General features: G+C 65.6%; 58 protein-coding genes, 1 tRNA gene and 2 riboswitches (1 of these 61 cut by a window edge). Of the genes, 30 read left to right on the forward strand and 29 right to left on the reverse strand.

The window, feature by feature from the left end:
• The first annotated feature begins 88 nt into the window (after positions 1–88).
• The 3 genes from AOP74_RS12230 to AOP74_RS06395 are packed head-to-tail and all read left to right on the forward strand — an operon-like array spanning position 89 to position 1,667.
• The gene (locus AOP74_RS12230) at positions 89–343 is read left to right on the forward strand and encodes a DUF1232 domain-containing protein (RefSeq protein WP_061961478.1); all 255 of its coding nucleotides are present in this window, start codon (positions 89–91) and stop codon (positions 341–343) included.
• A gap of 54 nt (positions 344–397) precedes the next feature.
• Complete coding sequence (locus tag AOP74_RS06390) at positions 398–1,126, forward strand: flavodoxin family protein (RefSeq protein ID WP_061961479.1); 729 nt, start codon at positions 398–400, stop codon at positions 1,124–1,126.
• Positions 1,127–1,175: 49 nt separating this feature from the next.
• Positions 1,176–1,667, forward strand: coding sequence for a GyrI-like domain-containing protein (locus tag AOP74_RS06395; RefSeq protein ID WP_061961480.1), 492 nt, complete (start codon positions 1,176–1,178; stop codon positions 1,665–1,667).
• A gap of 3 nt (positions 1,668–1,670) precedes the next feature.
• Here the strand turns inward: AOP74_RS06395 and AOP74_RS06400 are convergent, their stop codons facing one another.
• Entirely contained in the window at positions 1,671–2,147 is a 477-nt protein-coding gene (locus AOP74_RS06400; RefSeq protein ID WP_152649198.1) for a hypothetical protein, read from the reverse strand.
• A 155-nt stretch (positions 2,148–2,302) separates the two neighbouring features.
• Here AOP74_RS06400 and AOP74_RS06405 point away from each other — a divergent pair, with 155 nt between their 5' ends.
• Genes AOP74_RS06405 through AOP74_RS06415 form a run of 3 tightly spaced genes read left to right on the forward strand, consistent with a single transcriptional unit; the run spans position 2,303 to position 4,541 of the window.
• The gene (locus AOP74_RS06405; protein ID WP_061961482.1) at positions 2,303–3,064 is read left to right on the forward strand and encodes a LamB/YcsF family protein; all 762 of its coding nucleotides are present in this window, start codon (positions 2,303–2,305) and stop codon (positions 3,062–3,064) included.
• Complete coding sequence (locus tag AOP74_RS06410) at positions 3,061–3,681, forward strand: 5-oxoprolinase subunit B family protein (RefSeq protein ID WP_061961483.1); 621 nt, start codon at positions 3,061–3,063, stop codon at positions 3,679–3,681. Before AOP74_RS06405 ends, AOP74_RS06410 begins: the two co-directional genes overlap by 4 nt.
• Positions 3,678–4,541 (forward strand): 5-oxoprolinase subunit C family protein, encoded by an 864-nt coding sequence (locus tag AOP74_RS06415; RefSeq protein WP_061961484.1) that lies wholly within the window; start codon positions 3,678–3,680, stop codon positions 4,539–4,541. The genes AOP74_RS06410 and AOP74_RS06415 overlap by 4 nt, the downstream gene beginning before the upstream one ends.
• Before the next feature lie 95 nt (positions 4,542–4,636).
• On the opposite strand, the gene AOP74_RS06420 is transcribed toward AOP74_RS06415, so the two are convergent.
• The 3 genes from AOP74_RS06420 to AOP74_RS06430 form a co-directional block, all read right to left on the reverse strand.
• Positions 4,637–6,430 (reverse strand): BCCT family transporter, encoded by a 1,794-nt coding sequence (locus AOP74_RS06420; RefSeq protein WP_236683736.1) that lies wholly within the window; start codon positions 6,428–6,430, stop codon positions 4,637–4,639.
• A gap of 122 nt (positions 6,431–6,552) precedes the next feature.
• Positions 6,553–7,185, reverse strand: a complete 633-nt coding sequence (locus AOP74_RS06425) for a Pr6Pr family membrane protein (protein WP_152649199.1) — start codon at positions 7,183–7,185, stop codon at positions 6,553–6,555.
• Between the two features lie 48 nt (positions 7,186–7,233).
• On the reverse strand, positions 7,234–9,633 hold the full coding sequence (locus AOP74_RS06430; RefSeq protein ID WP_061961486.1) for a glycoside hydrolase family 3 C-terminal domain-containing protein: 2,400 nt from the start codon (positions 9,631–9,633) through the stop codon (positions 7,234–7,236).
• Positions 9,634–9,786: 153 nt separating this feature from the next.
• A riboswitch (TPP riboswitch) is annotated at positions 9,787–9,878 on the forward strand.
• Between AOP74_RS06430 and thiM the strand changes: the two genes are divergently transcribed.
• The 3 genes from thiM to AOP74_RS06445 all read left to right on the forward strand — a co-directional run bounded on the left by thiM (position 9,870) and on the right by AOP74_RS06445 (position 12,843).
• Complete coding sequence (thiM, locus tag AOP74_RS06435; RefSeq protein WP_061961487.1) at positions 9,870–10,676, forward strand: hydroxyethylthiazole kinase; 807 nt, start codon at positions 9,870–9,872, stop codon at positions 10,674–10,676. (Overlaps the previous riboswitch by 9 nt.)
• Positions 10,673–11,332: a thiamine phosphate synthase gene (thiE, locus tag AOP74_RS06440; protein WP_061961488.1), complete on the forward strand. Its 660-nt coding sequence runs from the start codon at positions 10,673–10,675 to the stop codon at positions 11,330–11,332. Before thiM ends, thiE begins: the two co-directional genes overlap by 4 nt.
• Positions 11,329–12,843: a bifunctional hydroxymethylpyrimidine kinase/phosphomethylpyrimidine kinase gene (locus AOP74_RS06445; RefSeq protein WP_236683737.1), complete on the forward strand. Its 1,515-nt coding sequence runs from the start codon at positions 11,329–11,331 to the stop codon at positions 12,841–12,843. The genes thiE and AOP74_RS06445 overlap by 4 nt, the downstream gene beginning before the upstream one ends.
• A 63-nt stretch (positions 12,844–12,906) precedes the next feature.
• Here AOP74_RS06445 and AOP74_RS06450 read toward each other — a convergent pair whose 3' ends face one another.
• The gene (locus tag AOP74_RS06450; protein ID WP_061961490.1) at positions 12,907–14,094 is read right to left on the reverse strand and encodes a low temperature requirement protein A; all 1,188 of its coding nucleotides are present in this window, start codon (positions 14,092–14,094) and stop codon (positions 12,907–12,909) included.
• A gap of 87 nt (positions 14,095–14,181) precedes the next feature.
• Here AOP74_RS06450 and AOP74_RS06455 point away from each other — a divergent pair, with 87 nt between their 5' ends.
• Together AOP74_RS06455 and AOP74_RS06460 are read left to right on the forward strand one after the other, a co-directional pair.
• Positions 14,182–14,961 carry a siderophore-interacting protein gene (locus AOP74_RS06455; RefSeq protein ID WP_061961929.1) on the forward strand — a complete coding sequence of 260 codons (780 nt, stop codon included), beginning with the start codon at positions 14,182–14,184 and terminating at the stop codon, positions 14,959–14,961.
• A 50-nt stretch (positions 14,962–15,011) separates the two neighbouring features.
• Positions 15,012–15,812, forward strand: a complete 801-nt coding sequence (locus tag AOP74_RS06460; protein ID WP_082096055.1) for a GTP pyrophosphokinase — start codon at positions 15,012–15,014, stop codon at positions 15,810–15,812.
• Between the two features lies 1 nt (position 15,813).
• On the opposite strand, the gene AOP74_RS06465 is transcribed toward AOP74_RS06460, so the two are convergent.
• A complete protein-coding gene (locus tag AOP74_RS06465; protein ID WP_061961491.1) occupies positions 15,814–16,665 on the reverse strand; it encodes an aldo/keto reductase in 852 nt (283 codons plus the stop codon).
• 60 nt (positions 16,666–16,725) lie between these two features.
• Positions 16,726–16,840, forward strand: a riboswitch (SAM riboswitch).
• Positions 16,841–16,854: 14 nt separating this feature from the next.
• Here AOP74_RS06465 and AOP74_RS06470 point away from each other — a divergent pair.
• The gene (locus AOP74_RS06470) at positions 16,855–17,256 is read left to right on the forward strand and encodes a hypothetical protein (protein WP_061961492.1); all 402 of its coding nucleotides are present in this window, start codon (positions 16,855–16,857) and stop codon (positions 17,254–17,256) included.
• Between the two features lie 184 nt (positions 17,257–17,440).
• Here the strand turns inward: AOP74_RS06470 and AOP74_RS12385 are convergent, their stop codons facing one another.
• The 3 genes from AOP74_RS12385 to AOP74_RS06485 all read right to left on the reverse strand — a co-directional run bounded on the left by AOP74_RS12385 (position 17,441) and on the right by AOP74_RS06485 (position 21,007).
• Complete coding sequence (locus AOP74_RS12385; RefSeq protein WP_061961493.1) at positions 17,441–18,970, reverse strand: CotH kinase family protein; 1,530 nt, start codon at positions 18,968–18,970, stop codon at positions 17,441–17,443.
• 64 nt (positions 18,971–19,034) lie between these two features.
• Positions 19,035–20,360, reverse strand: a complete 1,326-nt coding sequence (locus tag AOP74_RS06480) for an MFS transporter (RefSeq protein ID WP_061961494.1) — start codon at positions 20,358–20,360, stop codon at positions 19,035–19,037.
• A 110-nt stretch (positions 20,361–20,470) separates the two neighbouring features.
• The gene (locus AOP74_RS06485) at positions 20,471–21,007 is read right to left on the reverse strand and encodes a VanZ family protein (protein WP_061961495.1); all 537 of its coding nucleotides are present in this window, start codon (positions 21,005–21,007) and stop codon (positions 20,471–20,473) included.
• A gap of 146 nt (positions 21,008–21,153) precedes the next feature.
• On the opposite strand from AOP74_RS06485, the gene AOP74_RS06490 reads away from it, so the two are divergent.
• Complete coding sequence (locus AOP74_RS06490) at positions 21,154–21,846, forward strand: GOLPH3/VPS74 family protein (RefSeq protein ID WP_061961496.1); 693 nt, start codon at positions 21,154–21,156, stop codon at positions 21,844–21,846.
• Positions 21,847–21,896: 50 nt separating this feature from the next.
• Complete coding sequence (locus AOP74_RS06495; RefSeq protein WP_061961497.1) at positions 21,897–22,076, forward strand: hypothetical protein; 180 nt, start codon at positions 21,897–21,899, stop codon at positions 22,074–22,076.
• Positions 22,077–22,081: 5 nt separating this feature from the next.
• Here AOP74_RS06495 and AOP74_RS06500 read toward each other — a convergent pair.
• Positions 22,082–22,154 (reverse strand) — tRNA-Lys (locus AOP74_RS06500).
• A 13-nt stretch (positions 22,155–22,167) separates the two neighbouring features.
• The gene (locus AOP74_RS06505; RefSeq protein WP_160297465.1) at positions 22,168–23,091 is read right to left on the reverse strand and encodes a phosphotransferase; all 924 of its coding nucleotides are present in this window, start codon (positions 23,089–23,091) and stop codon (positions 22,168–22,170) included.
• Between the two features lie 103 nt (positions 23,092–23,194).
• On the opposite strand from AOP74_RS06505, the gene AOP74_RS06510 reads away from it, so the two are divergent.
• The gene (locus AOP74_RS06510; RefSeq protein WP_061961499.1) at positions 23,195–23,389 is read left to right on the forward strand and encodes a hypothetical protein; all 195 of its coding nucleotides are present in this window, start codon (positions 23,195–23,197) and stop codon (positions 23,387–23,389) included.
• Positions 23,390–23,459: 70 nt separating this feature from the next.
• Here the strand turns inward: AOP74_RS06510 and AOP74_RS06515 are convergent, their stop codons facing one another.
• Positions 23,460–24,104: an NAD(P)H-dependent oxidoreductase gene (locus tag AOP74_RS06515; protein ID WP_061961500.1), complete on the reverse strand. Its 645-nt coding sequence runs from the start codon at positions 24,102–24,104 to the stop codon at positions 23,460–23,462.
• Positions 24,101–24,541 carry a MarR family winged helix-turn-helix transcriptional regulator gene (locus AOP74_RS06520; RefSeq protein WP_061961501.1) on the reverse strand — a complete coding sequence of 147 codons (441 nt, stop codon included), beginning with the start codon at positions 24,539–24,541 and terminating at the stop codon, positions 24,101–24,103. The genes AOP74_RS06515 and AOP74_RS06520 overlap by 4 nt, the downstream gene beginning before the upstream one ends.
• 169 nt (positions 24,542–24,710) lie before the next feature.
• On the opposite strand from AOP74_RS06520, the gene AOP74_RS06525 reads away from it, so the two are divergent.
• Positions 24,711–25,067, forward strand: a complete 357-nt coding sequence (locus tag AOP74_RS06525; protein ID WP_236683738.1) for a YjgN family protein — start codon at positions 24,711–24,713, stop codon at positions 25,065–25,067.
• A 32-nt stretch (positions 25,068–25,099) separates the two neighbouring features.
• On the opposite strand, the gene AOP74_RS06530 is transcribed toward AOP74_RS06525, so the two are convergent.
• Both AOP74_RS06530 and AOP74_RS06535 read right to left on the reverse strand, forming a co-directional pair.
• On the reverse strand, positions 25,100–25,417 hold the full coding sequence (locus tag AOP74_RS06530) for an AzlD domain-containing protein (protein ID WP_061961502.1): 318 nt from the start codon (positions 25,415–25,417) through the stop codon (positions 25,100–25,102).
• Positions 25,414–26,196 carry an AzlC family ABC transporter permease gene (locus AOP74_RS06535; protein ID WP_152649201.1) on the reverse strand — a complete coding sequence of 261 codons (783 nt, stop codon included), beginning with the start codon at positions 26,194–26,196 and terminating at the stop codon, positions 25,414–25,416. The genes AOP74_RS06530 and AOP74_RS06535 overlap by 4 nt, the downstream gene beginning before the upstream one ends.
• Before the next feature lie 197 nt (positions 26,197–26,393).
• Here AOP74_RS06535 and AOP74_RS06540 point away from each other — a divergent pair, with 197 nt between their 5' ends.
• Positions 26,394–26,825 carry a DUF6199 family natural product biosynthesis protein gene (locus tag AOP74_RS06540; RefSeq protein WP_152649202.1) on the forward strand — a complete coding sequence of 144 codons (432 nt, stop codon included), beginning with the start codon at positions 26,394–26,396 and terminating at the stop codon, positions 26,823–26,825.
• A gap of 368 nt (positions 26,826–27,193) precedes the next feature.
• Here AOP74_RS06540 and AOP74_RS06545 read toward each other — a convergent pair whose 3' ends face one another.
• The 7 genes from AOP74_RS06545 to AOP74_RS06575 form a co-directional block, all read right to left on the reverse strand.
• Entirely contained in the window at positions 27,194–27,631 is a 438-nt protein-coding gene (locus AOP74_RS06545) for a CPBP family intramembrane glutamic endopeptidase (RefSeq protein ID WP_061961505.1), read from the reverse strand.
• A gap of 98 nt (positions 27,632–27,729) precedes the next feature.
• Entirely contained in the window at positions 27,730–28,017 is a 288-nt protein-coding gene (locus AOP74_RS06550) for a DUF1540 domain-containing protein (protein WP_061961506.1), read from the reverse strand.
• 209 nt (positions 28,018–28,226) lie between these two features.
• Positions 28,227–28,628: a DUF2218 domain-containing protein gene (locus tag AOP74_RS06555; protein WP_061961507.1), complete on the reverse strand. Its 402-nt coding sequence runs from the start codon at positions 28,626–28,628 to the stop codon at positions 28,227–28,229.
• 72 nt (positions 28,629–28,700) lie between these two features.
• The gene (locus AOP74_RS06560) at positions 28,701–29,459 is read right to left on the reverse strand and encodes an iron ABC transporter ATP-binding protein (RefSeq protein WP_061961508.1); all 759 of its coding nucleotides are present in this window, start codon (positions 29,457–29,459) and stop codon (positions 28,701–28,703) included.
• Complete coding sequence (locus tag AOP74_RS06565; RefSeq protein ID WP_082096064.1) at positions 29,456–30,502, reverse strand: iron chelate uptake ABC transporter family permease subunit; 1,047 nt, start codon at positions 30,500–30,502, stop codon at positions 29,456–29,458. The genes AOP74_RS06560 and AOP74_RS06565 overlap by 4 nt, the downstream gene beginning before the upstream one ends.
• Entirely contained in the window at positions 30,489–31,475 is a 987-nt protein-coding gene (locus AOP74_RS06570; protein WP_236683739.1) for an ABC transporter permease, read from the reverse strand. The genes AOP74_RS06565 and AOP74_RS06570 overlap by 14 nt, the downstream gene beginning before the upstream one ends.
• A 4-nt stretch (positions 31,476–31,479) precedes the next feature.
• The gene (locus AOP74_RS06575) at positions 31,480–32,508 is read right to left on the reverse strand and encodes a siderophore ABC transporter substrate-binding protein (protein ID WP_061961509.1); all 1,029 of its coding nucleotides are present in this window, start codon (positions 32,506–32,508) and stop codon (positions 31,480–31,482) included.
• A gap of 439 nt (positions 32,509–32,947) precedes the next feature.
• On the opposite strand from AOP74_RS06575, the gene msrB reads away from it, so the two are divergent.
• Complete coding sequence (msrB, locus tag AOP74_RS06580; RefSeq protein WP_082096065.1) at positions 32,948–33,418, forward strand: peptide-methionine (R)-S-oxide reductase MsrB; 471 nt, start codon at positions 32,948–32,950, stop codon at positions 33,416–33,418.
• 1 nt (position 33,419) lies between these two features.
• A complete protein-coding gene (locus AOP74_RS06585; RefSeq protein WP_369345494.1) occupies positions 33,420–34,049 on the forward strand; it encodes a hypothetical protein in 630 nt (209 codons plus the stop codon).
• A 417-nt stretch (positions 34,050–34,466) separates the two neighbouring features.
• Here AOP74_RS06585 and AOP74_RS06590 read toward each other — a convergent pair whose 3' ends face one another.
• Entirely contained in the window at positions 34,467–35,438 is a 972-nt protein-coding gene (locus AOP74_RS06590; protein ID WP_061961510.1) for an NUDIX hydrolase, read from the reverse strand.
• Positions 35,435–37,666: an RNA degradosome polyphosphate kinase gene (locus AOP74_RS06595; RefSeq protein ID WP_082096066.1), complete on the reverse strand. Its 2,232-nt coding sequence runs from the start codon at positions 37,664–37,666 to the stop codon at positions 35,435–35,437. Before AOP74_RS06595 ends, AOP74_RS06590 begins: the two co-directional genes overlap by 4 nt.
• A gap of 222 nt (positions 37,667–37,888) precedes the next feature.
• Between AOP74_RS06595 and AOP74_RS06600 the strand changes: the two genes are divergently transcribed.
• Genes AOP74_RS06600 through AOP74_RS06625 form a run of 6 tightly spaced genes read left to right on the forward strand, consistent with a single transcriptional unit; the run spans position 37,889 to position 42,529 of the window.
• A complete protein-coding gene (locus AOP74_RS06600; RefSeq protein ID WP_082096067.1) occupies positions 37,889–38,383 on the forward strand; it encodes a GbsR/MarR family transcriptional regulator in 495 nt (164 codons plus the stop codon).
• Positions 38,380–39,327: an ABC transporter ATP-binding protein gene (locus AOP74_RS06605; protein WP_061961512.1), complete on the forward strand. Its 948-nt coding sequence runs from the start codon at positions 38,380–38,382 to the stop codon at positions 39,325–39,327. Before AOP74_RS06600 ends, AOP74_RS06605 begins: the two co-directional genes overlap by 4 nt.
• On the forward strand, positions 39,327–40,982 hold the full coding sequence (locus AOP74_RS06610) for an ABC transporter permease subunit (protein WP_061961513.1): 1,656 nt from the start codon (positions 39,327–39,329) through the stop codon (positions 40,980–40,982). Before AOP74_RS06605 ends, AOP74_RS06610 begins: the two co-directional genes overlap by 1 nt.
• Before the next feature lie 10 nt (positions 40,983–40,992).
• Positions 40,993–41,559 (forward strand): hypothetical protein, encoded by a 567-nt coding sequence (locus tag AOP74_RS06615; protein ID WP_152649203.1) that lies wholly within the window; start codon positions 40,993–40,995, stop codon positions 41,557–41,559.
• A 9-nt stretch (positions 41,560–41,568) separates the two neighbouring features.
• A complete protein-coding gene (locus AOP74_RS06620) occupies positions 41,569–42,243 on the forward strand; it encodes a phosphatase PAP2 family protein (protein WP_061961515.1) in 675 nt (224 codons plus the stop codon).
• Positions 42,236–42,529: a hypothetical protein gene (locus AOP74_RS06625; RefSeq protein ID WP_152649204.1), complete on the forward strand. Its 294-nt coding sequence runs from the start codon at positions 42,236–42,238 to the stop codon at positions 42,527–42,529. Before AOP74_RS06620 ends, AOP74_RS06625 begins: the two co-directional genes overlap by 8 nt.
• Positions 42,530–42,604: 75 nt before the next feature.
• Here the strand turns inward: AOP74_RS06625 and AOP74_RS06630 are convergent, their stop codons facing one another.
• From AOP74_RS06630 to AOP74_RS06645, 4 genes are all read right to left on the reverse strand, one after another.
• Positions 42,605–44,971, reverse strand: coding sequence for an FtsX-like permease family protein (locus tag AOP74_RS06630; protein WP_061961517.1), 2,367 nt, complete (start codon positions 44,969–44,971; stop codon positions 42,605–42,607).
• A 5-nt stretch (positions 44,972–44,976) separates the two neighbouring features.
• Positions 44,977–45,699, reverse strand: coding sequence for an ABC transporter ATP-binding protein (locus AOP74_RS06635; RefSeq protein ID WP_061961518.1), 723 nt, complete (start codon positions 45,697–45,699; stop codon positions 44,977–44,979).
• Positions 45,696–46,298 (reverse strand): TetR/AcrR family transcriptional regulator, encoded by a 603-nt coding sequence (locus AOP74_RS06640; RefSeq protein ID WP_061961519.1) that lies wholly within the window; start codon positions 46,296–46,298, stop codon positions 45,696–45,698. The genes AOP74_RS06635 and AOP74_RS06640 overlap by 4 nt, the downstream gene beginning before the upstream one ends.
• A gap of 103 nt (positions 46,299–46,401) precedes the next feature.
• Positions 46,402–46,998, reverse strand: coding sequence for a TetR/AcrR family transcriptional regulator (locus tag AOP74_RS06645; protein ID WP_061961520.1), 597 nt, complete (start codon positions 46,996–46,998; stop codon positions 46,402–46,404).
• 109 nt (positions 46,999–47,107) lie between these two features.
• Between AOP74_RS06645 and AOP74_RS06650 the strand changes: the two genes are divergently transcribed.
• From AOP74_RS06650 to AOP74_RS06670, 5 genes are all read left to right on the forward strand, one after another.
• The gene (locus tag AOP74_RS06650) at positions 47,108–48,127 is read left to right on the forward strand and encodes an ABC transporter permease (protein ID WP_236683789.1); all 1,020 of its coding nucleotides are present in this window, start codon (positions 47,108–47,110) and stop codon (positions 48,125–48,127) included.
• Entirely contained in the window at positions 48,124–48,975 is an 852-nt protein-coding gene (locus tag AOP74_RS06655) for an ABC transporter ATP-binding protein (protein WP_236683740.1), read from the forward strand. The genes AOP74_RS06650 and AOP74_RS06655 overlap by 4 nt, the downstream gene beginning before the upstream one ends.
• Positions 48,968–49,825, forward strand: coding sequence for an ABC transporter ATP-binding protein (locus tag AOP74_RS06660; protein ID WP_061961522.1), 858 nt, complete (start codon positions 48,968–48,970; stop codon positions 49,823–49,825). The genes AOP74_RS06655 and AOP74_RS06660 overlap by 8 nt, the downstream gene beginning before the upstream one ends.
• 393 nt (positions 49,826–50,218) lie before the next feature.
• Positions 50,219–51,175, forward strand: a complete 957-nt coding sequence (locus AOP74_RS06665) for an SUR7/PalI family protein (protein ID WP_061961523.1) — start codon at positions 50,219–50,221, stop codon at positions 51,173–51,175.
• A gap of 156 nt (positions 51,176–51,331) precedes the next feature.
• Positions 51,332–53,383 (forward strand): S9 family peptidase, encoded by a 2,052-nt coding sequence (locus tag AOP74_RS06670; protein ID WP_061961937.1) that lies wholly within the window; start codon positions 51,332–51,334, stop codon positions 53,381–53,383.
• A 214-nt stretch (positions 53,384–53,597) separates the two neighbouring features.
• Here the strand turns inward: AOP74_RS06670 and acs are convergent, their stop codons facing one another.
• Positions 53,598–54,590, reverse strand: the 3' end of a protein-coding gene (acs, locus tag AOP74_RS06675; protein ID WP_061961524.1) for an acetate--CoA ligase. It continues 1,005 nt past the right edge of the window; 993 of the gene's 1,998 nt are visible here — the last part of the coding sequence; its start codon lies off the right edge, out of view — the gene reads right to left on this strand; the stop codon is at positions 53,598–53,600.

Below are 54,590 nucleotides of genomic sequence, written 5' to 3' on the forward strand. Positions count from 1 at the left end.
GAGAGCGGCCGGGAAGAAGTGTGACCCACCCCGGCGTTATCTTGGGTGGACACGCGGCCGCACTCGGCGGCCCAGGGAGGTGACCGACATGTCGTGGTGGAAGTTCTTCCAGGCGGTGCGTCGTGGCGAACACAAGGTGAGCGGCATGACGTGGTTCACGGCGATCGCGACCGTGATCTACACGATCTCGCCCATTGACCTCTTCCCAGAGTTGCTGTTCCCGATCATTGGCTTTGCCGACGACCTGGGCCTGTGGGGCGTCACCTTGATGCTGCTGAACCGCGAAAAGATGGAGTGGGAGCAGTCCTACGTGCGCGCTCCCGGCGTGGTCGACGTCGACTAACGGGAATACAAATGCGGCCCGCCGTGTCACCCTGAGCAACAGGAGGTGTCACCGATGACCGCATCGCAGACCGATTTTTCCAATCTCAAGGCAGTCTTCGTCAACTGCACGCTGAAGCCATCGCCGGAACTCAGCCACACGCAGGGCCTGATGGACAACTCGATTGCCATCATGGAGGCCCAGGGCGTGAGCGTGGACCTGATCCGCGCCGTCGACTATCAGATTGCTCCCGGCGTCTATCCGGACATGACGGAAGACGTTCCCGGTGGTAACCGCGACCGCGACGATTGGCCAGACCTCGCCAAGCGCATCCTTGACGCCGACATCCTGGTGATCGGAACGCCTATCTGGCTGGGGGAGCGGTCGTCTGTGGCGTCGCGCCTCATCGAGCGGCTGTACGGCTTAAGCGGTGAGAAGAACGACCGCGGCCAGTACCTCTACTACGGCCGCACCGCCGGAGTGATCACGACCGGTAACGAGGACGGCGCGAAGCACATCGCGATGAACACGCTGTACTCGCTTCAGCACCTTGGCTACGTTGTCCCGCCGCAGGCCGATGCCGCCTGGCTGGGCGAGATTGGTCCCGGTCCGTCCTACCTGGATGAGGACTCCGGCGGACCCGAGAGTGACTTCACGCGCCGCAACACCACCTTCATGACGTGGAACTTGATGCACACGGCCGCTTGGCTGAAGTCCGCCGGCGGGTTCCCGCAGGGCGGCAATTCAGGAGACGAGTGGGCGGACGGCAAGACCTTCGACCACCCCAACCCGGAGTATCGCTAGCGACCTGCCTGATAGAGCGCGTGTCGGGCCCCGCCAGTAGGGTGACGATATGGCTCAGTTCAACGTCGAGCGCCGGGGGGCGGTGAGGCTCGCGGGTGCGCCCGTGGATGTCACGCTGGACACTATCGGCGAGCGAGTAGGGCCTGCCATGGATCGCATTCATGCCCAGTTGACCCAGGCCGGCATCGACGTCCAGGGTGCTGGAGTGCTCCGCTACGCCGCAGTGTCACGCACGGAGCCCTTCGCGGTGGGGGTTGCGTTCGTTGTTCCGGCCGATGCCGCGGTTCCCGATCCCCTTCGCGTCACCGACACCCCGGTCGGGATGTATGCGGTGGCTCGCCAATACGGGGCGTATGCGTGGATCGGTGGGCTGACCCGCGAACTCATGGAGTGGGCCAGGAACCAGGGGCTCGACCTGGCGCGCAGCAATCATCACGGCCAGGACGTGTGGGAGTGCTGGTACGAGTCCTACACCGAGGCTCCCGTCGAGGGTCCTGAAGGTCTGGAGGGGCCGGTAGAGATCGCCATCAAGGTGGCGTGAAGCTCAGTTCCAGTCGCAGGTGCGCACTTGGTTGAGCAAGTGCGTGTGCGCTGCGACCTGGTCGGAGGCGATCGAACGCAATTCTCCGGGAGCTGCCATGCGGCTAAAGGTCAACGCCTGCGCAATCGACAGCATGAGGAGTCCTTCGAGGTGCAGCATGACGGTCGCGCCGCGCTCGCTTGCCTCGATCGCGCCCAGCGACTTGGCCACTCCGGGTGACGCCCGAGGGGTATCAACGGGCCCGTATCCGCGAGCCTCAAGCCACGTGGCCAGCGCCAAGTGCTGATGGTTGATGGACTCGGCGACAGAAGCGCACACAGCTTTCCCCGCCGGGTCGAGGTCCACGTCGCGCATGACACGCACGAGCCAGTCCAGAGTTTGCACGTGGTGCGCGACCGCATGGGATGCGTACGCGATGTCGCGGTGGCGCTGCGAGGTGCGGGCGATGGGTTGGGACTCTGCGGTCGAGAGGTACGGCATGGACATGGCTCCTCCGGGTGTGATGTAGATCACATTACGATCGAGATTCGCCTCACTTCTGTGACCACGGTCCCTTGTTGCGGGGTCTACGAGGGCGTTTCAATCTGCCCCCGCGGCTTGTGTTGCGCGATGGAGTGCGCGACTAGATTGGAGTCATGAGCGCTGTGATCGATCTGAACGCCGACCTTGGCGAGGGGTTTGGTCGCTGGGGCCTCACCGACGACGCCGGTCTGCTTGACGTCGTGACAAGCGCCAATGTTGCGTGCGGCTTCCACGCGGGTGACCCGGCGACGATGCGTCGCGTCTGTGAATGGGCCGTCGAGCGAGGCGTGACGATCGGTGCGCACGTGTCGTATCGCGACCTTGCCGGCTTCGGGCGCCGAGCCATGGACGTGCCACACGACGAGCTTGCGGCCGAGGTCGCCTACCAAATCGGTGCGCTCGAAGCGTTCGCGCGCGCGGCTGGCGGCTTAGTCGCCTACGTCAAGCCGCACGGTGCGCTGTACAACCGTGCGGTCCGCGACCCAGATCAGGCCTCGGCCATTGTCGAGGGCGTCGCGATGGCAGGGCTGCGCCCCGTTCTTGGGCTGCCGGGCTCTGAGCTCCTAGCCCGCGCCGCGGAGGCGGGGTGCACGCCCGTCACTGAGGCCTTCGCCGATCGCGCTTATTTGGCTGACGGGTCACTCGCACCGCGCTCGCGACCGGGAGCAGTATTGGAGCGGGCCGATGCCGTGGTCACCCGGGCAATCGACGTCGCCTTAGCCCGGGAGATTGCTGACATCGAAGGCGCGCCCGTCACCGTGACGGCGCAGTCGCTGTGTGTCCATGGCGATACCCCCGGTGCGGTGGAGATTGCTCGAGCGGTGCGCGCGGCGCTGGCCGATGCCCGAGTGCAGGTGAGGAGCTTCGTGTCATGAAGGCGCAGGTGAGGCCCTTGGGCTCGCGTGCCGTGATCGCAGAGGTCGACGACTCCGCGGTGGTACCCGATCTCGCGGAACGCCTACGCGATGCGCGTTCCGAAGGTGAGTTCGCCGCCGTCGAGATCGTGCCAGCGGCCCGCACAGTCATGGTCAGTGGCCTCGACCGCGCGGATCGCGAGACGGTGGCCTCCCTCGTGAGCTCGTGGGACCTGTCTGCGCATGAGGTCGCCACCGGCCCCATCGTGAACCTCGCGGTGGATTTCGACGGACCTGACCTGGCCGATGTTGCCTCGGTGTGGAACATGAGCGCTGCCGAAGCCGTCGACACGATCTCCTCCACTCATTTCGAGGTCGCGTTTTGCGGATTCGCCCCTGGATTCGCGTACCTGTCCGGGCTGGGCGAAGGCCGCGCCGTGCCTCGCCGCAGTGAGCCGCGCACCTCGGTCCCTGCTGGGTCCGTGGGGCTTGCTGGGCCGTACGCCGGCGTCTATCCGCGCTCCTCGCCCGGTGGCTGGCAGATTGTCGGAACCGTGCGGGACGCGGTGCTGTGGGATGTGGACCGCACCCCGCCCGCACTCCTCGAGCCCGGAACGCGGGTCAGGTTCGTCCCATGATCGAAGTTCTCGACCCTGGCGCTTTGCTCACCGTTCAAGACTCCGGACGGCATGGCTATGCGCACCTTGGGGTCTCGCCGTCGGGTGCGTGCGATCCGAGGGCCGCGCGCGTGGCAAACCTGCTGGTCGGCAACCGTGTGAGGGACGCAGTGCTCGAAACCACCCTCACAGGTGCCGTCCTCCGCGCCCACGAAGGCGCGGTCATCGCGGTGACGGGAGCTCAGGCGGATGTCTTCGTGGGCGACGTCCCTGCACCACGGGGCCGGCCAGTGCGACTCGGCGCGGGTCAGGTACTCGAGGTCGGCGCTGCCATCTCCGGCATGCGCAACTACATTGCGGTGCGCGGCGGCGTTGACGTGCCCGCGCACTTGGGAAGCCGGGCCACCGACACCCTTTCAGGGCTGGGTAGCGACCCCTTGCGGGCAGGCGACCGGCTCGAGATCGGTGCGTCCGCCGCAGCTGCTCAGGATCTCTTCGCGGGACCATTCGCGGAACCCGACCGCGTCCCGGGACCTCACGAACAGGTGACCCTCACGCTCGAACCCGGGCCTCGTGCCGACTGGATTCGAGATACAGGTGACCTGGAAACGCGAGTGTTCACAGCATCGGCCGACTCCAACCGCATTGGCCTGCGACTGACCGGCCCCGCACTGGCGTGGGCGCGCGAGGGAGAACTGGCGAGCGAGGGTTTGGTGGCTGGCGCGGTGCAGGTGCCGCCGGGCGGGCAGCCGGTGATTTTCCTCGCGGACCATCCCACGACAGGCGGGTATCCGGTCATGGGCGTGCTGGATGCAGCCTCGCTCTCGTTGGCCGCGCAGGTGCGGCCGGGTCAGCCAGTGGTGCTGGCCCTCGCTAGCTAGTACCCGCGCACTAGCGCGCCCCGCGGCCGCTTCGGCGCAAAAAAGTGCCGGGATCCGTATGGATCCCGGCACTTTTGTGCTCACTCTTCGTGAGGTCAGCGCTCCTCAGGCGGGAGGATGATCTCGTCGGTCGAGTGCTGCTCGTAGTCGGGCGTCTCGTCGCTAGGCGGCGTGTCATACGTGCGCAGTTTGTCGTGCTTGCGATGGCGCTCGGGATGCTTGGGGTTGTGTTCCGTGTAGCGCTGCTCAGGACCCAAATGCATCCACTTGGGCCAGCGCGTGCGCGCACCTTCGATGTCGATATCGGCGTCCGTGGATTCGAGCCCGTACTCACCGGAGATGGTGTCGCGCACCTGATCCATGAACTCGGCGCGGTTGGCCGCAAGGTAAAGCCGGTGCTCGCGCCTGAAGGCCTTCACTGTCGACAGACAGATACCGATCATCACCAGGGAGAACGGCAAGGCAGTAATGATGGCCGCGGTCTGTAGCGCAGACAATCCGCCAGACAGCAGCAGAGCGATCGCGACCAGTGCCGTGGTGCAGGCCCAGAAAATGCGGATCCACCGCTTGGGCGACTCGTCTCCACCCGTCGTGAGCATCGACAGCACCAGCGATCCGGAGTCGGAACTGGTGACGAAGAACACGGCAATCAACACGATTGCACCCAGGACAAGTGCCGTGGAGCCAGGCAGGGTCTCGAGCATGAGGAAGAGCGAACCGTTGTAATCGACCTCGCCATTGGGGCCCACGAGACCACCACCGCTGTAGAGCTCCTGATAGAGCGCGGTACCTCCCATGACGGAGAACCACAGGAACGTGATGACGGTAGGAACCAGCAGCACGCCCCACACAAATTCACGCACCGTGCGGCCCTTCGAGACGCGGGCGATGAAGACGCCGACGAACGGTGCCCAGGAGATCCACCAGCCCCAATAGAAGGTGGTCCAGGCTGCCTGCCACTGCTCGCCAGCCTCACCCTGGAAGGCCGAAACGTTAAAGCTCAGGCCCACAAACTCCTGGATGTACAGACCCATGGACTGTACGAACTCGCGCATCAGGAACTCAGTAGGACCGGCAAACAGGACGAACAGCAATAGGAACAAGGCAAGGGCCAAGTTGATGTTCGATAGCCACTTCATGCCGCGTTGCAAACCGGTCACGAGCGAGAAGATCGTGACGATCGTGATGGCGACAATGAGCCATATCTGCGTCGACGTCGAGGGCTCGGCAATGTCGACAGCTTCGAGCCCCGCGGAGATCTGCATGACTCCCAGGCCCAGCGAGGTGGCGACTCCGAAGAGGGTGCCGACCACTGCGGTGACATCGATGAGGTTGCCCCAGAACCCTTTGACTCGCTTGCCCAGCAGCGGCTCGAGTGCGTACCGAATCGACACCGGGCGGCCGCGGCGGTGGACCGCATACGCGATTCCAAGGCCAACCACGATGTAGATCGCCCACGCGTGGACGCCCCAGTGGAGGAATGTTTGAGCCATGGACTGTTGGGCCAAGTGCTCTGGAGTGCCGGTGACCCCGGGACGCGGATCCGCAAAGTGCGCGAGTGGCTCGGAGACGCCGTAGAACACCAACCCGATTCCCATGCCGGCGGCGAAAAGGAGAGCGAACCACGAGAACATCGAGAACTGCGGCTTGTCCGAGTCCTTGCCCAGCACGATGTTGCCGAAGCGGCTGAAGCCCATCACAAGAGCAAAGCCCACGAAGACCGCCGCGATGAGGACGTAGTACCAACCAAACGCGTTAATAATCGTGCTCTGGATCGCAGCAAATGCTGACTCGGCCAACTCAGGCGCGATGATCGCAAAGGCGACGAAGCTCAGGATGATGATCGCTGAGGGCCAGAAAACCCACGTGGCGAGACTCTTGCGTGACATTGGCTCACGAGATGGACTGTTCTCGGTGTGATCTACCGTCTTTTCAGACATGACCTGCGCACTCGGGGGGTTGGTCCGTGCGCTCGCCTCCTCTTAGATGCCCACGCTAGTGGACTGCGGCACTACCTGCTGATATTCGTGCCAGCATCCGGACCGAGCGCGCGCCACCGCGTGGCCAAAAACAGAACCGCAGCAAGGACCAAACCGGCAAGCAGGATCATGACAATCGTCACCACGATCGACGCATAGCCGTTTGCCGGGTCAAGGAAGAAGTACGGCACCCAGCCGTCAGTGGCTCCGCGGATCAGCGCCATCGCGATCCACGCGGCGGGGTACAGAAGCACCACCCACACCCGTGTGAAGGCAAGGCGCCGCCGCGGCCCCTCCACCAGCCAGTCAGCGGCGATGGCAACCGCGGACACCGCGTGAAGCGTGTAGTCCGCGATGGGGTTGTCGGGAGGCCCGGCTTCCGGGAACAGCAGGACCCAGTACACGATCGCCACGATCACGAGATACGTGGTCGCGGACAGCCGCAGCCACTCCACCCAGGCAGGGCGCTCGCGACCGGTGAAGCGGGCAGCAATGGCAAGCGTGGCCACGCCGATCAGATTGGTCTGGATCGTGAAGAAATTGAAGAAGTTCCACCACACGAAGTCGCCGTCGGCGAGCCCGTCTGCCATCAACCACCCGACGGCCCCCAGCATCGCGAGGGCGAGCACAATACGCGCTAAGGTCCACGTTCGGATGACGGTCACATCGGCCGAGCCTACTGGGCGCCGTCGGTGGCTGTGGGTCAGACGGTCTTAGCCCCGCTTGGTCTTGAGCGCGGTGGCGTTGAGAGTGCCGATGAGCTTGTCGAGTGCCGAGAAGGACAGCCGGCCCTCGGACACCAGCACGAGCGAGCGAATTGGCATGCCGGCCACGACTGCATCGAGCATTTCCGCCCACTCGCCGGCCTTCTCCTCGTCCATCGGCAGGGTCTTGCTCACCTGCTTCAAGAGAGCCTTGCGGACCTGGCGTCCCATGGCGGTCTGCTGCAGGTCCGTGACCGTGGAGTCGTAGTGGAAGGGGAACACCGCTGCTGGCTCGGGGATGGGGCGGCCCAGCAGTGCGGTGAACTCGGAGTCCGTGGCAATGGCCGAGGACGGTGCGGGCACCGGGGTGACGGTGTCATGGGAGGAGATCTGCACGGTCGAAGTCGCACGGATGTCCGTTGAGGACAGCCCCACGCGCACCTCGAACTCGCCTGCCTCGACAGCCCAATCGTGGGTGGCGACGTCCCACACGGCCCACGCGCGCTCGTTCAACTCGATCACGGCATCGGCCCTCTGTCCGGCTTCAAGGGTGACCTTTGCGTAGCCCTTGAGTTCCTGCTCGGGCCTGTGCAGGGTGGACTCGACGTCGTGAACGTATACCTGGACAACGGTGGAGCCGGGACGGTCGCCGGTGTTCGTGACAGGAACAGTCACGGTGCGGTCCTTGCCACGACCTGTGACCTTGGCGTCGCCGAGCTCGAAGGTCGTGTATCCCAGGCCGTAGCCGAACGCGAAGCGCGCGGGAACGCCAAAGGTGTCGTGGAAGCGGTAACCCACGTAGAGGTTCTCGCGGTACTGCACCTGGGTGTCGTGGATGCCGAAGTTGGCGTGAGCCGCGAGGTCGGTCGCCGCGACGGGGATCGACTCCGCGAGGCGTCCGCCGGGCTCAACATCGCCCACCAGGATGTCGGTGATCGCGCCACCGCCGGCCTGGCCGCCCAGGTATGCCTGGAGCAAGGCGTTGGAGGTGTCAGCCCAAGGCATCTCGACGGGTGCACCGCCCACGGAGACCACGACGACGCGGTCGTGGCGGGCGGTGAGCGCCTGCACCAGGCGGGTGTGTGCCGGCGGAATGTTCAGGTGATCGCGGTCGTAGCCCTCGGACTCGTAGGACATGGGCAGTCCCACCATGAGGACGACCGTGTCTGCGGACTCGGCTGCGGTGAGAGCCTCGGCGACCTGTGCGTCGGTGGCCTCTCCGGTCGTGGCGTCGTAGCCGGGAGCGTAGATGACCTCGCCGTCAGCGCCCAGGCGTTCAACGAGGGTGCCGCGCACGGTGTCCAGACGCGTGGGGTTCACGTTCGCGGACCCGCCGCCCTGGAAGCGGGGCTTGTCGGCGAACGCACCGATCAGCGCGACGCGACCCTTGGGGGCCAGCGGGAGGATGCCGTCGTTAGTGAGCAGCGTGGCGCCGGTGGCGGCGGCCTTGCGTGCCAACGCGTGGTGCGCGTCGTGAGCCGCGGCAACGTCGACAGACGGACGCGAGGCCCGCTCGGCTGCAACCTTGAGCGCCAAGGTGATCACGCGCGCGCAGGCAATGTCGAGGTCACCCTCGCTCAGGTCGCCCGACTCCACCGCAGCATCGGTCCGCTTGTCCCAGCTTCCGTGCGAGCCCGGCATTTCGAGGTCGAGCCCAGCGTGAACGCCGGCGGGGCGGTCGAAGGTCGCCATCCAGTCGGTCATGACGAGGCCGTCGAAGCCCCACTCGTCGCGCAGGATGTCCGTGAGGAGCTCGCGGTGCTCGCCGGCGTGGATGCCGTTGACGAGGTTGTACGCGCACATGATGGTCCACGGCTGAGCTTCCTTGACGGCGATCTCGAAGCCGGTGAGGTAGATCTCGCGCAGCGTCCGCTCGTCGACCACAGAGTCCGACGACATGCGGCGGTGCTCCTGGCTGTTGGCGGCGAAGTGCTTGAGGCATGCGCCCACGCCCTCGGACTGGATGCCGCGCACCAGCGCTGCGGCGGCCTTGCCGGACACGTAGGGGTCCTCGGAAAAGTACTCGAAGGAGCGACCGCCGGCGGGGTGGCGCTTGATGTTGAGGCCGGGGCCCAGGAGCACGCCCACCTCTTCGATGCGGCTCTCACGACCCAGTGCTGCGCCGACCTCTTCGAGCAGCGGCATGTCCCAGGTGGAGCCCAGGGCCGATGCGGTGGGGAAGCAGGTAGCGGGCACCGAATCCGCGACGCCGAGGTTGTCGGCGTCGCCAGCCTGCTTGCGAAGACCGTGCGGGCCGTCAGTGAGCATGAAGGAGGCGATGCCAGCGGAGTCGAGGGCTTCCGAGTTCCAGAAGTCCTTGCCGGAGATCAGGCGAATCTTCTCGGATCGGGGGAGGCGAGAGGTGATGTCGAGTGCCTGCTGGGTCACTCCGTGTGCGGTGTCGGTCATGGCTCCTCCTTGAGCTGTCGCACCCAGGTGGTGCGTGTGGTGTGCGTCTAGAGCACCACGATAACAACAAAACCGAACGGTTGGAAACCCAAGGGGTGAGTGGGCTGGTAACAGGCACTTCACACCAGCCCTCAGACGCGCTACGGTGAGCAAACGAACGACACGGGGTGCCCGCGAGGGCTGAGAACACACCCGATGAACCTGATCTAGCTCGTACTAGCGAAGGGATGTCACGCATGACGCGTACGCCTGCAACCTTGCCCTTGTCCTCTGACGTGCTGGAGGCGGTGCGCGACGCCGTCCCGCTCATCCAGAGCCTCACCAACGCCGTGACCGTTGAACTGGTCGCCAACACCACCCTGTCGCTGGGGGCTACTCCCGCGATGGTCGACATTGTGGGGGAGGCCGGGCCGTTTGCCTCGGTGGCCTCCGCAGTCCACATCAACATCGGCACACCCCACGCCGAGCAGCGCGAAGCAATGCTGGAGGCGGCCGATGCTGCGGTTGCCTCAGGCACTCCGTGGGTCCTGGATCCGGTGGCGGTGGGGATGCTTCCCGTCCGCACCGCGCTCGCCTCCGAGCTGCTCAAGCGGCGCCCCACCATCATTCGTGGCAACGCGTCGGAGATCATCGCGCTCGCGGGCGTCGGTGCCGGAGGGCGTGGTGTGGATTCCGAAGACGACGTCGAGGACGCCGAGGTAGCCGCGCGCGAGCTTGCCCGGATCACCGGCGGAGCCGTCGCCGTGTCTGGGCCGGTGGACCTCATCGTCGACACCGACCGCACGGTACGGATCGCCGGCGGAAGCGTCTTGCTGACTCGGATCACGGGCGGCGGGTGCGCCCTCGGTGCCGTGATGGCAGCCTGCGTGGCAGTCCACCCCGATCCCTTCGAGGCAGCAGCCGCCGCGAGCGACATTTACGGCCAGGCGGCTGAGCGAGCCGCGGCCATGGCTGCCGGACCCGGCGACTTCCGCTCCCGGTTGATGGACTCGTTGGCCGGGCTGAGCGCCGCCGAACTGCGCGCGCAGGAGAGTGCCGCGTGAGGGGCCGCGCGCCACTCGATCTGTCCGTCTACCTCGTCACTGATGCCGCGCAGTCCGCTGACTGCGGGCGAGACATCGCCACAACCGTGCGCGAGGCCGTGGCCGGGGGAGTGACGACGGTCCAGATACGCCGCAAGGAGTCTTCCGCCCGTGCGCTGCTGGGCATGACCCGCTCGATCGCGGACGTGCTCCCGCCGCATGTGGCACTCATCATGAACGACCGCGTGGATGTGGCGCTCGCGGCTCTCGAGTCCGGGATCAAGATCGACGGCGTACACCTGGGTCAGCGGGACATGCCCCTCGACATCGCGCGCAAGACCGTGGGCGAGGGCATGGTGATCGGGGTCTCCGCATCGACCGAGCAGCAGATCAGCGCCGCGTGCCTGGGTGGGGCCGACTACATCGGAATCGGTGCGCTTCGTGAGACTTCCTCCAAGGACGATGCCCCGCCACCCCTTGGCACGTCGCGGGCCTGTGCGCTCGCCAGGCATTCGTCCGTGCCGACCGTCGCGATTGGCGGCGTGCGGGGTGACGACGTCTCCGACCTGCGCCGCGGCGGCTTTGCCGGAGCGGCGGTGGTGTCGTGGATCTGTGCGGCCCCTGACCCCCGCGCCGCCGCCTCGATGCTTGTGAACGTATGGGAGGCCGCAGCATGACCGGCATCCCGCGCATCCTGTCGATTGCCGGCACCGACCCCACCGGAGGCGCTGGCGTCCAGGCGGACCTCAAGTCCATCGCGGCCCACGGCGGCTACGGCATGGCAGTGGTCACCGCCCTGGTCGCGCAGAACACCCAGGGCGTGCGCGGCGTGCACGCACCCCCGGCCGAGTTTCTCGCCGCTCAACTCGACGCCGTCAGCGACGACGTCGAGATCGATGCGGTGAAGATCGGCATGCTGTTCGACTCCGATCTCATTGCCGTGGTGCGTGCTTGGCTTGAGAAGGTCAAGCCGCCTGTCGTGGTGCTCGATCCGGTGATGGTCGCCACCAGCGGCGACAGGCTGCTGACGGCCGATGCCGAGGATGCCCTGCGCTCCCTGCTCCCCCTGGCGGACCTGGTCACCCCGAACGTGCCTGAACTGGCCGTTCTCTTGGGTGAGCCGGTGGCGCAGGATTGGGACGGTGTCTTGGGGCAAGCCTCACGGTTGGCGTGCTCGGCGGGGGTGAGCGTGCTGGCCAAGGGTGGGCACCTGGCCGGCGACGACGTACGCGATGCGCTGGTACCGCCCTGCGAACTTGAGCCAATCGAGTTCTCGAGTCCGCGGGTCGACACCGCCGCCACGCACGGCACGGGCTGCTCGCTGTCGTCCGCGATCGCCACTCTCCGCGTGCGCACGGGGCGCTGGGACACCGCTGTCGCCGAGGCAAAGGCGTGGATGACGACGTCGCTCACCCATGCATCGGCCCTCCACGTCGGCAAGGGCCATGGGCCCATCTCTCACTTTGCTGAATTGTGGGAGCGGGCCGATGCTCGGGGTACCAATGCACCCGCCATCGCGCAGTCGTGGTGGGAGGAGACCCGCGAGATTCGCGAGCAGACTGACGCGCTGGATTTTGTGCAGCAGTTGGGCTCTGGGGAGCTCGATCTGGATGCCTTTGCCTGGTACGTCGCCCAGGATGCGATCTACTTACGCGACTATTCGCGAGTCCTGTCCGCCGCCGCGGCCCTGGCCCCGACCGCTCACGAGCAGGCGTTCTGGTCGCGCGGCGCCCACACCTGCATCGCCATCGAAATCGAGCTCCATGGCAGCTACTTGCCGCCCGCGGAGCTGTTCGACGCAGACCCGTCTGACGTGACGACCGCCTACACGGACCACCTTCTCGCGGCTGCGGCGCGCGGTGACTACGCGGTGCTGTGTGCGGCGATCTTGCCCTGCTATTGGGTCTATCACGACGTTGGTACACGGCTCGCGGCGCAGCGCACCCCGGACCATCCGTTTGGGGCGTGGCTCGACACGTACTCCGATGAGACGTTCGCTGAGGCGACGGTGGAGGCTCGCCGGATCGCCTCGGAGGCGGTGGCTCGGGCCGATGCCGCGACTCAGCGGGCCGCTGCGCGTGCGTTCTGGCTGTCCACGCGGCACGAGCACGACTTCTTTGCTGCCCCGCTCGCCAAGGCGAGGTTGGCTGGTGAGGTCCCCCGAGCATCGGCCCTCACTGCGCGCTAGCAGGTCGCCAGTGCCCATTTCGTGCCCAAATGGGCACTGAGCACCTGCTGGGAGGCCGCCCAGTCAGTTGTTGGAGTCGACCGCCTTGTGCTCGCGGTGCCGTGCGGGAGGCGTAATCCCCCCCACCGCGGCGAGCACGACCACGGTCAAGATGATCGCCACGGTCGCGTTGAGCAGCGGCAGCCAGAATGCGCCGGCTGCGAAGAACACCGCGGAGGCCGCCAGCCACGTCCACGTGCCGCCCGCAATGCGCATGAGCGCGGCGCACGTCGCGGCGAAAACGGCCGCACCCGCGGAGATCAAGACCGCGGACCCGCCGGAGGGGCTCTCCTCTTCAAGGGCCACGACCGCCTGTTCAATGCCGGCGGCGACCAGGATGATGCCAATGATCAGCGGCAGGTGGAGGAACGAGTACGCATCGCGGGCAAGGTCCGGCTTGTCATCGGGTTTGGCCTCCTCGAGGGCGTCCTCAAGCGTGGGACCCACGGTCGTGAAGTAGGGCCACCACAGGGAGATGGACACCAGGACCCCGAGGAGCCCGATCGCGAGGAGCTCGGCGCTGAAGTCCATGTCCGCCGCCGTAATCCCTACCGCAAGGACTGACTCGCCAAGGGCCAAGATCACGACGAGGTCGAAGCGCTCGGCAAAGTGCGCGCCGGAATGGACCTTCCACCCCGGCCCGCGGACTGAGAGAACCCACGTCGCGATGATCTCGAGGGCGACCGTGCCGGCCCACCACCACAGGCGCTCTTCAGGGGGCACAAGGGCGCCCACAACCAAGAGGGCGGCGGCGGGGATCCAGGCGGCGGCCGACAGCACAACTTGCCGGCGAAGTTGGTCGTCGTCCTTGGCGCCGTAGTAGTACACCGCGGAGTGGACCACGCGCACGAGGGCGTACAGCACGGCGAACGCGACCGGAGCGACGCCACCAGCTTCCGCGGTCCAGATGCCCTTGATGGTGAGGGCGATGCCGAACGTAGCGACCATCGCGACAATGAAGCCGGCTAGGGGGAGGCCGCGGTCAGCGCGCATCACATTTCCGAGCCACGCCCAGGCCACCCAGACCCACCACAGGATGGCGAGCATGACCAGACCCTCGGCGGTCGCGCGCCAGGTGTGTTCCTCCGCGATCCAACTTGTCACCTGAATGAACCCGAAGACGTACACCAGGTCAAACAGCAACTCCATCGTGGTGACTTTGTGCGTGTGGTCTGTGATGTGCGCGCGCAGGCTCCACCGGGGCGTGTTCATGCGCCGATTGTCTCCCACGCGGGCGATTTACGCCGGGTTTTGTCGTGAAGTATTTACGCAACGTGGTTGTTGCTTATGATGGATGCGATGACTCCTCAGAACCGCCCTCCCCGCCCTGTCCGCACCGTCACTGTGCTGCGCACCGAGAATGTCTCGCCGCTGATGGTGCGCGTGATCTTTGCCGGCGATGCTCTCGCCGAGATCGGCGACCTCGCCTATACGGATCACTACGTGAAGCTGAAGTTCGGCGACGTGACCCGGACGTACACGATCCGTTGGTTCGACCGCGACGCACAAGAGATGGCGATCGACTTCGTCGTCCATGGCGACGAGGGCATTGCTGGGCCGTGGGCCGCGTCCGCCAAGCCTGGTGATGAGGTCTCGTTTGTGGGCCCCGGCGGCGGATGGGCGCCGTCCCCGGATGCTGATGTCCACCTGCTTGTGGGCGATGAGTCCGCCTTGCCTGCCATCGCGGCGGCGCTTGATGTGTTGCCGGCCGATGCTCGGGCTGAGGTATTCGTTGAGGTCGCCTCGGCAGCGGAGCACCAGCCGCTGGCCGGTGGGGATAACGTCGCGGTCCGGTGGATTCACCGTGACGAGCGGGCGATGGGCTACGGCGAGGCGCTGACTTACGCCGTGCAGACCGCGGACTTTCCCGCGGGCCGCGTGGAGGCGTTCGTTCACGGCAATGCCGACATGATCAAGCCGCTGCGCCACTACCTGTTCAATGAGCGGGAAGTTCCGCGCGACCAGGTGTCCATCTCGGGCTATTGGCGTACCGGGCTGAACGAAGATGGTTGGCAGTCCTCGAAGCGTGAGTTCGTGGAGCAGATGGAAGCCGAGCAGGACGGCGGCGTGCGCGTCTGAGGTTGCGCCTGAGGCGTGGCTTGGAGCCTGAGTTTCAAGGTTTGCTGAGCATGGAACATGAGGCACCCACGGACCGTTCATTGACTGTGAGCGACGTCGACATACCTTTGGATACAGTCAACGACCTCGAGCAAGCGCGCCAACTGCGGCGCGACCTCTCGCGGCTCATGATGGAGTATCAGTTTGCGGTCGACGAGGTGCTGACAAAGGTGACGATCCTCCGCGAAGAGTTCGTTCACCTACACTCATACAACCCGATCGAGCACATCAGTTCGCGGGTCAAGACCGCCAGCAGCTTGGTCGGCAAGATGGCACGCAAGAACGTGCCGCCAGATCCGCAAACGATCCGTGAGTCGATCACGGATATTGCCGGTATTCGGATCACGTGCGCCTTCATTGAAGACACCTACCGCGTGCTGGAGACCCTCATCGGCCAAGATGACGTGCGCGTGATTGAGGTGAAGGACTACATCGCAAATCCGAAACCCAACGGGTACAAGTCCATCCACGCGATCATCGAGATTCCGGTCTTTCTATCGACCGGGCCCGTACAGGTTCCCGTCGAGTTGCAGATACGCACCATCGCGATGGACTTCTGGGCTTCGCTCGAACACAAGATTTTCTACAAGTTCGACGGGGAGGTCCCCGATCACCTCGCGGAGAGTTTGTCGGACGCCGCCTCTATCGCGGAGCGCCTCGACGTACGGATGGAGGACCTGCACCGCGAAGTACACGGCACGCCCGCGGCTTCTACCGAGACACCTCACGACGGAGTCGACGACGCGGTACTCGCGCAGCTGTGGCGGCAGCTCAGCGCTGGCTCTCAGTCCAGGGGACCGCTCAGCGCCTGAGTCACATCTCTTCGTGGGTGTTGGGGTCTCCGCCGAATAGGCGGCCATCGGGCTGCGTGAGCGCGTTGATTGCACCCAGCTCGGTTCCCGTGAGCTCGAACCCGAAGACGTCGAGGTTCTCCACCTGACGCGAGGGAGTGGCCGACTTGGGCAGCGGCACATTTCCCAGCTGCACCTGCCAGCGCAGGATCACCTGCGCGGGTGTGACGCCGTGGGCCTCCGCAGCGGCCTTGACGGCAGTCTCGTCGTAGGGTGCCTGACGCTTGCCCAGCGGGCTCCACGACTGCGTCACGATTCCCATCTCCGCGTGGAACGTGCGCATTGCCGACTGATTGAAGTAGGGGTGCAGTTCAATCTGGTTGATGGCCGGGACTACTCCGGTGTCATCGGCGACGTGCTGGAGGTGCTCCTCCGTGAAGTTGGATACGCCAATGGTGCGCACAAAGTCGCGGTCGCGCGCTTCCATGAGGCCCTTCCACGCGTCGCGGTACTTGTCCGTGATGGGGTTGGGCCAATGGATGAGCACCACGTCGAGAGTCTCGAGCTGCATTTTGTCGAAGGACACTTCGATCGAGTTCACCGCCGCGTCGAAGTCGTGGTGGCGGCCCGGAAGCTTGGTCTGCACGGTGACCTCGGAACGGGGGGTGCCCGTCTCTTCAAGGAACTCCCGGATGCCCTGGCCAACTTCAAGTTCGTTGCCGTAGTTCACGGCTGAGTCGATCAGTCGGTAACCCGCGTGAAGCGCGCTCTTGACCGCGGTGACGCAGTCGTCGCCCTTCATCGGATAGGTCCCAAACCCGATCGCGGGAATTTGGTGGCCGTCGTTCAGTTCATGAGTCGGAATCTGTGCCATGCGCTCCACGCTACGCCCGATCCCGGCGCGTGTCAGGCGCTATGGCTACAGTTGATGGTGGATCAAGAAGTTCGGCCACAAGCCCTCCGGCTGGCCGGCTGGCAACCGCGTTCCGACACGGTGCCCTCGGAGGAAGATCCGCCCTGCGCGACACCCGCGTGGGGAAGGACGGAACAGAAGGAAAACATCATGTTCGATGCAACCCCACGCGCACACGACCACGTCATCGGTGCCAAGCCCAACGGAATGCCAACTGCGGTTGCCGAACTCCGCCAAGTTGTCGAAGTCGACGCCTTTGGAGGCGGTTGGCACGTCATCCAGGCGCCCTTCCGCCCGGTACTTGCGTGGCGCGCACCGCGACAGCTTGATCTCGGTGTCGGCGACGCCGTCTTTGGGCTGTGGACGGACAAGCTCTTCGCTGGCACGGTGCCGGGTACCCACGCCTGGTGCACCGATCCAACCTGCGAGGCGTCGGTGTGGCGCGTCCATGGTGCGGCCCCATGGCGTGACAGCACCTTGCCCGGACCGCACTTCGAGGTACTGCGTTCCACCGCCGTTCCCGGCGTTGATCTCGAGGTGCGTGCCGAATAGAAGTGGGCCGCGCCGCGCTTCGCGATCAGGGTCCGCGCTAGATGCGTGAAGAACCTGCGGCCACGGGAACCGGGTCTCGCGCTCCGTGCGGTGCGCGCAACACCTGATCCGTGTGACCGCAGGTTCGTCACCGAAGCCAGTTGGGTCCGGTGGGCGGATGCGAGGACGCCCACCGGTCAGCCGGCTAGGCCGGGAAGCGTTCGCTGAGGTCCGCCGACTCGGACTCGATCGTGGCGGTGTCGATGATGTCCGCCGAGGACTTGATTAGCAGGTCAGTCCACGAGTCGAGCGACTCCTGCGCGAGGCCTGACTCGAAGAGCTCGGTCTGCAGTCGCGCGACTCCGGACTCAATGAGCGCCGCGTACTCGTCGATCTCGCGGAATCGCTCGGCCAGGATGTTCGACCCCTGCATGCCGCCCGCTCCTGCAGCGCCTGCGGCAGCGTCTGTCTGGGCACCGGGGACTCGCTCGCCGGGGACAGGGAGCTCGCCGTCGGCAGTCAGGTCTGCGCCGTCGGCCGGGAGTTCGCCTGGAGCAGCGCCTTCAGGAGGTACGCCGCCGGGAAGCGCCTCAGGGTCAACGTTGCCGGGTCGTTCGCCGTCCGCCGCGGCCTGCCCGGGGCTGCCGCCGACGCGACCAGCGGGGAGTTCGCCAGCATCGGCCTCAACACCATCGGCTGTGCCCGCGCCCGGGGCGGCGCCAGGACGCTCACCGCCGATGTCACCGACACCGCCGCCTCCGCCGTCGTTGTTGACCGCGCCGAACGCCAGGTTGAGGTCCCAGTTGACGACGGTCATCTGCTCGTCGTCAATGTCCCAGTAGAGGTAGCCGTTATTGCCGGGCCCCTCGATGTCGTCGAAGTTGTCGACCGCGTCTTGGAACGCGAGGTACGTGGCGAAGGAGTCGACGTCGAGCCAGGACGGGAGTTCCGCGGCGAAGGTCTCGTCGTCGGCGTTATTGATGAAGTCAAGGAAGTCGATCAGCGCCTCGTAGTTGTCGTCGCCCCCTTCTTGGTCAAACGAGTCCACGTAGTCGGCTCCCTCCTCGCCCACGTAGTCCCAGGTCCCACCGGACTCCGCCTTCCACAGATACCCCTCGCCGAGTTCGCGCTCCATCCAGTCGTTGTTTGGGTTCTCGACCACGAGGCGCACGGATTCGTCGGAGCCGTTTGCACTGAACGTCGAGGCCACGGCTTCCTCGGCCGCCAGACCGGTCTCATCGAGAAGGTCCAGTGCGACCGCTTCGTTGAGCGATGTCTCCGAGGTATTGGACCGGATCACGAACTCTTCCGCGCCGTCGAGGTCCTGGCCGTCGACAAATTTGTCGAGGTTGATGATCCACGGCAAGTCCTGCGGGCTCTCCGCGTCTTGCTCGGTCGTCCCGCGCAGGCTCGAGTTGCCCTTGAGTTTGAAGCCAGCGTCCTCGAACGTCTCGCCGTCGATCGTGACATCCGCGGTGATCCATTCCTTGTCCCCGGTGTCGAGGTAGGTGGCGATCATGGCGTCGTACTCGTCTTGGTCGTACTCGACCGAGATTTCGTGGAGCTCGCTGGAGTCCCAAAACTCGGGGGTATCCACCGCGGAGGCCTGGGTAACCTGCACGGAGTCATCCTCGCCAGCTGCAGTGGTGGTGGCAGAGGTGGGCGTGGTGCACGCCGCCACAAACGCCAGGGACGCGGTGACGGCAGTGATCTTGAGAGTCCGGGTGATGTTCATATTTCCATCACACCGGCCGATGCTGGGACCTGGCTGGGAACAGCCGCACAGTTAGGTGCGAACGTCAGATGCGGCGACCGCGGGCAATGGCCTCGCGGATGGGCGGCACGATGATGCCGGAGTCGGCCATGAAGCGACGCGTGCGGCGACGCTCCCACAGCACGCCGACGATGCCCATGATCCAGGGGATCGCGATTGCCGCGAGGGCGATGCGATAGTCCGCGAGCGTGTAGTCCGAGGTTCCGGGCGCGACAGCCTGCAGGACGGCACCGACCAGCGCGACCGCAAGCACGGTGCCCGCGAACCCGCCGATGTTTGCGAACCCTGTCGCGGTGCCCAGCCGGCGCGGAATGCCGAAGGTGCGGGCGAAGTCCATACCCACGAGTGCCACCGGCCCGCCAAAGCCCAGGACCACAATCCAGATGAGCAACTGCCAGTACGGGCGCGGCGTCGCGGGGATCAGGATGGAGGCCCACGCCGCGATGGCGACGGCCGCGAAGGCGAGCACGAGCCAGCTGCGCCGGAGGGGATGCCGCGACGTTAACGTGCCGACGATGGGCCCGGCCGCCATGTTGGTGAGGACAAGGGCCGACAGCAGACCCGATGCCTGGGCCGCGCTCAGCCCCTGTCCCTGGATCAGGAACGGCACGCCCCACAGTAAAGCCACGGTGTTCGCGGAGAAGAGCCCTGTCCAGTGGGTCCAAAAGGCAAGGCGCACTCCGGGCGGGCGCAGAGCTTCGCGGATCGAGGGCGCCGGGGCGTTCGAATGCGGGTGGGCGACGGCGTAGTCGAGTTCGCCGGCGTGCGGCATTCGGACGCGGAAGATTGCGAGGCCGGCGGCGACGATGCCGAGGGTCGCGAGCACCGTGAACGTCGTCGACCATCCCGCCTCATGCAGGAGCCACGCGACGGGAACTGCCGTCGCGAGCTGACCGACCTGGCCCAGGACTCCCGTGGTTTGCACCATGACGGGCGCTTGGCGCGGCGGGAACCACTCGGACGCGAGCCGCGTGGCGGCGATGAAGATCGGGGCATCGCCCGCACCGATCAGGATGCGCGCGACCAGTGCCAGGGAGAGGGTGTCTGCGAAGGCCAGCATCAACTGGCCGGCGCCCATGACGAGCGAGCCAACCGCCAGCATCGTCTTGGGACCAATCCTGTCCAGCAGCACGCCCGCGGGAATCTGCAGCGACGCGTACACGCTGATCTGCACCACGGACAGCGCGGCGAGGCCCAGCGCCTCCACGCCGAAACGATCCAGCGCCTCGACACCTGCGACGCCGAGCGCGGTGCGCTGAACTACCGCAACAAAGTAAATGAACGCCGCGCACGCAAAGATCACCCAGGCCAGCGCTGGTGGGCGCGGCCGCGCGGCGACTGTGGCAGCCATACTCTCCCCGCGTGAACGTGACGTGTGTGGATGGGCGAGCCGAGCATCGGCCCTACGATTTCTCATCCTAGGTGCGAGGCACGGAGCGCGAGACCGCCCAGGTAGCCGAACTACGCGTCTCGCGAGAGGCGCGCGGCGATGGTGGCGCCCGCCGCACCTGCGAAGGCACCAACGAACGCGCCGGCGGTGTTGAGGATGACGTCGTCGATGTCTGCGACGCGCCCCATGCCGAACTGGAGGCACTCGATGATCACGGTGAACGCGAGCCCTGCGGCCGTGGCCAGGGTGAGTCGCCGCCAGAATCCGCCCGGGATCAGGCAGGCCAGAACGAGTCCTAGCGGCATGAACATTGCCACGTTGCCGACGACGTTGACCCATGAGCTTGAGCCGCGGTGAGTGAGCCCGCGCTCGATTTCTTGGAACGGCGTGAGGTTCACAAGGTGCATTCCGGTGGATCCCGGAGCGCTGGGGTTGAGGAGCGTGAGCGCCGCGATTCCACTGACGATGGTGATGAGCGCTGCCCATAATGCGTAGCGGAGCGCCTTGCCGCGGCTGTGCCCGAACGCGGCTGCAACCCCCATCGCGAGCGCGCACGCGGCGACGAGCAGGAACAGTTCCGCGCCGTTGGCGCCGATGAGGCTGCGCATGTGCTGTATTCCCCCTGGTGACTGACCCGGTGACGGAGTTAACGCGTGGGCCGATGCTGCCGTTCCGTTGGCAGGCCCGGAGCACCGGGTGTAATTCGGCCGGAGGGACGATGCCGCTGCGAGCGTGACCGTGTGAAGATCGGTGCATGACCTCCGCCGTTCCCGTCCAGCCCACGATCGCCGCCGACCTCATGCTGCTCTTGTTCAATCCGCACAAGGGCGCGATTTCCGGTGAGGGCACGCTGTACTACCCGCTGGGTGGCGCGGTGCTGGCCGAGCTCGCGCTCGACGATCACGTCGACATCGAGGACGCAGGCAAGCACCGGGCGGGCAAGGTCACGGCGACGGGAAGTGGTCCCGAGGACCCGCTGTTGCGCGAGGCATGGGACCGGATCGCGAAGAAGCCGCAGGGCGCTCAGGGTCTGCTCGCCGCGATCGGTCCTCGTTTGCGCGGGCCGGTGCTGGACCGGATCGTCTATCGCGGTGACATCGTGCGGACCAAGCGCAAGGTGCTCGGCATCTTCCCGAGCACGAAGCTCTCTGACGGTGGCACTACTCGCCGGCCGGAACTGGTCTCCCAAATGCAGGCGGTCTACCTCCATGGCGTGGATCCCGATCCCCGCACCGGAATCCTCGCCGCCCTGCTGTCGGCATCGGGTCAGCTCCACTCGCTGCACCGCGAGATCCCCTGGTCAGGTGATCTGAAAAAGCGTGGCAAGGAACTCGAAAAGGCCAGCTGGGCGGCAGAGGGCGTGAGTACCGCGATTCAAAGCGCGGCGGCGGTGGTGGCGACGAGTGTGGTGATGTCGTCCGCCGCTATCGCGACCACGACAAACTGATCGGGGTCCGGTGACGGATGGGAGCCCCGATCCGGGATAGTGTCGCCCGAATGAAGATACTTCTGATTGCGCTGCTGATCGCAGCCGTGCTGCTTGGCATCGTCGGCTTCCTGATCGAGGCGCTGCTGTGGCTGGCCCTGATCGGGATCATTCTGTTCGCGGTGACGGCGCTCTACTGGTGGTGGCGGTTCCGCTCGTCGCGATCTACCGAGGTCGACTCGGCGCGGTAGTGAAGTGGGCCCCGTGGGGCTCGAACCCACGACCTACGGATTAAAAGTCCGCTGCTCTACCAACTGAGCTAGAGGCCCTCGGCCCACTATCCTACGAGGCGCTCGCGACCCCGAGTGCCGCCAGGCCGCGCCAGGCCATGATCGTGTTGAGTTCGCGCCCCAGCGTCGCCCACCTTAGGCACTTGGCCAGGGCCACGCCTTGGGCTCGCGCAACCAACCCGTCGTCCTCGCAGCCGGTGGCGTCGACGTATGCCGCAACAGCATCGGCCACCCCGTCCGCCTCGAGCACCGTGTAGAGGAACCCCAGGTCCACGGCCCGGTCGCACGCGGCCGCCTTGCCCCAGTCGATGATCCCCGCGAAGCTCCCGTCGCGCGCCAACACATTCGAGCCGTGCAGGTCCGCATGCGACCACACCGGTGTCCCTGGCCCCGCCGCAGCCAAGGCCTCGTCCCAGATTCGCGTCACCACTCCAAGGTCGAGCCGCCCGCCCGCGTTGCCGAGCGTCGCCAGGGCGTCGTCAACATCGGCCGTCCTGTCGGTCATGGGCAGTGACTGCTCGGGGTTGTATGGCGCACCGGGTGTGGCGGGGCGGTGGATTTGGGCGATGGCGCGGCCAAGATCGGGTCCGGCCGATGCCGGCAACGGTTCGCGATCCGTCGTTCGCCCGGGCAACCACGCGACAACGCTCCACGCCCACGGATAGCCGTGTTCGGGGCGGCCCATGCGCACCACTTGCGGGTGAGGAAAGTCCCAGCCGGCGCCGTGCTCGGCAATGAGCCGGGCCTCGAGTTCGAGCGGTCCCACGGCGGCCTCGACCCGCGGCAGTCGGATCGTCAGGTCCGTCCCGAGCCGGAAGACGGCCATGTCCCAGCCGTCAAAGCGCTCACCGAGGTCGAGGTGCGCGAGGTCGGGATGCTGGGAGGCGATCAACGCCTCGGCAAGGTCGCGGGAGATCGACGAGTGCGCCGCGGGCGGGCCGGAGTCCAACACCCCAGGCGCGGCCGCATCGCTCATGCTCGCGACGCTATCAGCCCGCCGCCTGCGATCCCCACACGGAATGGCGGCCGCGCCCCGCGTGTTGACCTGCATGACGGAACCCACAGGAGGGAGCACGATCATGACCGATCATGAGACCCGCGACCAGGACAAGCCCGTCGACGTCGACAACGCCGCCGACCACCGTCCTCCCGAGCCCGGCGACCCAGGCGGTCCCGCGCCGGATGACACGACGAATCAGAATCCCGACGCTAAGCAACCCAACCCGTCTCAGATTCACAAGCAACAGCGCAGCCAGGGCATGAACCACGCCTAACTGCATAGTCCGGCCGATGCCGGGGTAACGTCCGTACGGACCTCGCCCCAGCATCGGCCGTTCTGTGTTCTTACGCGGATACGCGGCTTTCGCGCAACGCGGGGGTGAGTGCGGCATCGGCCCGCCCCTGACCTCCGGCCGTGGCGATCGCCTTGTCTCGCTTGGCGAGGGTGCTGGCGCGGACCTCCGCCACGCGTGTGACGTCAATGGTCTTGATGCCGACGTACCAAAGCGTCGCGGTTTTGAGCGTGCGGATGGCGGCGTCGCGGTACATCAGGCGGTTCCACGCGGACGGCGAGTCCATTGTCATCGTGATGCGTGCGGTGCGGCCGGTGAGGAGTTTGTCCCAGCCCTTGCCCTTGTTGCGGTAGCTGAATGACTCGCCTGCGAGGATCACGCGGTTCAGCCACTCCGCGAGCACCGCGGGGTACGTGCCCCACCACTGCGGGAAGAAGAACGCGATGTGGTCGGCCGCGCGGACGCGCTCCACATAGTCCGCGACAACGGGGGTCAGGGCGGGGTCGCCTGCGTCGCGCGGTGCCTGGAGGTCTGCGTGGGCCTCGGGGTGGCCCGGGCGGGGGTCGGTCGCGAGGTCGATGATGTCGACCGCGGCGCCGGCCTCGCGCGCTTCCTTGGCGTAGTTGGCAGCGAGGGCGTGGTTGAGGCTGCCGGGCAGTGGGTGGCCAATGACAACGAGAATGCGCGGGGCGCTCATGCGTGGTGTCCGTTCTGTCGGAGTAGGCCGACGAGAGTGTTGAGTTGGTCGTTGAGTGCGGCCAGGTCGATGCCCTGCGCGCGGGACAGCTCGACTATGCGCGCGAGCTCGGCGTCCAGCGTTTGCCCGGCGTCGGCGACGAGCGTGTGTGCCTTGTCCGTGAGTTCGAGCGCGACGCGGCGACCGGGCCCGGGTTGGGCGGTGGCCGTAATCCAACCGGCCTCGACCATGGGTGGCACGCGCTTGCTGACCGCGGCCTTCGAGACGCCCAGGCAGTCGGCGAGCCCAGTCATGTCGGTGGGTTCCACGTCTGCGAGCGTGGCCAGAAAGATGAATTGTGGTCCGGTCACGCCATACCTGTCGCGCAGGATCGCGTCTGCCGCGTGGTCGAGCTCCCACGTGAGCTCGTGGAGTGTGAAGGAAAGCTTGTCGGACATGACGTGAAGTCAACCAGTTGACTTTAGGTGGTGTCAACCCCTTGACTTTGTGGTTTCCTGCGGCTTTGGGAGGCGCGAAGTGCGTGACGGGTGGAGAGGTCCCAGGAATGTCGGTGCCGCGTGGTGAGATGTGTGCAGGTTCCCGCCTCACTTCTACCAGGAGTCACATATGACCGACAACATTGCGATGCCCCAGCCGCCTGCCGCTGTGGTCTACACGCCCGGCGACTTTCAGTTCAGGCCTCGGGTCGCACGCTTCATCGGCACGCAGCTACTTGCATGGGCCATCACGATCCTGACGTTTGGGATCTTCTACCCGTACGCAGTGGTCTTGGTGGAGCGATGGAAAGCAAAGTGCTCCACGATCGACGGCCGCCGCCTCGAGTTCACGGGATTGGCGTCGGGCATCTTCCTCAAGTGGATCGGGTGGCTGCTCCTGACGATCATCACGTTCGGCATCTACGCGTTCTGGTGGATTCCCAAGATGTACCAGTGGAAGTGGGAAAACCTCCGCTTCGTCAGCTAGCCCGGACGCGAGGCGCCACTCGGGTCGCCGGGCTACAGGCCGGCGATCAGTAGCGCGGCGAATGCGCCCGCGCCCGCGACAAGCGTCCAGCCCATGGACCGTTTCCACAGGGCCACGCCCACGGCCACGAGCGCTGCGATGTGCCACGCGCCAAAGTCGCGCCACTGCCCACCGTCGAGGAACAGTGCGTTGGCGATGATGGCCGCCATCGCGGCGGGCGCGACGAGGCTCAGTGCCTTGCGCACGCGCGGCGGAAGCTTCTCGCCATCGCCCAGGAAGAAGATGCCCGACAGTCGGATCAGGTAGGTCCCGATCGCCGCCAGGGTGAAAACGATGAAGGCAGTCATCATGAGCCCTCACCCCCGGTGGGGTCTGTTGCGGGCTCGGCCCCGGAATCGGCCTTCTTGTCAGGGATGAAAGACGCGAGGGCGATTCCGAGTAGGGCGCCGATCAGCACGTTGAGGCCGTAGGGCAGGTCCTTGAGGATAAGGACGACCGCCGTCGAGATTCCAGCCGCAGCCACCGCAGGCCACGTGCGCAGCGCCGGGACCATCACAGCGATGAACATCAGCGGCACGATGAACCCGATTTGCCACGCCTCAGGAATCACCGGCCCCAGGAGCGCCCCTGCCGCGGTCCCCGCAATCCACACCGTCACGAACGGCCCGGAGACGCCCAGGATGAACCACCTGCGACGCACGGGATCGGGCCAGCGCGGAGCCTCGAACACCGAAACGGCCGCGGACTGGTCGGTCATCAGGTAGGCAAGGATCAGTTTCCAGCGCCTCGGGAACGCCGCGAAGACCGGCGCGAGGGACGCCGAGTACAGTGCCAGCCGCGCGTTGATGACCAAGGCCGTTGCTACTGCGATCAGCATGGGCGCGTTCTGGCGCAGCGCCTCGACGATCGCGATCTGGCTCGCGCCGGCGGTGACCGTGGCGGAGGCGTACGGCGCCATCCACGCCGGCAGGCCCACCTCGGTGATGAGCGCGCCAAACGCGAGTCCGAACACGATGGATCCCGGCATGAGCGGCGCAATCGCCACAGTCCCGGTCCAGAAGTCCCGCCACTGCTGAGGGCCGATGCCCGCGACAGGCTTCTTGCCTGGTGAGGGTGGGCGCGTGGTCACCGCGCCAGTGTGTCACGACCGGACGGTGCCAGTGGTTGCTGGTCTGGCCGTCCACCGCCAAGCCGCCTTCAGAGGTACCAAGAACTATTTCAAGGCCACGGCGTGGCATTGACGGCTGGGTGGGCTTCTCTCCACCCGCATGGACCGTCACTCCGAGTGCGCTATCCTTCCCGAACGGATGTCAAGGGGGGATGTCGATGGCAGTCGCGATTCTTGCAGGCGTGGTACTTGCCGTATATGGCATAGCTGCCATGGTGTGGCCCGTCCACCTATGGGCGCTCTCCGCCATATTCAGGCTGAGGACTCCTGAGAACGTTGCACCGAGCGAGCGGCACATACGTTATTGGCGTGCTGGAGGCGCCGTCTACGCCACTGCGGGAACTGCGATGGCAATCCTGGTGGCGTTGGGCGATGAAGGCGGCTCACCGGGTGTCGGGTGGGCGCTTCTTGCGGGAGCTGCGTTGACGCTCGCCATGACGGTGTATGCCTGGCGGGCACCGACTGTGCCGAACCGAAAGCTCCCACCGGATGAGCCGGGTCATTTGCCTTACGGGGTGTGGAATGTAGGCCTGTGCTTCGCCATATTCATGATGGTGGGCTTTGGGCTCAACCAGTTGACAGGGTCCTAAGCGGACCTCGGCGCGTGGTCACCGCGCCAGGCGACGGTGCTGGTGAGCACTCCCTTTGCGGGGTCGGCTTCTCGTGAGGCCACATCGACATGGGAGAGCCGGTTCAAGCCGCGTCTGGTCAGGACCGCATGCACTGTGGATGCGGGAAGTCCGGCGAGCGAGGAACTAGACGGTTCCACTCTGCCCGGAGGTCCTCCCTATCGCCCAGAAATCAAACAACGCCCCTGGGCACTACGGCCAGTGCTCGCCCACCCACAAGCGGGGTGGTGCCGCAACGGCAAGCGCCCCGTGAGTCGATTAAGGCGCGGTCCCGGTCGGAAACGTGCCCTTAGTGATTCGCAGGGCGCTTGGGTGAGAAGCGAACGTTGCTATTTTGCGGAGGTGGCAACGCCTTCTTTAGTCGTTCCGAGTCCAAAGAGCTCGAATCGGTCAACCTGGCCGCGGATAAACCAGACGGTCAGCAGTCCGACACCGACGACCACGAAGTTGCCGAGTGCGGCGATCTGCGCAAGGCCGACAGCCTCCGCCGCGGCGTCCGTGGACTCGTCAACGCCGCCCGAGCGGAGCATGATCGACGGGTCGGTCGAGGCGTGGAGCAGGATCGGCCAAATGGTGTTGCGAGTGACGCGAAGGGTGAAGTACATCGCGACGCCGAAGAAGAACGTGTAGATCACCAGGAAGACGATGGTCGTCATGCCGCTGCCGATGCCCGACATGATGTGCGTGAGGCCGAAGATCAGAGACGACAGAACGGCAACTGCGAGCTCCTTGCGGCCGGCACGACGCAGGAGTCCGAGCGACGCCACTGCGCCCCAGCAGGTGCTCAGCGCTCAAATTGGGACGAAATGAGCAATCAGCACCTGCCAGGGCGCGTGAGGTGGTGCGTGAGGTGAGGGGGTCGTGGCTAGCGGGCCTCAAAGGTGAGGCAGTCGGCGGTGTCGAAGGATGCGCCCACCTCGATCGCCTCGGCGGTGCAGGCCATGTCGTCGTTGAACTTGCACTCGGTGCGCATGCAGGCGCCCACGCCGGCGACGTCTGCGTTGCCGGCCTTGGTGTCCGAGTCCATGAAGGTGTTGCAGTGAGCGTGGTCGCCCGAGACGTTGATGGCGCCCGCGCGGCAGCCGTCGTGGTTGAAGCCGCAGGTCTCGACGGAACATGCGGAGACGATGGGCAGGTTGATGGTCGTAGCCATGATTCCTCCTTGGAGTGACTGTGATCTTGCCTTCACTCTAAGTCAGAAATGTCATTGTTTCCAGCGTTCAGAATATAAATACGAGCGCATTACGGAAAGGTTTACGAAACACTATTGTTGCGAATAGGATAGCCTTACGAAGCAATTACCAGGCATTTTGATGGCGCGCCGCTGGCCGGGAGCGAATTGTGCAACGCAGCGCGTGACAATTAACTCGCGACCTCTGACGCGCTTTCCGCGTGTCGCGAAGCCTTCTCCGCGGCCACCTCTTGCTCGCGCTGAGCGGCAATCTCCGCCCGCTTGGCGAGATAAGCAGCCTCGACGTCGGCATCGTCCCACTCCACGGCGAGCGACTCCTTCGCGCCAAACTTCTCCAAGTGCCCGGCAACAATGCCCATGGATCGGAACACGTGCAGGTCCTCCGCGCCGGTGATGGCAACCTCAAGGGATCCCTCGCGGACCGTCAACGTGGTGAGTGCGGACTCGAACCGCACGGTCCCGCCCGCGGCGTCGAACGTGACCTCAAGCTTCTCGCCCAGGTGCGAACACAGCTGCTTGAGGTACCGCGCAGGCCGCGATGTGTGAGCACGCCCGGTGATGGACAGCGGCATGGAAGTCTCCTTGACTTGCAGTGGTGAGGGCCGATGCCAGGGTGACCCGAGCATCGGCCCTCACCAAACGATTTAGCGGAAGTAGGCGGCGATCCGGTCGCCGCCAAGGGTGTGGACGGAAAACTCCATGTCGTACACGTCGCCGAGCGCGCCTTCGGTGATCACGGTCTCCGGGGGGCCGTCGTGGACCACGTCGCCGTCGCGCATCGCGATGATGCGATCGGAGTACACGGAGGCGTAGTTCACGTCGTGAAGGACGAGCACGATCGACTTGCCCTTCTCGTCTGCGAGCCGGCGCAACAGCTGCATGAGGCCGGTCGCGTGCACCATGTCGAGGTTGTTCAGCGGCTCGTCCAGCAGCACGTAGCGAGTGTCCTGGGCGAGCACCATCGCGACATACGCGCGCTGGCGCTGACCGCCGGAGAGCTGGTGAATGGGACGGTCGGTCAGGTCCACGAGGTCGCAGTACTCAAGCGCCTCCGCGACAGCCGCGTGGCACTCGGGGGTGAGGCGGCCGTGCGAGTGGGGGTAGCGACCAAACTCGACCAACTCGCGCACCGTAATGCGCGCTGTGGTGTGCGCGTCCTGCCGCAGGATCGACAGCTTCTTCGCCACGTCCTTACTGGGCGCCTTGAATACGTCGAGCCCTTCGACCGAGACGACCCCGGCATCGGCCCCCAAAATGCGCGACACCATCGACAGCAAGGTCGACTTTCCCGCGCCGTTGGGGCCAATCAGGGATGTCACGCCGGAGTCGGGCAGTTGGAGCGAGACGTCGTTGACGACAACGTGCTCGTCGTAGCTCTTGGTGAGCGAGTCAATCGTGATCATGCGCGTGCCTCCTTGAGCAGCAGGCCAATGAAGTACAAGCCGCCAATGACGTTGATGATCGAGCCGAGGGTGCCGTTGTGATCCAGCACGTGCTCGAGGATCGCCTGCCCGGCCACGAGGGCCACGATCGCGACCAGCGAGGCCGTGGCTAGGTTGACGGCGTGGCGGTGGGTGCGGGTGAGTTGGTAGGCCAGGTTCGCGACCAGCAGCCCCAAGAACGTGATGGGCCCCACGAGCGCGGTCGACACCGAGACCAACAGCGCCACGATCAGTAGCAGCCACGTGACCGTGCGCCGGTAGTCCAGCCCCAACGTGATGGCGCGCTCGCGTCCCAGGCTCAGGACGTCCAGCTGCGGCGCCATCTTGAAGATCGCCACGACCCCGAGCAGCAGGAGCCCGCCGCCAATCCACAGGAGCGTGGTGTCGATCGCATTGAATGACGCGAACAGCGTGGTCATCAGCGAGTCGAACTCGTTGGGGTCCATGGTGCGGAACATGAAGTTCGTGAGCGACATGAAAAACGTGCCGGCGACAACGCCCACCAGGATCAGCGTGTAGAGCCCGCGTTCGCCGTTGCCCAGGATCCATCGATACAGCGCGGTGGCGCATCCCATCATCAGCGCGGTGTTGAGGCCGAACATCACGAGAGGGTCGATCTGCGCGACCGTGGTTGAGCCGAGCAGAAAGACCAGCGCCGTGGCGACCAGTACGTACAGGGCGTCGAAGCCCATGATCGATGGCGTGAGGATGCGGTTGGCTGTCACGGTGTGGAACACGACGGTCGACGCGGCGATCGCGATGCCGACCACGGCGAGCGCCACGACCTGCTCGGTGCGGCGCGGGAGCGCGAAGTCCCAATGGCCGTTCACGTCCCACGTGAGGAAGACCGCGACGGAGACGACCAGGAGTAGGGCGAGTCCCGCGAAGACGCGCTTTTGGCGCGTGGTGAGGCCCCGGGCGGGGAGGGCCGATGCTTCGGTGGCCTGGTCTGCAGGCTCGTCCCCCTGGGAGATGAGGATGGTGTGTTGCTCACGCGGTGGCATAGCGGTTGCTCCGTCGCAAAATCAGGGTCAGGAAGACTGCCGAGCCGATGGTGCCGACGATCACGCCGACGGCGATCTCGTACGGGAAGATCACGACGCGGCCGATGATGTCGCACACGAGCACGAGCGCGGCGCCCATGAGCGCGGTCGTGGGGAGGACGCGGCGGAGGTTGTCGCCGAGCATCATGGTGACGATGTTGGGCACGATCAAACCCAAGAAGGGGATCGCGCCCACGGTCGTGACGACGACGGCGGTGACAAGGGCGGCGATCGTGAGGCCGCCGGCCATCGCGAGGCGGAAGTTCACGCCAATGTTGGTGGCGAAGTCGCGGCCCATGCCCGCGGCGGTGAACCAGTTCGCGAAGACGTAGGCGAGGACGGCGACACCGCCTGCGAGCCACAGCGTCTCGTAGCGGCCTTGGATGATGCCGGAGAAGTCGCCGTTCATCCACACGCTCATGGTCTGGGTGAGGTTGGTGCGGTACGCGAAGAACTCGCCAATGGCCGCGTAGACGCCACCGAGGACGATGCCCACCAGGGGTACGAAGACGAGGTCCTTGAACTGGACGCGCTGGATCAGGGCGATGAAGAGCGCGGTGCCGGCGAGCGCGAAGATGCAGGCGACAAAGATCTTGCCCATGACTGCGGTGCCCGGGGCAACGATGGTGACGGCGAGGAGGCCCAGCGCGGCGGCGTCGACCGTTCCGGCGGTGGAGGGCGCGACAAAGCGGTTGCGCGCGAGGTGCTGCATGATCAGGCCCGCGACGGCGAGCGCGGACCCCGCAAGGATGATCGCGAAGGTGCGCGGCAGGCGGGACTGCAAGAAGATCTGGCGCGACTCGGGATCAGACCACAGCGCCGAGAAGTCGACGTGTGCCACCCCGATGAAGACCGAGACGACGGCGAGGATCAGCACAGCCGCGGCCGCTACCCAAGGGGCAGCGGCCGCGACAGAAGTGCGAGAAATTGCCAAGGTCTTACTCGACGAGCGAGGAGACCTCGTCAACGATTGCGTTCACAGAAGTGAGGCCGCCGAAGGACAGGTACCAGTTGGCGGTGTCTGCGTAGAGGACGTCGTCGTTGGCGACAGCGGTGGTGCCGTTGACCAGGTCGTTGTCGAGGATTGCCTGAGCTGCCTCGGCGCCCTCGGTGCCGATTGCGGCGTCACGGTCCAGGACGATCAGCAGCTCCGGATCGAGGTCCGCGAGGTACTCGAAGGAGATCGCGTCACCGTGCGAGTCGATCGCAATCTGGTCTGCGGCGGGCTCGACGCCCAGCAGGTTGTAGACGAAGTCGTAGCGACCCTCTTCCGAGGGGCCGTATGCGGACAGCTCGCCACCGGAGGTCATGACGACGATGCCGGGGCCAGCCTCAGCGGCCGATGCTGCGGTGGCCTGAACTTTCGCGGTCACCTCGTCGAGGGCTGCCTGGGCATCCTCTTCAGCGCCGAAGATCTGGCCGAGCGAGGTGGTGTTGCGGACGAATGATTCTTGGAAGGCGGCGCTTCCCCAGTCGAACGAGAGGTCGATCGTGGGGGCGATCTCTTCCATCTCAGGCAGCGTGGCTGCGGAACGGCCACCCACGATGATGAGGTCGGGCTCAACGGCATTGATGGCCTCGTAGTCGGGCTCGAACAGCGTGCCGGTGTTCTCGGTGGAGGTCTCGAAGTCCGCGGAGAGGTACTCGGGTAGCGCGTGGTGGGGGACACCGGCGACGTTCTCTGAGGCACCCAGGGTCTGAATCGTGTCGAGGATGCCGTGCTCGAAGACAACGACGGTCTGCGGGTTGAACGGAACGGTGACGTCACCCTGAGCGGTCGCGACGGTGACCTCGGTGGGGGTCTCAGCGGACTCGGCTGCGGCGGTCGCGGTGGCCTCAGTGGTGGGCTCAGCGGAGGCGGTCGACGAAGAGCCAGCCTCATCGGCGGACTCGGAAGCGCAAGCGGCGAGGGTCAGCGCAGCAATGGCGGCAAGGGCCGGCACGCGCAGTGACGTAACTACGGACATGATTCTCCTGAGATGGGGGGGTCTGATGAGGTGACGTCGACGTCGGTTAGGCAGCCCTTACTTGGCTGCGCTGGAATTACCGTAGCGTGAAGTTGCGTAAATGGGAATTCGTGACGGTGATGTTGTGAAAATTGGTGGTGTGCCAGGTGATTTGGGACTCAGCTTTGGCTTCGCACGGACCGCAACTCGAGCATCGGGTCGACTATCGGGAACAAATCGGGACATGGATGCGTCTGACAAAGAGAACCCGCCTCGGCGTGAGCCGCATTGGTTTCTCGAGCGCCGCGTCCGGCCTGGCCGTATCCCCCCCCTCAGCCGGTCGGACGGACGTGGCGCTGAGTGCGTACCCTTGAGCTGTCCACGAGACGCTCGGGCACGCCGCCGGGGCGGGTTCTTTCAATGTGCGTGCGGCTGCGCGCGCACGGAAAAGGAGAAACTCATGTCCCCCAAGATTGAGCGCACCGACGCCGAGTGGCGCGAGCTGCTGTCTGACCAGGAATACCAGGTACTTCGCGAGGCTGGGACCGAGCGCCCCTTCACCGGCGAACTCCTCGACAACGAGCGCGAAGGCGTCTACCGCTGCCGCGCGTGCGACGCGGAACTGTTCCGCTCCACCACCAAGTTCGACGCCCACTGCGGGTGGCCATCCTTCTTCAGTGCGGAGAACGACGCCGTGGTCCTGTCCGAGGACATCTCGCTCGGGATGGTACGCACTGAGGTCCGCTGCGCGTCTTGCGACTCGCACCTGGGCCACGTGTTCCCCGACGCGCCCCAGACGCCGACCGGTGACCGGTTCTGCATCAACTCGGTGTGCCTGACGTTTGACGAGGGTGGCGCTGACGCCGGTACCGGTTCTGGCGACGCGCGCTCGTCGCTGGGCGCCGACGCCGAGACGACCGAGGACGCCTAAGTTGGCCGTTCCCCGCTTCCGTCGCCCCGCGATGCTCGACATGGAAGAAGCCGAGCAGATCGAGGGCGACATTGACCCGGCCGACCGCGGGCTGATCGCGCACGAGACTGCTGCGGCACTCGTCTCCCAGGCGCGTGCATCACAAGACCCCGAGTTGACGGCGCGCTTGGTGCGCCTTGTTGACGAAGAGGGCATCGACACCGTCGCGATGATGTGGTCGAAGGCAGGATCGCACACTCTGCCAGGGGCTTTGTGGCGGATCTACATGCTGCGTGAGTGGGTCAAGTTCGACGCTCCCTCCGTGGCGCGGTCGTATCACCACGGGGTCGAGGCGGCCAATGTGCGCCACGCGATCGCTGGTGTCGAGGACCCTCCGGGGCCCAAGGAAGTGAAGGCGCTCGCAGACTCCGTGTTGTCCGGAGTCTTTTCCGGTGACCTGGCCGTGGCGCTTGAGCGGGCGGGCGCGTTCTGCCGCGTCGTCGCGACGGGTGCTGCCTACGAGGCGTCCTCCGATGACGGTCACAACGACAAGCGTGCTCACCAGACCTCGCTGCGTGCGGCCCAGTTGCTGCGCACCGGTGAAGAGCTGGAGCGCTGTGCGGGCATGTGGCGCGAGGACCGGCTCGACTGATCCGGCCCACGCACACCCTCCGCTCGACGCCGTGAACAACCTGCGGTGAGCCGAACCGGGGCCGTGGCGCCGCACGGGAATCGGCAAACCTGATTCCCGTGACCGCAGGTCCTTCACGCCGCGCCAGTCACAACTTCGTCACAGCGTGGACTCTGGGAGGTGGCCCAGGGAACAAATCAGAGCGCACCAACGTAGAGTAATAACAGGACATCGGGTCGCGGCAGCCCCGGGCTCCAACACCAGCCGCCACGAGCGGCCTTCGCGCCGACTGGCGCTCCCGGCCCGATGTCCGCTCTTCACCCTCGGGCACGCTCAGCGGCACCGACAGTGGCACCGAAAAACGACGGCCAGGAACAGCATCGGCCCCGAACCCCGCCGTGTATGTACGGCCAGGGGACAAGGGCGCCAGGGGAAGCGCTACGGGTGGACGTGGAGCAGGTGCGTCTCGATCGCCGTCACGATGGGCCCGGATTCCGTATCGGCCACGTGCGCGACGAGCACGCCGCCAGCCGGAAGGTACGGATTCTTGCGCGGTAGGGCTCCGCGCGTGGATGACCGCGTGGCTGCCCGCAGCATCTCAACGATCGTTGGCAACGTAGGACGGTGCGCACACACCACCCGGCACCCGGGCTTTTCGAGCAGCTTCATGAACGTCTGCGCAGTCTTGAGGGGCTTCTCTGCGTGCGCGGGTTCGGTCAGCGGCAGGTGCTCCTTCACAGCACGCCCTGTCGCCTCCGAGTACGGCCGCACGGTCGCCATGCACCGCTCTGCGGGGGACGAGTGGATCCGCGTCACGCCAAAGGCCGCGAACATTGGAACCAACTCTTGCGCTCGCGCCTCGCCCGAGGTGGTGAGGGGCCGCACGAGGTCATGCCCGGTCCAAGCCTTGCGTCGCTTTGCCCGCGCGTGGCGTGCGAGCACAAAGGCCCGCGTCTCAAGGCGGTCGCGTTCGAACGCTTCCACCAGCACTTCGAGCGGACGTAGGTCCTCGCGGAACGTGATGCGCTCCCGTGCCTCGTCGATCGAGAGCCACCGGACGTCGTCAATCTCGTTCTTTGATGCAGCCTTCACGGCCGGTCTCGCGGGCACCGCGATTGAGGACTTCGACGCCACCTGAGCCGCCCAGTACTTCACAACCTTGGTTTTGCCGCCGGTGGGGTAACGCAGCGTCGGTAGTGGCTGGCCCAGAATGACCTGGAGGCTCGTCTCCTCAGCCACTTCGCGGATCGCGCACGCCGGCAAGGTCTCGCCGTGATCGAGCTTGCCCTTGGGCCACGACCAGTCGTTGTAGCGGGGCCGGTGAACCGCGAGTACCTGGAGCTGGCCGCGTCGGACCCGCCACACCAAGGCACCCGCGGCAATCACGGTGCCCGGGGGATACGGCGTCACTTGCGCTTAGCCCTCCGCTTGGGCTGACGCTTGATATACGTTTCCTGGACGTCGCGCAGGCGTTCGCCCTCGCTGTCGTTGAGCGTTCGGTTGTAGGTTCCGTCCTCGGACAGTTCCCACGCGGAGAACTCTGGCGACATCGCCATGTCAATATTCTCGATAAGGAGTTCACGCTGCTGCTGGACCTCGATCGAGATCAGCGCCTCAATCCGGCGGTCAAGGTTGCGGTGCATGAGGTCGGCGGAGCCCACGAAAACTTCGGGTTCGCCGTCGTTGCAGAAGGCGAAGATTCGCGAGTGCTCAAGGAACCGTCCCAACACCGAACGCACTCGAATGTTCTCACTCAGGCCTGGAACGCCTGGGCGGACCGCGGAAATGCCACGCACCACGAGATCCACCTGAACGCCAGCCTGCGACGCCCGGTACAGCGCGTCGATGGTCTTCTCGTCAACGATCGAGTTGACCTTGATCTTGACCCAGGCGGGCTTGCCCTTGCGGGCGCGGTCGGCCTCGGCATTGATGCGCTCGATGAGCCCCATGCGCACGCCGGTAGGCGCGACGATCAGGCGGCGGAACTTCGCCTTGGGCGCGTAGCCCGAGAGCTGGTTGAACAACTTGGTGAGGTCGGCCCCCACCTGCGGGTCGTTCGTCAACAGGCCGTAGTCCTCATAGAGGCGCGCCGTCTTGGGGTGGTAGTTGCCGGTACCGACGTGGCAGTAGCGCACCAGCCCGGTCTCCTCCTGGCGCACCACGAGCGACAGCTTGCAGTGAGTCTTGAGCCCCACGAGTCCGTACACCACGTGCACGCCGGCCTGCTCGAGCTTGCGCGCCCAAGAGATGTTGCGCTGCTCGTCAAAGCGCGCCTTGATTTCGACAAGGGCGACGACCTGCTTGCCGTTGCGCGCGGCTTCGATCAGCGAGTCCACGATCGGGGAGTCGCCCGAGGTGCGGTAGAGCGTCTGCTTGATCGCCAGCACCTTGGGATCCACGGCCGCCTGCGCAAGGAACGCCTGCACCGAGGTGGAGAAGGAGTCGTACGGGTGGTGCAACAGCACGTCGCCGCGGCGAATGGCCTGGAAGATGTTCTGCTCGTCGGCCGTTTCTACGGGCGCGAGCTGGTGGTGAGTCGTGGGCCTGAACGGCGGGAACTGCAGACGCGGCCGGTCCAGATCGGCGATCACGTTGAGGCCCGTGAGGTCCAAAGGTGCAGGCAGCTCAAACACGTCGTGGTCCGTGATGCCCAGTTCCCGCACCAGACGCTCGCGAACGTTGACCGGCAGGTTATCGACGACCTCGAGCCGAACCGCGGGCCCAAACCGGCGGCGCAGCAGCTCCTTCTCCATGGCCTTCAGGAGGTTCTCGGCATCGTCCTCTTCGACCTCGACGTCCTCGTTGCGCGTCACGCGGAACGTGTGGTGCGCAACAACGTCCATCCCCGGGAACAGGTAGTCGAGGTGCGCGGCGATAACGTCTTCGAGTGGCACAAACGAGCGCGGCTCATCGCTGAGGGCCGATGCATCGGTCACCTGGGCAGCGTGGCCTTCCGAGTCGACGGACAGGAAGCGCGGCAGCGTTTCTGGAACCTTCACGCGGGCGAAGAGTTCCTTGTCGGTACCTGGGTCGCTCAACTCGACAGCGAGGTTGAGCGATAGTCCCGAGATATAGGGGAACGGGTGTGCAGGGTCAACCGCTAGTGGCGTCAGCACGGGGAAGATGTCGGACCGGAAGAGCTTGCGTAACCGCTCCTGCTCGGACTCGCCGAGGTCGTCATGGCGCACCAGAAACACGCCGTTGTCTTGAAGGGCGGGCGTGATGTGGTCTTGGAACACGCTCGCGTGACGATCCATGAGCTGGTGCGCACGGTCAATCAGCATGTCGACAAGGCGCGTGGCGCTCATGCCAGTGGCGGAAGGCAGTGCGAACCCTGCCGCGATGCGGCGCTTGAGACCTGCGACGCGGACCATGAAGAACTCGTCGAGGTTCGAGGCGAAGATCGCCAAGAACCGTGCCCGTTCGAGTAGTGGCGTGGCCTCATCCTCCGCTAACTCCAGAACGCGCTCGTTGAAGGCGAGCCACGACAACTCGCGGTCTAGGAAGCGGTCCTCGGGCAAGTCTTGGGGCTCAGGATCCGCCTCATCCAGATCAGCGGAGATGGTCGGCACCGGGTACGTCTCTTCCGAGTCGGGGTGCTCGCCGGGGGCTGCTGCGGTGGGCGGCGTCTGAGTCATGGCCCCATCGTGGCACGGCGAGCGCGCCACGCACTAGTAGAAAGTCCTGCAAGTTACGCGGGTTCACTTTTCGGTAACCAATTTTGGTGGGCTGGAACCACGCACGCTGGCATCCGTGTGCGCGCTACGCATGGACCACCGCCGACAGAATTCCCGGCACTTCGGAGAACCTGGCCAGGGCACTCCCGCCCAGATCTCAGAAGTTTCAGGTATAACTGAAACATGAGCGATAGAGCGGATGCTGGAGCCGGGCACAGCGAGGACGCCACCCGCGTGAAGTACGTCGCCCAGGTGGCGGCGTACTGGGAGCGAGGCGGACTCACGTACGCGGCCGGGCTGATCCTTGGCCACCTCATGGTCTGCGAACCGGCCGACCAGACCCAGGCCGACATCGCCGAAGCTCTTGACCTGTCTGCCGGGTCCGTCTCGACCCAGCTCCGTCAACTGGAAGCAATCGGCATGATCGAACGTTTCCGCGCACCAGGCCAACGCGCAGCGCGCTACCACCTGCCCCAGGACATGTGGCTGAAGATCCTCAACACCGAGCGTGACCGCATTGCGGGGCTGCGCACCCTGGCCGACGCCGGCCGTGCCGTGGCGCCTACGGAACGCCCCGACCGCATCGGCTCTCTCGACAAAATGGTGAGCTTTTGGGAGTCCGAGTGGCCCGAAACCGAACGCCGCATCCAAGAGTTTCTACGAAAGGAGCGGTCATGACCGCGACCCCCGCCATCGAGGTGGACCACCTCACCAAGAAGTTTGGCGACTTCACCGCTGTCGAGGACGTCAGCTTCGCGATCGAGCCCGGCGAGATCTTCGGCTTTCTTGGTCCCAACGGCGCCGGCAAGTCCACGACGATCCGCTCCATCCTGGACCTGATTCGCCCCACCTCTGGCTCCTGCCGCGTGCTGGGCCTCGATAGTCGCAAGGACGCCGTCGAGGTTCACCGCCGCATCGGCTTCCTGCCTGCGGACCTGGCGCTCTACCCCAACCTGACGGGCAAGCAGACGCTCGAGTACCTCGGCAACATCCGCGGCGGCGTTGACTGGGCGCGCGTCGACGAGCTGACGGAACGGCTCAGCGCGGACCTATCTAAGAAGGTGAGCGAATACTCCTCGGGAAACCGTCAGAAGATCGGCATCATCCAGGCCTTCATGCACAGCCCCGAAGTCGTCATTCTCGATGAGCCCATTACCGGACTGGACCCCCTGGTCCAGGTCGAGTTCCATGGGATGCTCAGGGAAATGGCCGATGCTGGGGGCACCGTGTTCCTGTCCAGCCACACCATTTCTGAGGTGGAGCGGGTGGCGGACCGGGTGGCATTTATCCGTCGCGGTCACCTCATCGCCGTCGAGAAGATGGCCGAGCTTCAGGACAAGGCGCTGCGTCGCATCACGCTCGAGTTCGCTGAACCCGTTGAGGCGCACCACTTCGAGGGGCTTGATGGCGTTCGCGACGTCACGGCAGAGGGCGCAACTATTTCCGCGCAGTTCGAGGGCTCCATGGCGCCGCTGCTGAAGGCCGCCACCGACAACGACGTGCTGTCTGTGTCTTCTGCCTCCGTGGACCTCGACGAGATCTTCCTCGAGTTCTACCGCGACGAGATCAAGGCTGCGGGCGACGAGGTTGACGACGACGCGCCAGCACGCGAGGTCGCGTAATGCTGCGCTCTGTCTACCTCAAGACCCTTCGCGACAAGTGGCTGGCTGCGGTCATTGGGGTCGCGTCGCTGTTCTTGATCGCGTGGGCGGGCCTGTGGGCATATGCGGGCTTGGGCACTGACGCCACTGACCTCTTTGTGTCCATGCCGGAGGCGTACCTCTCGCTGTTGGGCATCAGTCCCGACAGTGGGCCCGAGGGGCTCATGCTGTCCAACCTCTTCAACTTCATTGGACCGTTCGTGATTGCGGGCATCGCCATCTCGATGGGTGCCTCTGCCATTGCGGGTGAGGAGTCGAACGGAACCATCAATGTGCTGGGTGCCTTGCCGCGCTCGCGGACCCGACTCGTCACGTCGACGTCCCTCGCTGTGGCGACGATCGCGATTCTCGCGGCCGTCCTTGCGACCGCCTCGTTTGCCTTCGCGCTGCAGATCACCGGCTCCAACACCGACGGACTCAACCTGGCCGCAGCGGGTCTGCACATGCTGGTGGTGAGCCTGTTCTATGGCGCTGTAGCGCTCTCACTTGGTGCGCTCACCGGCAACCGCTCGCTGGCCTCCGGCGCCGCCGTGGCGTTCGTCGTCGTGTCCTTCCTCGCGGCGGGAATGCTGCCGATGTTCGAGGCCGCCGCCGACTGGGCCAAGATCTTCCCCTGGTACTGGATCTCAGGACCCAACCCTCTCGCCAACGGCGTGGACGTAGGGCCGATGCTCGTCATCGGTGGCGTGACGATCGCCCTGTTTGTTCTGGCGTTGTGGGGCTATTCGCGGCGCGACCTTCACGACCGTGCCGTGCGCGCGCCGTTAGTGGCCCGCGTGCTCGACAACCCCCGCGTCGCGCCCATCCTCGCCAAGCTTGCTGGCAACGGGAGTGCGCGCGGCGTCGCTTCCAAGGCTCTGTCCGATCTCCGCGCGGTCCTCATCGTTGCTGGCGCGGGCTCGTTCTTCATGACGCTCATCGTGGGACCCATGTTCAACGCGCTCGCGGACACCATCGGCGATGTGCTCGGCGCCATGCCGGAGGGCATGCTCGCCATGGTGGGCTTCGCCGACATGTCGACTCCAGAGGGTTGGTACTACGGCGAGATGCTCTCGATCGTGGCGCCCGTCGCTGTTGCCGTGGTGGCTATCGCTGCAGGCACCGCGCTGGCGGGAGAAGAGAAGCGCCGCACCGTCGAGGTGACGATGGCGTCTCCGATCTCGCGTACCTCCTTTGCGATGCGCAAGGCGCTCGCGATTGGTACTGGGTCCGCCATCATCGGCGTCGCGATTGCTGCCGGCATCGCGGCAGGAAACGCGGTGGGCAACCTCGGCATGGACTACGGGCACATTGCCGCCTCTGGGCTGCTGCTCGCGGCGCTTGGGTGCGTGCTCGGTGCGGTGAGCTTCTTCGCTGGAGCCCTGACCGGCAACGCGTCGGTCGCCATGGGCGCCGGCACCGGCGTGGCAATTCTGGGCTGGGGCATCAACTCGTTCATTCCGATCAACCCCGACCTCGCCGACTGGGCTAAGGTCTCGCCCTTCTACTACTTCGCGGACGGAAACCCGCTCGAGATTGGCATGACCTGGTCCTACCTTGCAGTCTTGCTGGGCGCGACAGCGGTTCTGATCGTTGGAGGATTGGCGGCGTATCAGCGCCGCGACTTGCGCAGCTAGGCTCGCGAGAGTGAGAGCACGCAGAGTTTCGGGCCTGATTCGGTACACGCCAGCCACATGGCTGATGGTGGTCTTTCAAGTACCCCTCGTCTTGGTGCTTTGCTGCGGCTTCTTTTACTTGCGACACATTGGATACGACTCCACGCCTAGGCTTGGCGAGTCCACCGTGGGGTGGCGGATTTCCGAGGTCGCGGCTTGGGTGGTGTTGCCTTTGATGCTCGCCCTCGTGGGGTGGCGGGCGCTGCAGGCTTTCAGGATTCTTGGTGTTCTGTATGTGAGGCCATTGCCGGGCGGTGTGGTTGCGATTGCTCCGCCGGTGTTGACGTGGCGGAAGCGAGGTGCGCTGGTGACGGCGGGTTCGCGGGTGTCGTTGACGTCGTCGACAGCGGGTCAGGACAAGCGGCTCCGCGGGTTCGGGTATCTGGGTTTTCCGTTCAGCTCGTGGCGGCTGTCCGTCGACGGCAAGGTCGTTGCCTCGTTCAGCATGCCGTTCGCGACCAGCAAGAGTGCCAAGACGAATCTGCGAGACGCAGTCGATCAGGCCCGCGCTGCATCAGCCCTCCTGTCGCCGACGTAATGTAGGCGGATGCGAGACGTCTGGATGAAGCTTCCCCCGGCAGTGCGGGCGCTCCTGCCCGGGCTGTTGCTCTCGGCGGTCGCGCTCGTGGCGTTCGCCGAGATCTTGGAAGAAGTCGTTGAGCTGGAGGCCTTTGTCTCGTGGGACGAGCCGCTCATTGAGTGGATGGCAGATCACCGCACGGATGGCTTGACCGCGGTGATGACGTTCATCACCAACATCTTTGGGCCCATCGTGCTGCCGATCTTGTTGGCAGTTGGGGTTGGGGTGTGGATCTGGCGGACGCGCTCATGGCGAGACCCGCTACTGCTCGTGGGCGCGATGATCTTCTCTACCGTCGTCACCAGCGTCGCCAAACGAGCGGTGGGCCGCGCGCGGCCAAGCGAAGAAGTCCAGGCGGTCCCGGGCCTTGAACAGTCGTTCTCGTTCCCGTCGGGCCACACAACCGGCGCCGCCACGCTCGTCCTTGTCACCGGCTACCTGCTGTGGCGACGCCATCGGAGCCGCACCGCCCTCGTGATCTGGGCCCTGGCATCGGTCCTCATCACGGGACTGGTGGCCTTCACGCGGATGTACCTGGGGTACCACTTCCTGTCCGACGTGCTGGCAGGAGCGTGCGTGGGATTGTTTACGCTTGGGGCTGTGATGTGTGTTGATCGAACCTTGGAGCTACGCCGTGGATAGAGCGAAACTCGTGCGCGGTGCTGCCTGGGGGATTGGCGTTGTGGGTGTCGTTGTCGGAGCAGCGATCGTGTGGCGCGTCCTGGCGTTCTGGGGGTCCACTCCCGATGCCGCGGCTGAGTATTGGCTGCTCCTCGGCATGGGCGTCGGCGTCGCGTGCCTGAGCCTCCTCGTCGCGCGGGGCCTGCTCCGGGATGCGGGATGGGCCAAAGCCGCGGCGATCATGCTCGGCATCATGGTCACCGTGGTCCTGATCACGTGGCTGGCAGCGACCGCGATCGGTCTCTAGCCCGCCCCAGCAGGTGCTCAGTGCTCAAAATCACGGGAAATGAGCACTCAGCACCTGCCAGGAGGCGGACCGAGGTTACGCCGCGCGTTCCCTCACCACGCGCGCGATGTCGACCTTCTTGATGGCGCGCGACGCGGGCCACTGAGAGATCAGCGCGGCCAACAGCACTCCGGCCGCCGCAGCCGGAAGCGTCCAGACGCCCCATGCCGGCTCCAGCGTGAAGAGGTCGTCGCTGAACGAGGCCAAGAACTGCGCCGCTGCCCACACTCCCAAGACGAGCCCAAAGGGAATCGCGATGATGGTGGCCAACAGGTTTTCCGTCGCCACCGCCCCGGCCACCTTGCGGAGCGGCACTCCGGCGGCGCGCATGGTGGCGAGCTCGTTGGTGCGTTCCACGACGTTGACGGACATCGTCACGTACATGACGGCCAGCGCTAGCACCGTGCCGAGCAGGATCATCATGCCGATGAAGACCCAGAACAGTCCCAGGTACTGATCGAGCTGCGCGACGATTGCGCGGACGTCCTGGTAGGCCACCACGCCGTCAAGCTGCGTGATGGTCTGGCGGACCTCGTCGCGGTCGGCGTCCTCGTCAAAGGCGAGTGCAAACGCCTCGGTTCCCTCGTCAGGCAGGAGGGCCGATGCTGTGGCATTGGTTGCGTACGCGGACGTCCCGAGGGGTTCGTTCAGGAATCCCACGAGGGTCACTTCGGTCTCGCCGGCATCGGTAGAGATCGTGACGGTGTCACCCGCCTCGACCCCGATCTCCTCGGCAAGGAACTCTCCTGCGAGGATGCCGTCGCTGGGTAGCGACACGCCCTCGCCGTCGGGCCCGAAGAAGCAGTGCATCTGTGTGTCCGGTTCGTAGCCGGTCAGTGTGGTCTTGTAGCTGCCATCGGGCCCCTCAATGGCGACCTGTCCGAGCACGGTCGGTTCGACCGTTTCGACACCGTCCACGTCATTGAGAGCGTCTTCGGCCCCCACTCCGGCCTGCGCCACGGCTGTCGCATCCTCTAGCTCGATGTCCTCGAATTGGGTGTTCATGGCGGACAGGATGGACGTCATCATGCCCACCGAGGTGAGGACCAAGATGAGCGCCAAGACGGTGCCCATCATCGTGGCGAACGTGCGGCGCTTGGAGCGCACAATGTCGCGCAGCGCCATGCGTCCCGAGACGGGAATCCAGGTTTGGCGGGCCACCCAGCGGCTGTACGCGCCAGGCGTGGAGGAGTTGGATGCGGGACGCATCGCTTGTGCAGGCGCAATGTGCGAAGCCGTGATGGCGGGCCCCAGCGCGCCCAGCATGCCGACCGTGATTCCGAACACGAAACCGATGACGAGCATCCACGGATAGTTGAGCACCACCGTGTCCGGCACTCCGATGAACCCGGTGTACGCCGAGGTCATGGCCGAGTTGGCGGGGATACCCAGCGCCACCCCCAGGATTGCTCCGACGCCGCCCATGAGGAGACCCTGGAAAACGTAGTGACGGAGGACTCGTCCGCGCTTTGCGCCGGAGGCCATCATGGTGCCGATGACGGGCGTTTCCTGCAGGATGCGTCGCGTGAGCAGCACCCAGGATGTGACGCCAGCCGCGATGAGGAACAGCGCGGGGAACGCCACGGAGAGCTGATCGAAGCCCTTGAGGTCCTCGCTGAGGGTTGCATTCGAGGGCTGGTCCTCCTGCGACTCGACGGCCGATGCTCCGGCATCGGTCATAGCGTCGCTCACTGCAACTCCGGTGTCCGTCTCCCAAGGCTGGGTGGCATCCGTGGCAACCCGAGCATCGGCCCCATTGGGGACCACCACGAGGGTCTGGTTGGGCTCCACGCCAAACCACTGCTGAACCGACTCTTCAGGCGCGAAGACCACCGCGAAGGAGTTCGGGTCGGAGATGATTTCCTGGCTGGACCGGGCGAGCCAGAGGTACTCAGGGGAATCGACGACGCCCTGAATCGTGACCTCGACCCAGCCGGTGGCGGCGAAGATCTCGATGGTGTCGCCCGGTTCGAGGTCAAACGTCTCGGCGCCGTGCTTTTCCAAGAGGACCTGGTCGGTCGCGCCGTCGTCGAGGTAGTCGCCATCGATGACGTCGACGTCGTTGATGCTTGGGTGAGCGTCAGTCGGCACGCCGATGGTGCGGCCCACCAGCTTGGTCTCCTCGATCAGCATGGGGGGATCGACTTGGGTGCGAGTGATGGCGTCGGTTGCACCGGCGTCCAGTGCCGCCTGCGCAATCGCGTCGGTGTCACCGCCCGTGGCAGTCCAATCGGCAAAGTTCAGCCGGTCGTACGTGGCCTGATAGGAGGCCGAGAGGTTCTGGAATGCGCCGGCAGAGGCGATGTAAATCATCACGCCGAGCATGATGGTGATTGCGACGGCAATCACCTGCGCCTTGGATCGCCAGAGGTCGCGGAACGCTTTCTTCGTCGTAGCCTTCATGCGGGTTACCAGGTCACATCTGCCGCAGCGGCGGGGGTCTCGTTGGTCTTGATCGACTCAATGTCGCCATCGACCACAGTGATGACGCGGTCTGCGATCTGGCCTACGGACAGGTTGTGCGTCACGATGATGATGGTCTTGCCCTGGCGGTTGAGCTCCTGAAGGAGTTCGAGGATCTGGCGGCCAGTGGGCAGATCGAGCGCGCCGGTGGGCTCGTCGGCAAGCAGGATGTCGGGGTCGGTGGCGAGGGCGCGAGCGACCGCCACGCGCTGCTGCTGGCCGCCACTGAGCTGGGCCGGAAAGCTGTCTAACTTGTCGCCCAGGCCCACGGACTCGAGGTGCGCGGCGACTTGTGTATTGTCGCCGCGCCCGGTCATCTCCACAATCATCTCGACGTTCTCGCGAGCAGTCAGCGTGGGGATCAGGTTGAAGAACTGGAAGATGAAGCCCACGTGATCGCGACGGAAATCGCTCAGCTTGGAGGGCTTGGTCTTCGAGATGTCCTCGCCGGCGACCGTGACGGTGCCGTCCGTGGCGGTCTCGATTCCGCCAATGATGTTGCACAGCGTGGTCTTGCCCGAGCCCGACGGGCCAATCACGACCACCAGTTCGCCCGAGGCGATTTCGAGGTCAATGCCCTTGAGGGCATGCACCGCGGCGTCGCCCTCTCCGAAGACCTTGGTGAGGCCGGTGAGATGGACACCGCGATCCGTGGTGGTGGCAGTCATGAGCTCTCCTTGGAATCTGGTGCGGTTTCGGGGTCGGTGGTGAAGATGCCGTGGGTGTAGATGTCCATGGCCTCGTGGCTCCAGCGAGCCAGGCCGTCGGGGGACAGGGGGTCTGATTCAAGAGCGTCGCCGATGTGCTCGCTGAGCAAGATCAGCGATAAGTCATTGGCCATGAGCAGGGCGGCACGCGTTTGTGGGTCCGTGCTGCGGCGCACGATGCCTTGCTGCTCGAGGTCCTTCATGAGCTCAACGGTCATCTCGAACCATTGACGAAAGACCCGGCGCCCGGTGTCGGAGCCGTCGAGCAGGCTGCGGCGCAGGTAACCCAAGAGCGGAGCGTCGGTGGGGAACTGGTCCGCCATCGTGGCCGCGAGGCTGGCGGGTTCCTGAAGGGCGCCCGCGAGGTGGTCGAATATTCCAATGACGCGCGCGTCCACCGCCTCGACCAGGCCCGCCTTGGAGCCGAAGTGGTGAGGGATCAGTGCCGGTGAGACGTCTGCGGCTGTCGCGATGTCGCGGATGGACACGGCCTCGTTGCCGCGTTCGGCGAAGAGAGCGAGCGCACTCTCGATGATGCGCTCACGAGCTTGAGTGTCCATGCCCAGCACGGTACTGAACAACTGTTCAGCGCGCAATGCGGGACGTGGTGCGCGGAGCGCGGCGGGCGAGCGGGTGGTCCGGGCGGTGACACCGAAGTGCGGACTAGAGGCCCGTCGCCTCACCGAAGGCGATCAAGGCATCGCCAGCATCGGCCCGGCCCTCCACCGTGCGCGCCACCAGGAGGCCCGGCATGAGCGCGGCCAGCGCGGAGGTGAGGGCATCGACATCGGCGTCCGCGGCAAGGTGACCGGCATCCTGCCAGCGGGCCACCAGGGTGCGAATGTCACCGCGAATACCGTCGTAGACCTCCGTGAGCGGGGTCCGCAGGCCATCGTCCCGAGTCGCCTCGGCCCACACCTCAAGGATCAACGGGGTCATCCGGAGCGGGCCAGCATCGGCGCGCGTGACGAGCTCCTCGAAGACGTGCGCGATCGCTGCCGTTGGCCTGGCTGGTGGTGCGGCACTCGTGAAGTGAGAGAACTGATTGCGGGCCGGCATGAAGACCGACTGGGCGGCCGCAATGGTGAGTTCGGCCTTCGACGGGAAGTAGCGATACACCGTCCCTGCCGAGACCCCCGCCTCCGCGATGATGTCCGACATCGACGCCCCGTGGAACCCGTCACGCGAGAAGCACGTGAGCGCCGCGCTCAGGATCTGTGCGCGGCGCTGATCGTGGTGCTCTGGCGGCCGGATGGGCATAGGGCCAGGATAGGGGTGGTATCCGCTTGACAGGAGGGTGCCACGCGGCAACGATGGAACTAAAGTGAATGATCATTCGCTTTAGGCGAGGGAGGCACACGTGAAGGCGATGATTCTCAAGGAGTTCCGCGAACTCCGGCGCGACAAGCGCACAATGGCGATGCTGATCGCACTGCCCATCCTTCTTCTGGTCATTTTTGGCTACGCGGCGAACTTCACGGTCGACGAGATCCCCACGGCGGTCGTCGGCGACAACGCCGAGCAAGTTGAGGGACAGCTCCCCGACCTCTTCGCGGTCGAAGACGACATCAGTAGCGATGAGGATGCGCAGGATCTCCTGCGGGACAACGTCGTCGACGTCGCGGTCGACACCTCCACCCAGCCCGCCACGGTGTACATCGACGGCTCCAGCCTGTTCGCCGCGCAGAGTGCCCAGGCAGGGCTCGCGCAGGCACCCGACGACCTGGTCGATGTCGAGGTGCTCTACAACCCCGACCTCACCACCGCGTGGGTCATGGTGCCGGCCCTCATCGGCCTGATCCTCACCTTTATCGGCACCATCATCACGTCGATTGGCCTGGTAAAAGAGCGTCAGAACGGGACCATCGAGCAACTCGCCGTCATGCCGCTCAAGGCCTCCGAGGTCATCATGGGCAAGATCGTCCCGTACTTCATCCTCGCCTGCTTCGACATGATCATCGTCACCGTGTTGGGTGTGTGGCTCTTCGATGTTCCATTCGTCGGAAGCGTGTGGCTCCTCGCGCTCGGCGGCGCCATCTTCCTCTTCGTGGTCCTTGGCCTTGGCGTCCTGATCTCGACGGCCTCGCAAACGCAGGCGCAGGCCATTCAGATGGCGATGATGATGCTGTTGCCGCAGATCCTGCTGTCGGGTTTCATCTTCCCGCTCGAGGCAATGCCGGCTGGTATTTCGTGGATCGGCTACATCTTGCCGCTGACCTATTGGGTAGAGATCTCTCAGGGAATCATGCTGCGGGGCGCGGGCTTCGACTCTCTCTCGTGGGCCTTTGGAGTTCTGGTGCTTATGGCGGTCGTGATCTTCACGGCGGCTGTCGTCCGCTTCCGCCGGGACTTGGCACCTAGCGCTCACGGGAAGAAGGCTTCAAAGTGAGTAGGGCCGATGCCGGGGCACAGCGGGGATTCGAAGAACAGTGGGGTTTGCACGGCGTTACGGTGCGCTACGGAGACACCGTAGCTATCCGCGACATTGACCTACGCGCTGTGCCAGGTGAAGTTCACGCGGTCGTTGGCGGCGATGGTGCTGGCAAGACCACAGCCTTGCGCTGCCTCGCTGGCGCGGTGAACCCGTCGGAAGGTGAGGCAAGGTCGCCGGGCCGCCGCAGCATCGGCTTCATGCCTACGGCCGCTGGCGTGTGGGGTGACCTCAGCGTCGACGAGAACATCGCTTTCGTGGGCTCTGCCCAGAGCGTGACGGGCAAGGACTTCACGCAACGCAGAGGAGAGCTGCTCGAGGCCACGGGGCTCACGGGCGCGACCAAGCGCCTGGCGAAGCAACTGTCAGGCGGCATGCGCCAGAAGCTCGCGTTCTCGCTAGCAATGCTGCACCGACCCGACCTCTTGATCCTCGACGAGCCGAGCACCGGCGTAGACCCGGTCAGCCGCATCGACCTGTGGCGCATGATCTCGATCGCGACAGCGGAGGGCGCGGCCGTCGTGATGGCGACCACGTATTTGGACGAGGCCCAGCGCGCATCGCGCGTGCTCGCGCTTGACAGCGGCGAGACCCTCATCGAAGGTGCGCCCGACGAGGTGCTGACCCGCGTGCCCGGCCACGTCACCACGGTGGACACGCCTACGGACCGCGTGACTGCGTGGCGACGCGGACGCGTGTGGAAGCAGTGGTCGCCCGATGACCCGCCTGCCGGTCAGCCGCGCGTGGAGGACCTGGAGGACGCCATGGTGGCCGCAGGAATGGCAAAAGAGGCTGCACATGTCTGAGCCACTGTTGAGGGCGTCTCACGTGACGCGCACCTTTGGTCACTTCACAGCCGTGGATGACGTGTCCCTGACCGTGGAGCCAGGCGAGATTGTCGGCCTTCTGGGCGCCAACGGTGCAGGCAAGACCACGCTGATCCGCATGATTCTCGGACTCCTGCCCGCCAGTGAGGGCGACCTCGAACTCTTCGGCGCCGAGCCGTCCATCGAGACCCGCACCCGCCTGGGCTACGTGCCCCAGGGATTGGGCCTTTGGGACTCGCTCACATCGCGGGAGAACCTCGACTTCGTTGACGACGCGTACGGTGTCGCGTCCACCCCCATGCCGGACGCGCTCGCGGACTTGGCTGACCGCCCCGTGGGGCAGATCGGACTCGGATACCAACGCCAACTGGCCTTCGCCGCGGCACTCGGGCACGAGCCCGAGCTCCTGGTCCTGGACGAGCCGACCTCCGGAGTAGACCCGTTGTCACGCGCACGACTGTGGGACGCGATCCACGAGCGGGCCGATTCTGGCGTGGGGGTCCTCGTGACAACCCACTACATGCAGGAAGCGCAGCAGTGCGACCGGCTGGTCCTGATGTCTCAGGGCAAGCAGGTGGCGGCAGGCCAGGAGTCGGACATCATCGGCGACGCGGCCGCATTGGAAGTCGAGACCGATGACTGGCGCGCGACCTTTGCGGCGCTGTCTGACGCCGGACTGCTTGTATCTCTCGCGGGCACTCGCGTGCGCGTAGTCGACTCGGACGCCGATGCCGTCAGCAAGGCGCTGGCCGATGCCGGGATTCAAGGACAGCCAGAGCACGCCACCGCGACGCTCGAGGAAGCCATGGTGGTGCGAGAGCGCGCGTGATGGTCTGGCTCTGCCTGTGGATACCCCACTGCGACATTTTCTCTGCTGGTAAGTTGTGCCGTGCGCGTGAGCGCATCAACAATCCTTAGAGGGGATGCCATGACCGAGGACAAGCCCGTGAGCGGAAACAACAACGGCGCGATTCCGCCCGCAGCACCTACCCCGCCTCCGGCCGCTAATGCGAATCCGCCGGCAGCGCCCGCCGAGCAGTTTGCTGCGCAGCAGCCTGGAGGTACTGCGCCCGTGCCGCCCGCTGGTGCTCCTGTTCCCCCTGCCGGCGCTCCACAACCGCCTGCCCCCCAATACGGGCAGCCAGCGCCGCAGGCTCAGTACGGCGGTCAGCCTCCTGCGCCCGGTGCGCCCACTGGAGGCTCGGGAGGTGGCCCGGGTTGGATGCCCATCGTTGCGCTCGTCCTTGGTGTGATCGCGCTCTTGACGTCGTTCCTGGGCGCCTTCGCCTTTGTATCGTGGCTCTTTGCGCTTCCCGCCTTCGTCTTTGGTCTGATCGCGCTGATCAAGAAGGCTCCTCGCAAGGGGCTGTCGATCACGGCCCTAATTCTGAGTGTCGTCGCCTTCCTCATTTCGATCATCGTGTTCCTCATTGCTGTCGTGGGCGCGGTGGACGACGCGATTGCAGAGGACGAGGCGAATTCCGTCTCGGGTGGAACTCCCACCCCGGAGGAGACCACCGAAGACTCGGCAGATGACTCCACGACGGATGACTCGACTGCCGACTCGGCAGGTGGCGAGACCGACGACTCGGGCTCAGACGCTAGCGTTGCTGGCGACGCCACCCCACTTGAACTGGCCGAGGTCACCGCCTGGTTCGACGAAGACTTCGAGTCGTGGGAGTACCTCGTCTTGATCGACAACACCAACACGGATTACGCCTGGATCGACACCTCCATCACGATCGAGGCCTTCGACGCTGACGGCGTTCTCTTGGCGGACGACTGGGCCTACGAGACAATCCTTCCCGACTCGACCTCTGCGATCACCGGCACGTTCTACGACGCCGGCACGACCGAGGTCACCGACGTTCAGGTCATCGTCGAGGACGAGCCGACAGACGTGTCCGGTCAGGAAATCGGATCGTTCACGGTCAGCGAGCCCGAGTTGTCGTCGGACGACTGGAGCTCGACCGCCGAGGGGACAGTCTCGTCCACATTCGTGGAAGACCAAGAGAGCGTGCAGATTATCGCGGTAGCGCGCAACGCCTCCGGCGAGGTCATCACCACTGATTGGGATCTCCTCAACCGTGTCCCGGCCGGCGGCACCGCCCGCTACGAGGTGTCCTTTTGGGACGTCCTGCCAGACGACGCTGTCGTAGAGGTTTACGCGCAGCTGTAACGCTCATCGCGATTGCGCCGGTTTCGTCCCGTTTGTGCGGGGCGGAACCGGCGTTCTTGCTTATCCTGAAGTTTGCTGCGGTGGCCACGCCCAGACGTACACACGGGTTACGGTGGAGGGGTGAGCGACTACTCATCCTTGACTTCATTCATTGCTATGCCGCGCGTCGAGGGGGTGGCCCTGTCCCCGGACGGTGAGTCCGCGATCCTCACCGTCGCGACGCTGTCCGCCGACGAGACCACCTACGAGCGTGCCCTGTGGCGCGTGCCGACCTCCGGCGACGGCGACCCCGTGCGCCTGACTCGCTCGGCCAAGGGTGAGGCCGGTGCCTCGGTCCTGTCCAATGGCGACGTGCTGTTCACCTCCGCGCGTCCCGGAGCCGGCGAAGACGACACCGCCCAGGTGTGGCTGCTGCCTGCTGGTGGCGGCGAGGCTCGCCCCGTGACGGCCCTGGCCGGCGGCGCGGGCGGCGTGACAGCGGTAGCGGCCGATGCCGAGGTCGCCGTGATCGCGGCAGGTCTCCTTCCGCAGGCCGCGGACATTGACGAGGACGCGAAGCTGCGCGCCGAGCGCACCAAGCGCAAGGTCAACGCCATCTGGCACGACTCGTATCCGATCCGCCACTGGGACCACGACCTGGGCCCTGACCACACGCACCTCTTCGACCTCGACCTTGGTGCATGGGCGCCCGAGGCGGCTAGCGCCCACGCGCCTGCCCCAAGCGACGGCGACGGCGACGGGTCGAACGAGGCGACCGAAGCATCGGCCCGCCCCTATCCCTCGCACCTTCCCCGCCCGGGCGACCTCACCCCGAACCCCCGCCGCTGGACCGACACGCCTGGCGTCGCGGTCAGCCCCGATGGCACGACGGTCGTGGCGACCCTGCCCGTTGCCGAGGGGCGCTCGCAGCGCGTGGACCTCGTGCGCATCGACCGCTCCACGGGCGAGCACACCACCCTGCGCAGCGACTCTCGCGTGGTCTACGGCGCACCCGTGTTCAGTCTGGATGGCGAGTACCTCGCCTACGTGCGTCAGCCAAAGTCGGACCCGAGCGGCCCCACGCAGCTCGAGATGTGGGTGTCCCGCCCCGACGGCACTGACGCCCGCCGCGTGGCCGAGCACTGGGACCGCTGGGCCAGCTCGCTGCAGTTCTCACACGACGGCGCTGCACTGATCGCGACCGCTGATGATGACGGCCGCGGACCCATCTTCCGCATCGACCTGACCTCCAACGAGGTCACGAAGGTCACGGGCGACGATGCGTCCTTCACCTCTGTGCGCGTGGACCGCGCCACCGGCACGATGGTCGCCCTGCGCGCCAACTTCCTGCGCCCCGCGCACCCAGTCCGCATCGACCTCGACGGCACCGTCACGGAGCTGGCCACGCCTGCACCGGCCCCGGCCGCCAACGCCACGATGACCGATGTCGACACCACCGCCGAGGACGGCACGCGCGTGCGCGGCTGGCTCCTCACCCCGCCGGACGCATCCGCGGACAACCCGGCGCCGCTCCTGCTGTGGATCCACGGCGGCCCGCTGAACTCCTGGAACGCGTGGTCGTGGCGCTGGACGCCGGCGCTCGCGGTCGAGCGTGGCTACGCCGTGCTACTCCCTGACCCCGCGCTGTCCACCGGCTACGGGCTGGACTTCATCGCGCGCGGATGGAACTCGTGGGGCCACAAGCCGTTCACGGACCTCATGTCGATCACCGATGCCGTCGAGGCGCGCCCGGAAGTCGACGAGTCCCGCACTGCGGCGATGGGCGGCTCCTTCGGCGGCTACATGGCCAACTGGGTCGCCGGCCACACGGACCGCTTCGATGCCGTCGTCACACACGCCAGCCTGTGGGCGCTCGACCAGTTCGGTCCCACCACGGACCACGCGGACTACTGGCAGTCGATCTTCACGCCCGAGGCCATGATTGAGCACTCGCCGCACCGCTCCGTGAAGGACATCTCGTCGCCGGTGCTGGTCATTCACGGCGACAAGGACTACCGCGTGCCGATCGGGGAGGGGCTACGTCTGTGGGCCGAGCTCGCCGAGCACTTCGTGGACGACAACGGCGACATGGATCACCGCTTCCTGTACTTCCCGGACGAGAACCACTGGATCCTCAAGCCCCAGCACGCGGTTGTTTGGTACGAGGCGGTCTTCTCATTCCTGTCCAAGCACGTGCTGGACGAGACTGACGACCTCCCCTACGCCTAACCCCCCCTTTTCCCCTGGCCGTACATACACGGCGGGGTTTCGGGCTTCGCGCGGCCCTGGCCGTAGCTTTTCGGCGGGCCGATGCAGTGGTGACGCCAGAGATACCCGTGACCACAGCATCGGCTCTCCCCGGCATGAGGCGGGAGCCGCACACAGCACAGCGCCGGCACCCCCTGAGGAGAAGGGGAGCCGGCGCTGTCTCGTGAGGTGCGGGTCAGTCGTCGTCGGCCTGACCGGACTCCATTCCGTCGCGGATAGCCGCCATCACGGTGGCATCTGCCAGTGTGGTGACGTCCCCTACCTCGCGGTGCTCTGCGACATCACGGAGCAGGCGCCGCATGATCTTGCCCGAGCGCGTCTTCGGGACTTCCTTGACCACGAGCACGGTGCGCGGCTTGGCCAGTGCACCGATCTCGCGCTTGACCTGCTCGCGCAGTTCCTGAGCGATCTCGTGGTTGGAGTGGTTTGCGCCGTCGGAGTCGTCGCCGATCACGACGAACGCGGCAACGGCCTGGCCGGTGGTCTCGTCCTTTGCGCCCACGACCGCGGCCTCAACGACCCAGGGGTGAGCGACCAGCGCGGACTCAATCTCCGTGGTCGACAGGCGGTGGCCGGACACGTTCATGACGTCGTCGACGCGGCCCATGAGCCAGATGTCGCCGTCATCGTCACGCTTGGCGCCGTCACCCGCGAAGTACAGGCCCTTGAAGCGGCTCCAGTAGGTCTCCTGGTAGCGCTCTTGGTCGCCCCAGACGCCACGCAGCATCGATGGCCACGGCTGGTCAAGGACGAGGTAGCCGCCGCGACCGGGGCCAACCTCGTTGCCGTCGTCGTCGATCACTGCAGCGGAAACGCCAGGAAGTGCCACCTGAGCAGATCCCGGCTTGGTCGCCGTGACTCCCGGCAGGGGAGCGATCATGATCGAACCGGTCTCCGTCTGCCACCAGGTGTCCACGATCGGGCACTTGTCGCCACCGATGACACGGCGGTACCACATCCATGCTTCGGGGTTGATGGGCTCTCCCACCGATCCGAGCAGTCGTAGCGAGGACAGGTCGAACTTGTTCGGGATCGCCTCGCCCCACTTCATGAACATGCGGATCGCGGTGGGCGCGGTGTAGAAGATCGAGACCTTGTACTTCTCGATGATCTCCCACCAGCGACCCTCGTGCGGAGCGTTCGGGACGCCTTCGTACAGCACCTGGGT

The sequence above is a fragment of the Demequina flava genome, assembly GCF_000975035.1.
In the GTDB taxonomy this organism is placed as follows: Bacteria; Actinomycetota; Actinomycetes; order Actinomycetales; family Demequinaceae; genus Demequina; species Demequina flava.

Excerpts from the sequence above, each read along its gene's own strand:
- AOP74_RS12230 (WP_061961478.1), top strand. The coding sequence starts at position 89 with ATGTCGTGGTGGAAGTTCTTCCAGGCGGTGCGTCGTGGCGAACACAAG.
- AOP74_RS06390 (WP_061961479.1), top strand. The coding sequence starts at position 398 with ATGACCGCATCGCAGACCGATTTTTCCAATCTCAAGGCAGTCTTCGTC.
- AOP74_RS06395 (WP_061961480.1), top strand. The coding sequence starts at position 1,176 with ATGGCTCAGTTCAACGTCGAGCGCCGGGGGGCGGTGAGGCTCGCGGGT.
- AOP74_RS06400 (WP_152649198.1), bottom strand. The coding sequence starts at position 2,147 with ATGCCGTACCTCTCGACCGCAGAGTCCCAACCCATCGCCCGCACCTCG.
- AOP74_RS06405 (WP_061961482.1), top strand. The coding sequence starts at position 2,303 with ATGAGCGCTGTGATCGATCTGAACGCCGACCTTGGCGAGGGGTTTGGT.
- AOP74_RS06410 (WP_061961483.1), top strand. The coding sequence starts at position 3,061 with ATGAAGGCGCAGGTGAGGCCCTTGGGCTCGCGTGCCGTGATCGCAGAG.
- AOP74_RS06415 (WP_061961484.1), top strand. The coding sequence starts at position 3,678 with ATGATCGAAGTTCTCGACCCTGGCGCTTTGCTCACCGTTCAAGACTCC.
- AOP74_RS06420 (WP_236683736.1), bottom strand. The coding sequence starts at position 6,430 with ATGTCACGCAAGAGTCTCGCCACGTGGGTTTTCTGGCCCTCAGCGATC.
- AOP74_RS06430 (WP_061961486.1), bottom strand. The coding sequence starts at position 9,633 with ATGACCGACACCGCACACGGAGTGACCCAGCAGGCACTCGACATCACC.
- thiM (WP_061961487.1), top strand. The coding sequence starts at position 9,870 with ATGACGCGTACGCCTGCAACCTTGCCCTTGTCCTCTGACGTGCTGGAG.
- AOP74_RS06445 (WP_236683737.1), top strand. The coding sequence starts at position 11,329 with ATGACCGGCATCCCGCGCATCCTGTCGATTGCCGGCACCGACCCCACC.
- AOP74_RS06450 (WP_061961490.1), bottom strand. The coding sequence starts at position 14,094 with ATGAACACGCCCCGGTGGAGCCTGCGCGCGCACATCACAGACCACACG.
- AOP74_RS06455 (WP_061961929.1), top strand. The coding sequence starts at position 14,182 with ATGACTCCTCAGAACCGCCCTCCCCGCCCTGTCCGCACCGTCACTGTG.
- AOP74_RS06460 (WP_082096055.1), top strand. The coding sequence starts at position 15,012 with ATGGAACATGAGGCACCCACGGACCGTTCATTGACTGTGAGCGACGTC.
- AOP74_RS06465 (WP_061961491.1), bottom strand. The coding sequence starts at position 16,665 with ATGGCACAGATTCCGACTCATGAACTGAACGACGGCCACCAAATTCCC.
- AOP74_RS06470 (WP_061961492.1), top strand. The coding sequence starts at position 16,855 with ATGTTCGATGCAACCCCACGCGCACACGACCACGTCATCGGTGCCAAG.
- AOP74_RS12385 (WP_061961493.1), bottom strand. The coding sequence starts at position 18,970 with ATGAACATCACCCGGACTCTCAAGATCACTGCCGTCACCGCGTCCCTG.
- AOP74_RS06480 (WP_061961494.1), bottom strand. The coding sequence starts at position 20,360 with ATGGCTGCCACAGTCGCCGCGCGGCCGCGCCCACCAGCGCTGGCCTGG.
- AOP74_RS06485 (WP_061961495.1), bottom strand. The coding sequence starts at position 21,007 with ATGCGCAGCCTCATCGGCGCCAACGGCGCGGAACTGTTCCTGCTCGTC.
- AOP74_RS06490 (WP_061961496.1), top strand. The coding sequence starts at position 21,154 with ATGACCTCCGCCGTTCCCGTCCAGCCCACGATCGCCGCCGACCTCATG.
- AOP74_RS06495 (WP_061961497.1), top strand. The coding sequence starts at position 21,897 with ATGAAGATACTTCTGATTGCGCTGCTGATCGCAGCCGTGCTGCTTGGC.
- AOP74_RS06505 (WP_160297465.1), bottom strand. The coding sequence starts at position 23,091 with ATGAGCGATGCGGCCGCGCCTGGGGTGTTGGACTCCGGCCCGCCCGCG.
- AOP74_RS06510 (WP_061961499.1), top strand. The coding sequence starts at position 23,195 with ATGACCGATCATGAGACCCGCGACCAGGACAAGCCCGTCGACGTCGAC.
- AOP74_RS06515 (WP_061961500.1), bottom strand. The coding sequence starts at position 24,104 with ATGAGCGCCCCGCGCATTCTCGTTGTCATTGGCCACCCACTGCCCGGC.
- AOP74_RS06520 (WP_061961501.1), bottom strand. The coding sequence starts at position 24,541 with ATGTCCGACAAGCTTTCCTTCACACTCCACGAGCTCACGTGGGAGCTC.
- AOP74_RS06525 (WP_236683738.1), top strand. The coding sequence starts at position 24,711 with ATGACCGACAACATTGCGATGCCCCAGCCGCCTGCCGCTGTGGTCTAC.
- AOP74_RS06530 (WP_061961502.1), bottom strand. The coding sequence starts at position 25,417 with ATGATGACTGCCTTCATCGTTTTCACCCTGGCGGCGATCGGGACCTAC.
- AOP74_RS06540 (WP_152649202.1), top strand. The coding sequence starts at position 26,394 with ATGGCAGTCGCGATTCTTGCAGGCGTGGTACTTGCCGTATATGGCATA.
- AOP74_RS06550 (WP_061961506.1), bottom strand. The coding sequence starts at position 28,017 with ATGGCTACGACCATCAACCTGCCCATCGTCTCCGCATGTTCCGTCGAG.
- AOP74_RS06555 (WP_061961507.1), bottom strand. The coding sequence starts at position 28,628 with ATGCCGCTGTCCATCACCGGGCGTGCTCACACATCGCGGCCTGCGCGG.
- AOP74_RS06560 (WP_061961508.1), bottom strand. The coding sequence starts at position 29,459 with ATGATCACGATTGACTCGCTCACCAAGAGCTACGACGAGCACGTTGTC.
- AOP74_RS06565 (WP_082096064.1), bottom strand. The coding sequence starts at position 30,502 with ATGCCACCGCGTGAGCAACACACCATCCTCATCTCCCAGGGGGACGAG.
- AOP74_RS06575 (WP_061961509.1), bottom strand. The coding sequence starts at position 32,508 with ATGTCCGTAGTTACGTCACTGCGCGTGCCGGCCCTTGCCGCCATTGCT.
- msrB (WP_082096065.1), top strand. The coding sequence starts at position 32,948 with ATGTCCCCCAAGATTGAGCGCACCGACGCCGAGTGGCGCGAGCTGCTG.
- AOP74_RS06595 (WP_082096066.1), bottom strand. The coding sequence starts at position 37,666 with ATGACTCAGACGCCGCCCACCGCAGCAGCCCCCGGCGAGCACCCCGAC.
- AOP74_RS06600 (WP_082096067.1), top strand. The coding sequence starts at position 37,889 with ATGAGCGATAGAGCGGATGCTGGAGCCGGGCACAGCGAGGACGCCACC.
- AOP74_RS06605 (WP_061961512.1), top strand. The coding sequence starts at position 38,380 with ATGACCGCGACCCCCGCCATCGAGGTGGACCACCTCACCAAGAAGTTT.
- AOP74_RS06610 (WP_061961513.1), top strand. The coding sequence starts at position 39,327 with ATGCTGCGCTCTGTCTACCTCAAGACCCTTCGCGACAAGTGGCTGGCT.
- AOP74_RS06620 (WP_061961515.1), top strand. The coding sequence starts at position 41,569 with ATGCGAGACGTCTGGATGAAGCTTCCCCCGGCAGTGCGGGCGCTCCTG.
- AOP74_RS06630 (WP_061961517.1), bottom strand. The coding sequence starts at position 44,971 with ATGAAGGCTACGACGAAGAAAGCGTTCCGCGACCTCTGGCGATCCAAG.
- AOP74_RS06635 (WP_061961518.1), bottom strand. The coding sequence starts at position 45,699 with ATGACTGCCACCACCACGGATCGCGGTGTCCATCTCACCGGCCTCACC.
- AOP74_RS06640 (WP_061961519.1), bottom strand. The coding sequence starts at position 46,298 with ATGGACACTCAAGCTCGTGAGCGCATCATCGAGAGTGCGCTCGCTCTC.
- AOP74_RS06645 (WP_061961520.1), bottom strand. The coding sequence starts at position 46,998 with ATGCCCATCCGGCCGCCAGAGCACCACGATCAGCGCCGCGCACAGATC.
- AOP74_RS06650 (WP_236683789.1), top strand. The coding sequence starts at position 47,108 with ATGATTCTCAAGGAGTTCCGCGAACTCCGGCGCGACAAGCGCACAATG.
- AOP74_RS06660 (WP_061961522.1), top strand. The coding sequence starts at position 48,968 with ATGTCTGAGCCACTGTTGAGGGCGTCTCACGTGACGCGCACCTTTGGT.
- AOP74_RS06665 (WP_061961523.1), top strand. The coding sequence starts at position 50,219 with ATGCCCATCGTTGCGCTCGTCCTTGGTGTGATCGCGCTCTTGACGTCG.
- AOP74_RS06670 (WP_061961937.1), top strand. The coding sequence starts at position 51,332 with ATGCCGCGCGTCGAGGGGGTGGCCCTGTCCCCGGACGGTGAGTCCGCG.